The 42,925-nt window shown below is 64.2% G+C and carries 36 protein-coding genes and 1 other RNA gene; 17 read left to right on the top strand and 20 right to left on the bottom strand.

Annotated features, from left to right (window positions below; genetic code table 11):
• Window positions 1-120 precede the first annotated feature (120 nt).
• The 11 genes from HMJ39_RS17515 to gcvT all read right to left on the bottom strand — a co-directional run bounded on the left by HMJ39_RS17515 (window position 121) and on the right by gcvT (window position 10,878).
• Entirely contained in the window at window positions 121-723 is a 603-nt protein-coding gene (locus HMJ39_RS17515; protein WP_194298292.1) for a hypothetical protein, read from the bottom strand.
• Window positions 724-984: 261 nt separating this feature from the next.
• The gene (locus tag HMJ39_RS17510; protein ID WP_194298291.1) at window positions 985-1,404 is read right to left on the bottom strand and encodes a hypothetical protein; all 420 of its coding nucleotides are present in this window, start codon (window positions 1,402-1,404) and stop codon (window positions 985-987) included.
• Entirely contained in the window at window positions 1,401-2,273 is an 873-nt protein-coding gene (locus HMJ39_RS17505) for a DUF6731 family protein (RefSeq protein WP_194298290.1), read from the bottom strand. Before HMJ39_RS17505 ends, HMJ39_RS17510 begins: the two co-directional genes overlap by 4 nt.
• 232 nt (window positions 2,274-2,505) lie before the next feature.
• Entirely contained in the window at window positions 2,506-3,024 is a 519-nt protein-coding gene (locus HMJ39_RS17500) for a PLP-dependent aminotransferase family protein (RefSeq protein WP_228462452.1), read from the bottom strand.
• A gap of 48 nt (window positions 3,025-3,072) precedes the next feature.
• Entirely contained in the window at window positions 3,073-3,600 is a 528-nt protein-coding gene (locus HMJ39_RS17495) for a hypothetical protein (protein WP_194298289.1), read from the bottom strand.
• 396 nt (window positions 3,601-3,996) lie between these two features.
• Window positions 3,997-4,368, bottom strand: a complete 372-nt coding sequence (locus tag HMJ39_RS17490) for a hypothetical protein (RefSeq protein WP_194298288.1) — start codon at window positions 4,366-4,368, stop codon at window positions 3,997-3,999.
• Window positions 4,369-4,463: 95 nt separating this feature from the next.
• Window positions 4,464-4,820 carry a TM2 domain-containing protein gene (locus HMJ39_RS19185; RefSeq protein ID WP_194298287.1) on the bottom strand — a complete coding sequence of 119 codons (357 nt, stop codon included), beginning with the start codon at window positions 4,818-4,820 and terminating at the stop codon, window positions 4,464-4,466.
• Between the two features lie 1,542 nt (window positions 4,821-6,362).
• Window positions 6,363-7,847 carry an aminomethyl-transferring glycine dehydrogenase subunit GcvPB gene (gcvPB, locus tag HMJ39_RS17480; protein ID WP_194298286.1) on the bottom strand — a complete coding sequence of 495 codons (1,485 nt, stop codon included), beginning with the start codon at window positions 7,845-7,847 and terminating at the stop codon, window positions 6,363-6,365.
• Window positions 7,844-9,202 (bottom strand): aminomethyl-transferring glycine dehydrogenase subunit GcvPA, encoded by a 1,359-nt coding sequence (gcvPA, locus tag HMJ39_RS17475; RefSeq protein ID WP_194298285.1) that lies wholly within the window; start codon window positions 9,200-9,202, stop codon window positions 7,844-7,846. Before gcvPA ends, gcvPB begins: the two co-directional genes overlap by 4 nt.
• Window positions 9,203-9,361: 159 nt before the next feature.
• Window positions 9,362-9,748: a glycine cleavage system protein GcvH gene (gene gcvH, locus HMJ39_RS17470; protein WP_194298284.1), complete on the bottom strand. Its 387-nt coding sequence runs from the start codon at window positions 9,746-9,748 to the stop codon at window positions 9,362-9,364.
• Between the two features lie 32 nt (window positions 9,749-9,780).
• Window positions 9,781-10,878, bottom strand: a complete 1,098-nt coding sequence (gene gcvT / locus HMJ39_RS17465) for a glycine cleavage system aminomethyltransferase GcvT (protein WP_194298283.1) — start codon at window positions 10,876-10,878, stop codon at window positions 9,781-9,783.
• A 244-nt stretch (window positions 10,879-11,122) separates the two neighbouring features.
• Between gcvT and HMJ39_RS17460 the strand changes: the two genes are divergently transcribed.
• The 5 genes from HMJ39_RS17460 to HMJ39_RS17445 all read left to right on the top strand — a co-directional run bounded on the left by HMJ39_RS17460 (window position 11,123) and on the right by HMJ39_RS17445 (window position 16,368).
• The gene (locus HMJ39_RS17460; protein WP_194298282.1) at window positions 11,123-11,647 is read left to right on the top strand and encodes a sigma-70 family RNA polymerase sigma factor; all 525 of its coding nucleotides are present in this window, start codon (window positions 11,123-11,125) and stop codon (window positions 11,645-11,647) included.
• A 152-nt stretch (window positions 11,648-11,799) separates the two neighbouring features.
• On the top strand, window positions 11,800-12,537 hold the full coding sequence (locus HMJ39_RS17455; protein ID WP_194298281.1) for a FecR family protein: 738 nt from the start codon (window positions 11,800-11,802) through the stop codon (window positions 12,535-12,537).
• A gap of 148 nt (window positions 12,538-12,685) precedes the next feature.
• Entirely contained in the window at window positions 12,686-13,414 is a 729-nt protein-coding gene (locus HMJ39_RS18980; RefSeq protein ID WP_228462451.1) for an STN domain-containing protein, read from the top strand.
• Entirely contained in the window at window positions 13,309-15,069 is a 1,761-nt protein-coding gene (locus HMJ39_RS17450; RefSeq protein ID WP_323370930.1) for a TonB-dependent receptor, read from the top strand. The genes HMJ39_RS18980 and HMJ39_RS17450 overlap by 106 nt, the downstream gene beginning before the upstream one ends.
• A 3-nt stretch (window positions 15,070-15,072) precedes the next feature.
• Window positions 15,073-16,368 (top strand): PepSY-associated TM helix domain-containing protein, encoded by a 1,296-nt coding sequence (locus HMJ39_RS17445; RefSeq protein ID WP_194298279.1) that lies wholly within the window; start codon window positions 15,073-15,075, stop codon window positions 16,366-16,368.
• Between the two features lie 172 nt (window positions 16,369-16,540).
• On the opposite strand, the gene HMJ39_RS17440 is transcribed toward HMJ39_RS17445, so the two are convergent.
• Together HMJ39_RS17440 and HMJ39_RS17435 are read right to left on the bottom strand one after the other, a co-directional pair.
• The gene (locus HMJ39_RS17440; protein WP_194298278.1) at window positions 16,541-19,636 is read right to left on the bottom strand and encodes an Ig-like domain-containing protein; all 3,096 of its coding nucleotides are present in this window, start codon (window positions 19,634-19,636) and stop codon (window positions 16,541-16,543) included.
• Window positions 19,637-19,647: 11 nt separating this feature from the next.
• Complete coding sequence (locus HMJ39_RS17435) at window positions 19,648-21,012, bottom strand: outer membrane protein transport protein (RefSeq protein WP_161382482.1); 1,365 nt, start codon at window positions 21,010-21,012, stop codon at window positions 19,648-19,650.
• Between the two features lie 644 nt (window positions 21,013-21,656).
• Between HMJ39_RS17435 and HMJ39_RS17430 the strand changes: the two genes are divergently transcribed.
• Entirely contained in the window at window positions 21,657-23,309 is a 1,653-nt protein-coding gene (locus HMJ39_RS17430) for an L-lactate MFS transporter (RefSeq protein WP_194298277.1), read from the top strand.
• 72 nt (window positions 23,310-23,381) lie between these two features.
• Here the strand turns inward: HMJ39_RS17430 and HMJ39_RS17425 are convergent, their stop codons facing one another.
• A complete protein-coding gene (locus HMJ39_RS17425) occupies window positions 23,382-24,464 on the bottom strand; it encodes a substrate-binding domain-containing protein (RefSeq protein ID WP_194298276.1) in 1,083 nt (360 codons plus the stop codon).
• An 87-nt stretch (window positions 24,465-24,551) separates the two neighbouring features.
• Here HMJ39_RS17425 and HMJ39_RS17420 point away from each other — a divergent pair, with 87 nt between their 5' ends.
• Genes HMJ39_RS17420 through HMJ39_RS17405 form a run of 4 tightly spaced genes read left to right on the top strand, consistent with a single transcriptional unit; the run spans window position 24,552 to window position 29,808 of the window.
• A complete protein-coding gene (locus tag HMJ39_RS17420) occupies window positions 24,552-25,106 on the top strand; it encodes a formate dehydrogenase subunit gamma (RefSeq protein ID WP_194298275.1) in 555 nt (184 codons plus the stop codon).
• Window positions 25,103-26,659 (top strand): formate dehydrogenase beta subunit, encoded by a 1,557-nt coding sequence (locus HMJ39_RS17415; RefSeq protein ID WP_194298274.1) that lies wholly within the window; start codon window positions 25,103-25,105, stop codon window positions 26,657-26,659. The genes HMJ39_RS17420 and HMJ39_RS17415 overlap by 4 nt, the downstream gene beginning before the upstream one ends.
• Entirely contained in the window at window positions 26,653-29,550 is a 2,898-nt protein-coding gene (gene fdhF, locus HMJ39_RS17410) for a formate dehydrogenase subunit alpha (protein WP_194298273.1), read from the top strand. The genes HMJ39_RS17415 and fdhF overlap by 7 nt, the downstream gene beginning before the upstream one ends.
• Window positions 29,551-29,574: 24 nt before the next feature.
• Complete coding sequence (locus HMJ39_RS17405) at window positions 29,575-29,808, top strand: formate dehydrogenase subunit delta (RefSeq protein WP_194298272.1); 234 nt, start codon at window positions 29,575-29,577, stop codon at window positions 29,806-29,808.
• A 102-nt stretch (window positions 29,809-29,910) separates the two neighbouring features.
• Here the strand turns inward: HMJ39_RS17405 and HMJ39_RS17400 are convergent, their stop codons facing one another.
• The 4 genes from HMJ39_RS17400 to HMJ39_RS17385 are packed head-to-tail and all read right to left on the bottom strand — an operon-like array spanning window position 29,911 to window position 34,270.
• Complete coding sequence (locus tag HMJ39_RS17400) at window positions 29,911-31,170, bottom strand: UbiH/UbiF/VisC/COQ6 family ubiquinone biosynthesis hydroxylase (protein WP_194298271.1); 1,260 nt, start codon at window positions 31,168-31,170, stop codon at window positions 29,911-29,913.
• An 11-nt stretch (window positions 31,171-31,181) separates the two neighbouring features.
• The gene (locus tag HMJ39_RS17395; RefSeq protein ID WP_194298270.1) at window positions 31,182-32,348 is read right to left on the bottom strand and encodes an FAD-dependent monooxygenase; all 1,167 of its coding nucleotides are present in this window, start codon (window positions 32,346-32,348) and stop codon (window positions 31,182-31,184) included.
• Window positions 32,345-33,667 carry a Xaa-Pro aminopeptidase gene (gene pepP, locus HMJ39_RS17390; protein ID WP_194298269.1) on the bottom strand — a complete coding sequence of 441 codons (1,323 nt, stop codon included), beginning with the start codon at window positions 33,665-33,667 and terminating at the stop codon, window positions 32,345-32,347. The genes HMJ39_RS17395 and pepP overlap by 4 nt, the downstream gene beginning before the upstream one ends.
• Before the next feature lie 12 nt (window positions 33,668-33,679).
• On the bottom strand, window positions 33,680-34,270 hold the full coding sequence (locus tag HMJ39_RS17385) for a UPF0149 family protein (RefSeq protein WP_194298268.1): 591 nt from the start codon (window positions 34,268-34,270) through the stop codon (window positions 33,680-33,682).
• 180 nt (window positions 34,271-34,450) lie between these two features.
• On the opposite strand from HMJ39_RS17385, the gene HMJ39_RS17380 reads away from it, so the two are divergent.
• The 4 genes from HMJ39_RS17380 to HMJ39_RS17365 all read left to right on the top strand — a co-directional run bounded on the left by HMJ39_RS17380 (window position 34,451) and on the right by HMJ39_RS17365 (window position 35,846).
• Window positions 34,451-34,666, top strand: a complete 216-nt coding sequence (locus tag HMJ39_RS17380; RefSeq protein ID WP_161382493.1) for a TIGR02449 family protein — start codon at window positions 34,451-34,453, stop codon at window positions 34,664-34,666.
• Window positions 34,663-34,986 (top strand): cell division protein ZapA, encoded by a 324-nt coding sequence (locus HMJ39_RS17375; protein ID WP_161382494.1) that lies wholly within the window; start codon window positions 34,663-34,665, stop codon window positions 34,984-34,986. The genes HMJ39_RS17380 and HMJ39_RS17375 overlap by 4 nt, the downstream gene beginning before the upstream one ends.
• A 35-nt stretch (window positions 34,987-35,021) precedes the next feature.
• Window positions 35,022-35,207, top strand: a non-coding RNA gene (gene ssrS / locus HMJ39_RS17370) — 6S RNA.
• A 69-nt stretch (window positions 35,208-35,276) separates the two neighbouring features.
• On the top strand, window positions 35,277-35,846 hold the full coding sequence (locus tag HMJ39_RS17365; protein WP_194298267.1) for a 5-formyltetrahydrofolate cyclo-ligase: 570 nt from the start codon (window positions 35,277-35,279) through the stop codon (window positions 35,844-35,846).
• Window positions 35,847-35,851: 5 nt separating this feature from the next.
• On the opposite strand, the gene HMJ39_RS17360 is transcribed toward HMJ39_RS17365, so the two are convergent.
• Window positions 35,852-35,998, bottom strand: coding sequence for a hypothetical protein (locus tag HMJ39_RS17360; RefSeq protein WP_161382496.1), 147 nt, complete (start codon window positions 35,996-35,998; stop codon window positions 35,852-35,854).
• A gap of 370 nt (window positions 35,999-36,368) precedes the next feature.
• Window positions 36,369-37,886 carry a threonine ammonia-lyase, biosynthetic gene (gene ilvA, locus HMJ39_RS17355; protein WP_161382497.1) on the bottom strand — a complete coding sequence of 506 codons (1,518 nt, stop codon included), beginning with the start codon at window positions 37,884-37,886 and terminating at the stop codon, window positions 36,369-36,371.
• Between the two features lie 117 nt (window positions 37,887-38,003).
• On the opposite strand from ilvA, the gene rpiA reads away from it, so the two are divergent.
• From rpiA to HMJ39_RS17340, 3 genes are all read left to right on the top strand, one after another.
• Entirely contained in the window at window positions 38,004-38,657 is a 654-nt protein-coding gene (gene rpiA / locus HMJ39_RS17350) for a ribose-5-phosphate isomerase RpiA (protein WP_194298266.1), read from the top strand.
• Window positions 38,658-38,891: 234 nt separating this feature from the next.
• Window positions 38,892-42,191: an Ig-like domain-containing protein gene (locus tag HMJ39_RS17345; protein ID WP_194298265.1), complete on the top strand. Its 3,300-nt coding sequence runs from the start codon at window positions 38,892-38,894 to the stop codon at window positions 42,189-42,191.
• 131 nt (window positions 42,192-42,322) lie between these two features.
• Window positions 42,323-42,925 (top strand): IS4 family transposase (locus HMJ39_RS17340; RefSeq protein ID WP_194298264.1); only part of this gene is annotated, 603 nt, incomplete at its 3' end.

Raw genomic sequence — 42,925 nt, 5'->3', positions numbered from 1 at the left:
CCAAGAATGCGACGTAGAGTGGCCGCTCAAGACAGGAAGCTATCCGCCGTTTTAAAACCGTCCGTGGAAACGGGGTAGAACCCTGATGACTTCTAGCCGCGCAGGAATGCTTCTACTCTATTAACCGTTTAATTCCGCCAATGGCACGCAATACTTTATAGCCGGCGAACAATCGAAGATATCAGCCTCTTCGATATCTGAGGGCTGCTCCCATAGAAAACGAAACTCTTTTTGGTGCGAGTATTTATCCGGCTTAATGAAATACTTTGCCGCCTTCACAATATCAGCTGTACGGTGAGAAATTTCATTGCGGCTTACTACATCCCCAGGAAAACCCAAAACAGCTTTATGGCGACGGTAAAGACATTGCCCAAATGTGAAGTTATTGGCGCCAATGGATTTCGCAACCGCCAAGGAAAATCCGTGCGGGTTATTAATAACAAATGCCGAATCGTATCCAAATCGTTTCATTGTCACGAGATCAATATCACCGAGAAAAGCGCAGAGCATATGCTGGTTATATCCAGACCCATACTTTCCACCCATCACCCCAAAGGGCGTTTTTGCAACGAGGGTGACAATACCTTCTTGATTATCCCCAATTTCCGGATGATCAAACTGATTGTAATAGCTAAACGACCCAAGCTGCAGTGCCCCATCTTTGAAAAAAGCATCTACATGCTCTTTCTTTGCAAGCTTCACAATCGGCACTTGCGGGGCCACACCAATCCTAAAGCGCCTCTCAGGTACTGGCTTAACGAATTGCGAAGATTTTACTGGTTCGTCGAACGGGGCATCGTGAACAAGCGCGCCACAGAGTCCCTTCAACTCGTACTCTGAAAGCTTCCTATCTATCCACATGTGCTTATATATGCGAAATGATCCAGCCATTTACCCCCCAATGATTGGCAGCCTTTATGAACTCGCTTTTTTAACTATCGATATCGGAGCAAATAATTACTTTTACAGAAGCACCTATATTTTTCACTCCGGGTGATGCTTAATTATCTTAAGCATGATATTTGTTACGCGAATGAAGGCGCCCGCGCTGGCCAAACCAATAAAAATCCAAACCAAACCAAACCATGCATCCTCTGTTGACACAAAAAATCCAACTATCGAGAGTATGCAAAAAGAAAAGCTCAACCAGATAGCTTGGCCTAGATATGAAACCAAATCATCACTGTAATCAGTTTGACGAATCTTCTTCATTATCGGCGAGTCAAGGGTCATCACGATTGCTTTGGCTGTAGCCAGAAAGCCCGTGATTATTGCACCGAGCGTAAGAGACGAGCTCAAAATTGCATCTCCGGCAGGCAAGACCAAGCCTAACCTCCACCATAGGAAGCACCCCGCCGAAGATAAAATATACGGAGAAATCCGCTCCAGATATATCGTTTTCATTTCCCTAGAACATTTTTCCAGGCGTTATATGCTCGCTTTAAAGCCTTATAACGCTCCACCTGAGGAAACCGCAAGTCAGCACCCACCGGTATGTCATCAAATTGATGGACTAGTCGTTGGGCAATAAGATCCAAGACCTCCATTCGACTATCAAGATTTTCTAACACGCCCACCTTAAGCTTGGTGACACCATCCGGCTTCTGACCAGCCTTTGTCTTCAAAGCATTAGCCGTTTTGTCTATGAAATCACTTAGATGGTTATTTCTAGGTCTACCTGCAGAAATTGTCAGCTCAACCTTTTCTCCACGAGACCGTTTACCGAGGTCCAGGGCTTGCGTTAAAGCCGTTCCCGCCACCCGGTCTTCTTGAGAAAGAAAGCGCGGATCGATCTCGAAAACGATTTTCTTCGTCGCCGCACGGCTATGAAACTTTCGCTCGACGGTGTCATCGTACTTCGGGACAAGCTCCATTGTGTAAGAGTTATTAGGATCATATTCGTTTAAATATTCTTGTATCTTTCCGATCCGCGCGCCATGATGGTTATACTGGACAATTAGATGGCCAGTTTTTTGTACATACAAACATGCAGTTTCTTCACAAAACACTTCGCCCTTACTGAATGGAAACCCTCTAACAGGAGTTGTTTTTGAGGCTTTCCCTGGTCCATGCTGCTCCCGAAACTTTCCAAAATCAAAAAACCACAGACCACCTTCCTCTCTGACATCCTCAATTCGTATATCGGAATATCCGAGGGTTCGTACCCTTGCCTGAAGCGGGTCGTCTTTTATCTGGTTAAGAAGATCTTCAAAGTTACCGCTTTTCTCGTGCAACGTAACTCTAAACGCGTGCACCTTCAGCGTTTCCTTCATACAGCTCTCTCTTATTAGTTAGGAAATGATGCTGCATACCCCTACCAAGTAACGATATTCGCAATCTGCCAGAACTGACTATCGTGTTAGGTAACGGCACCTACACCCGCAGAATAAAAACGTGATGTGTCTCACAAGTCAACACTTGTATCCGTATATCGCATAGGCACAAAACATGGGCTCAAAAATCGTTTTAGTAAGTAACGACCAACTAACCATGGGGTCCCCGCTATCACTCACTCCAAACCAAATCCAACTCCTTCGCTGCCTTCACATCCTCCAGCCGGCGCACGGGCTGGGTGAACGGCGCCTGGGTGACGGTGTCCGGGTCGGTGTTGGCTTCGTTGAGGATCTGTTCCATGGCGTCGACGAAGTCGTCCATGGCTTCCTTGGTTTCGGTTTCGGTGGGCTCGATGAGGAAGCACTCGGGCACCAGCAGGGGGAAGTAGATGGTGGGGGCGTGCTGGTTGTAGTCGAGCAGGCGCTTGGCGATGTCGAGGGCGGTGACGTGTTGGTCCTTGGCCAGTTTGGCGAAGGTGAGGATGAATTGGTGGCTGGCGCGGCGCTCGGGGTAGGCGGGCTGGCAGCCGATGGCTTCGAGGCGTTTGAGCAGGTAGTTGGCGGCGAGGGTGGAGTATTCGCCGACGCGGATCATGCCTTCGCGGCCGAGGACCATTGCGTAGAAGTAGGCGCGCAGGAGAACGCCGACGTTGCCCATGAAGGCGCTGAGGTGGCCGATGCTTTTAGACATGGGTCATGTATTCATCTAGTGACACTCGCAACCCACACCTTTCTAAAACTAGATACCCAGCCGTTTCGAGTAAACATCGTATGTGTTTATAAAATTCCTAGCCGTAAATTTTATCTTGTTATCGTAAATCACATCGTTTGATCTCTTAAACAAATTAACCAATCTTAAAGCATCTGAATAAGTTTGCGGAATCAAAATCAGGTGGTAATCAGTAATCTTAGACGAACCTTCTCTTTCAAACGCCACACAGAACTGCTTCATTTTTATCCAGGCATCATTGAATTTATGTAAGTCCATTCCTTTATCTACTGGTTTCCCTATTTTCGTACCCTTACATGCTGGCGCAGGTTCAGCCCCAAACCATTCATTTACCACTAGGGTTATTCGAAGTCGATCACCATAGTATTCGGTAGCCATTGCAACGGTCGCTATCAAAAAATCAGCCTCAGGCTTAAAATCTATTAACGAGCCCATAACCTTATCTGGATGTGGTTTATTTTCATGTATAGACCAAGATTTTTCCTCTGCCCAAATACTTTGCGATAAAAAAATAACAGCCAACAACAGTATTCTCATAATATAATCTCAAAATTATCACATTTTAGTTTTCTATATCTCTATCGAACAATCACCACTGAAACCACCATGTTTTATTCTTTTAAAAGTGCGCGACAGAGCTTGCGTCAAAACCTGAGATCTACCCTCTGACGCTCGGAGAGTCTCACATTACCCTTCAAATCTTAACGCTTTACCAACTCTTAAAAATCCACCCGCACTCATCCCAAACCAAATCCAACTCCTTCGCCGGCTTCACATCGTCCAGCCGGCGCACGGGCTGCGTGAACGGTACGCGGTGCCCGGGTCGGTGTTGGCTTTCTTTAGGATCTGCTCCATGGCGTCGATGATGGCCGTACTGCTCCTAGTCAAGAAGGCACTTGGCGATATCGAGCGCACCAACTTTGTATCCTAAACTTATAAAAAAAGATACTTAACGTAATAAGAGAACGGCATACTTATTTTATTTTGATTGTGGATACTCCTACATTCTGATGAGTTGTAAACTTTTACCAGTTTGTAAAACTGGCCCTGCAGGCTCTTTTCGTACAACGCTAAATCATCACGGACTTCTTGGCCGAGACGCATGGCATTTCTTGCGGCACCGTCAACTTCTTCGTTTTCTATATATTTTTTCAATTTATCGGAAATAACTTTCTGAGCGACATACTTTTCTAACTTGCTGGCTGCCAAACCGCATTTCATAAATGACTTTAATTCATTATCGATGGAACTGCATGACCACAACGCGGCCAAAAAGGCTGTAACAACCATCGCTCTTTTCGACATAATCCCCCCTTAGCATCCAATTTATTTAAACGAAACCTAATTAATAACGACTAAAAATTTTGTGAAAGCGCGGCACTTTGGCACCGCCCGGCTCCCTAAGCACTGCCAAATCTCGCATTGAATGTTTCGTCGCTCATTGTGATAAGAATAATGAATTCTATAAAGGCGATGATTGCGGGAATAAAAGTCCAGAAAAATAGCAGATAGATGATACCCTGGCCTATCTGACCCAAATAGAATTTGTGAACACCAAACCCACCCAAAAAGAAAGCTAACAGGGCGGCGGCAATCTTACTTTTACCGTTAGGCGCCATATTCACGGACGACGGAGGCGCCATCTGACGAATACCACATTTTGGACAGATCTCCGCCCGAGCTTTAATGATTTCACCACAATCCGGGCAAAATTTCTCATCCACAGCCTTTTTTCCCTTCATTTCATCAAGTTCCATACTTTCCCCATTATTTAACATTGACAGCAAGCAATACCCAGAAGTTGAAGTAGAGCATTATCTTACTTCGCTTAGCGAATAGGACCTGACGGTAGCGGAGCCATCCGCATAGTCTTCGGTTATGGTTAACCGATCATCAGGTACAGAAACACGCCAAGTCACAGGTGCGTCCCCTCCTCTGGTTCGCCAAGGACCATCCTCCGTCGCCCAGATTAGCGTATTGCCGTCGAGGTAACATCTGAAACCCCAACGACTGCTATCAGAACCTCTGATGTAATGGAATTTATAGCTACTTCCTGATTTGCCATCAAAAGCCACTATTCCTACATTTTTCGACATGATGGTTGCGATACCAGCTCTACATATCTCGGTTTCTGTAAAGCTCCCCAGCTCAACCTCTTCTTCGGCAGCCAGCAACCCAAAGATTGCTACGTTAACCGTCAAACATAAAACGGTTAATGCAACCATGGACATCAAGTACTTTTTGCTTGGTGGCTTAGATCTCCCCACCTTCAAAGGCTCGTGGTTAAGCCCGGCCTTTTCTCTAGATTCTCCTATCAACTTAGTTCCACAATGAGTACAGAAGGTATCTCTTTCTCCGACCCGCTCTCGGCATTCTTGGCAACACCTCACACTATCTTTATCCAATTTTCCCTCACAGACCTTTAATAAAAAAATTTCCTTCCTGCATGCTCTCAGGCGAGCACAGCAGTATTGCTCTGATTTCATTTATAAGGAAGACCAAGCGCGAACCTAGTCATAAGGAGTAGTTGCAGCCGCCAAGGCGGTGCGCCAGCCGAACTGAATACGCACCTAAGCACTACAACTTAGCCAAGAGCACCGTTGCTGCCATTGCCAGCACGAATGCAGCAAGAGGGCTGAATGACACGGATAGGACCGTGAACAACGCGCCGAATGCACTCAACCTAAGGTGCAGACTTGCTGAACTCGCTAATGCAGGTTGCGCCACAGGCGCTCCTCCATCAATTGGCTCCAATCTTTCAGGCTGCTTGGATGAAGGCCGTTCAGACTTTCGCTACTTTTTATATAACCCGCTTTTTTAGGAAGTAGCAAACCAAGCGGGATATTTGGTGAAGCAGAGAAACACTCTGCCTCACGCATTCAAAAGACATGATGCACTACATGGTCATGTCTTAATTCTTGCACCCATTTTTGTCACAGGTGATTCGTTCGTGAGAATCAACCCAGTGGCTTGGATGGTCCTTTGTGTTGTACCCACAGCCAGTGGTGCCACCTTTATTGCCTTGGTGGACGACTCCGGTCGGTATATGTTTAACAGCCATTTTTGATTCCTCCTATTATTATATAATTCCTTTTCGCCGAAACCTCGTCGGCTTGTCATCAGGTTTTGCACAAATAAAAACCTGTTCGTCATCCCAATGCTCAGTCGCATTACTGCAAAACCATAATGCGACACGCATCACATTTCAATGCTCATACGCTCTTGTCGCGCAGGCACAAAAAGGGGCCAGAAAAGGCCCCTTCAATAGTGAGAACTAACTAACCCCTAAAACCCCGCCATCACTCACTCCAAACCAAATCCAACTCCTTCGCCGCCTTCACCTCATCCAGCCGGCGCACGGGCTGGGTGAACGGCGCTTCGGTGACGGTCTCCGGGTCGGTTTTGGCTTCGTTGAGGATCTGTTCCATGGCGTCGACGAAGTCGTCCATGGCTTCCTTGGTTTCGGTTTCGGTGGGCTCGATGAGGAAGCATTCGGGGACCAGCAGCGGGAAGTAGATGGTGGGGGCGTGCTGGTTGTAGTCGAGCAGGCGTTTGGCGATGTCGAGGGCGGTGACGTGTTGGTCCTTGGCCAGTTTGGCGAAGGTGAGGATGAATTCGTGGCTGGCGCGGCGGTCCGGGTAGGCGGCCTGGCAGCCGATGGCTTCGAGGCGTTTGAGCAGGTAGTTGGCGGCGAGGGTGGAGTATTCGCCGACGCGGATCATGCCTTGGCGGCCGAGGACCATGGCGTAGAAGTAGGCGCGCAGGAGGACGCCGGCGTTGCCCATGAAGGCGCTGAGGTGGCCGATGCTGGTGGGCAGGGTGTCGGTGTCGATCCAGTGATACTCTCCTGAAGAGCCGCCGGACTCTTCGTCCCTCCCGGCCATGGGGGTGGGCAGGTAGTCGAGCAGGCGCTGGGAGACGCCCACCGGGCCGGCGCCGGGGCCGCCGCCGCCGTGGGGGGTGGCGAAGGTTTTGTGCAGGTTCATGTGGATGACGTCGAAGCCCATGTCGCCGGGGCGGACCTTGCCGAGGATGGCGTTGAGGTTGGCGCCGTCGTAGTAGAGCAGGCCGCCGGCGTCGTGGACGGCTTTGCTGATGGCTTCGATTTGCCGTTCAAAGACGCCGCAGGTGGACGGGTTGGTCATCATCAGGCCGGCGGTTTGCGGGCCGCAGGCTTCCTTGAGGGCTTCGAGGTCCACGTCACCGTTTTTGCCGACCGGGACTTCGCGGACCTTGTAGCCGCACATGACGGCGGTGGCCGGGTTGGTGCCGTGGGCGGCTTCGGGGATCAGGATTTCGGTGCGGGCGTCGTCGCCGCGGGCTTCGTGGTAGGCGCGGATCATGGCGACGCCGGCGAATTCACCCTGGGCGCCGGCCATGGGGGCCAGCGAGACGCCCTTCATGCCGGTGACTTCCTTGAGGAAGTTTTGCAGCTCGTACATGCAAGCCAGGTAGCCCTGGCTGTGGCTGGCCGGGGCGAGCGGGTGCCGGTTGAGGAAGCCGGGCAGCATGGCCGCGCGGTTGGCGCCGCGCGGATTGTATTTCATGGTGCAGGAGCCGAGCGGGTAGAACTGCTTGTCGATGGCGAAGTTCTTGGTCGACAGGTTGGTGTAGTGGCGCACCACTTCCAGCTCGCCCACTTCCGGCAGGCCGGGTTTGTTTTTGCGGCGCAGGCTGGCCGGGATGGCGGACAGTTGGTCCTCACTCACGGGCTTGGGCGCTTGGGCGGTGGCGCTGCGGCCCGGCCGAGAGTGTTGGAAGATCAGCGTGGTTTCGTTGCTCATGCCAAGACCTCCTTGAGAGCCTGCGCGAAGAGGTCCAGGTCCCCTTCCGTATGTACTTCCGTCGCGTTCACCAGGATCGCGTTCTTCATGCTGTAGTCCTTGGCGAGGCTGAGGCCGCCGAGGATGTCCTTTTCGGCCAGTTTGGCGAGCACGGTGTCGGCGTCCTGGGGCAGCGTGAGGGCCACTTCGTGGAACACCGGGGCGGTGAAGGCGCGTTCGACGCCGTCGAGGGCGCAGAGCTTGTCCGCCAGTTTCTGGGTGTTGGCGTGGCAGTGGCCGGCGACGCTGGCGAGGCCGTCGGGGCCGAGCAGCGAGGTGTAGATGGTGGCGGCGGTCATGGCCAGGCCCTGGTTGGTGCAGATGTTGCTGGTGGCCTTGGAGCGGCGGATGTGCTGCTCGCGGGCTTGCAGGGTGAGGGTGAAGCCCTGCTTGCCTTCCATGTCGATGGTGCGGCCGATGATGCGGCCGGGCATCTGGCGCACGTGTTTCTTGGTGCAGGCCATGAAGCCGAAGTAGGGGCCGCCGGAGCTGAGCGGGATGCCCAGGGGCTGGCCTTCGCCGACCACGATGTCGGCGCCCTGCTCGCCCCATTCACCGGGAGGCGTGAGCAGCGCCAGGGAGGTCGGGTTGACCACGGCGATGACCAGCATGCCGTTGGCGTGGGCCCAGTCGGTGAGGGCGTCCACGTCTTCCAGGCTGCCGAAGTAGTTGGGCTGGCTGATTACCAGGGCGGCAAAGTCCTGACCTTCGTGTTCCTTGAGGCCGTCCACCAGAGTCTGGCCGGCGTCGGTGCAGAACGGTACGGACACCAGTTCCACGTCCTGGTTGCGGACGATGGCGTCGCAGGCGCTGCGGTAGCGCGGGTTAAGCGCCTCCGGCACCAGCACCTTGCGGCTTTTCGATTTGCGGTTGGCGCGCAGGCTCATAAGCACCGCTTCCGCTAAACCTGATGCCCCGTCGTAGACCGAGGCGTTGGAGACGTCCATGCCGGTGAGGCGGGCGATCAGGGTCTGGTATTCGTAGATCACCTGCAGGGTGCCCTGGCTGGCTTCCGCCTGGTACGGCGTGTAGGCGGTGTAGTACTCGCCCCGCGTCGCGATTTCCCATACCGCCGCCGGGATGTGGTGCGCGTAGGCGCCGCCGCCGATAAAGCTGAGGGCGAAGCGGTCCTGTTCGGCCCGGTCCGCCATCAGGCGGGTGACTTCCATTTCGCCCTGGCCTTCGGGCAGGGCGTCCAGGCTGCTGCCCGCCTTGAGGTGGGCGGGGATTTCATCGAAGAGTTGTTCAATGCTGTCGGCGCCGATGGCCGCCAGCATGGCTTGGACGTCGTCCTCGGTGTGCGGGATGTAGGGCATGGGAGGCGTTACCGGATGATTAGGTGGTCAACGGAATGGTTCGGGCGTTCGGCGAAAGTCGAGTTGCAAGTTTCAAGTTGAAAGTTGCAAGGGAAACCCCGACTCGGAGCCGCCCTTTGCAACTTGAAACTTTCAACTTGCAACCCGCCCGAAGGGCGTTTATTCGCTGTCGATCTGTTCCTGGTACTGGTCGGCGGTGAGCATTTCCTTGAGCTCGCCGCTGTCGGCCATTTTGATCTTGAACAGCCAGCCGCCGGCGTAGGGTTCGTTGTTGACCAGCTCGGGCTCGTCTTCCAGGGCCTCGTTGATGGCGACCACTTCGCCGGAGACCGGAGCATAGATGTCGGAGGCGGCTTTCACGGATTCGACCACGCCGGCTTCGTCGCCGGCGGCGAACACCACGCCCACTTCGGGCATTTCCACGAAGACCAGGTCGCCCATGGAGTCCTGGGCGTGGTCGGTGATGCCCACCACGGCCACGTCGTCCTCGACGCGGACCCATTCGTGGCTGTCGCGGTAGCGCAGTTCGGCAGGAATCTCGCTCATTGGTTGTTCCCCTCAGTGTCCGTGTTTGAAAGTTAATCCTGCGGTTTATAAGCCGCTTTTCCGTTCCTGACAAACGGCGGCCGCACCACCCGGGCGCGCAGCCGTTTTTTGCGTATCTCCACCTCCACGGTGCCGGTGGTGCCGGCGGGCAGGCGCGCCAGGGCGATGGCCTGGCCCAGGGTGGGCGAGAAGGTGCCGCTGGTGGTCTCGCCTTCGCCCTCCCCGTTATCAGAGTGCGTGTGCACGGTCTGGTGGGGGCGCAGCACGCCTTTGTCCTCGAGCACCAGGCCGCGCATGACCGGATGGTCCTGTTCCTTGTGCCGTTCCAGGGCGCGGCGGCCGACGAAGTCCCGCTCGGCGTCGTCCAGGGCGACGGTCCAGCCCAGGTTGGCTTCCCAGGGGGTGATGTCGTCGTCCATGTCGTTGCCGTAGAGGTTGAGGCCGGCTTCCAGGCGCAGGGTGTCGCGGGCGCCCAGGCCGATGGGCCGCACGCCGGCGTCGAGCAGGCGCTGCCAGAGCTCCGGGGCCTTGCCGCCGGGCAGGATGATCTCGGCGCCGTCCTCGCCGGTGTAGCCGGTGCGGGCGATCAGCCATTCGCCGACGGTCTCGAAGCCGAAGAACGGCATGTCGCGGACCGCTTCACCGGCGGCGTCGCAGAGCTGCTGCTCGAGGATGCCGCGGGCCTCGGGGCCCTGCACGGCGATCATGGCCAGGTCCGGGCGTTCGCGGATGTCCACGGCGTAGCCGCCGGCCTGGCCTTCCATCCAGTCCAGGTCCTTGTCGCGGGTGGCGCAGTTGACCACCAGGCGGAACTGATCGGCGCCTTTATAGACGATCAGGTCGTCCACCACGCCGCCGCGCTCGTTGAGCATGCAGGTGTAGAGGGCGCGGCCGGCGGGCACCTTGTCGATGTCGTTGGCGAGCAGGTGGCGCAGGTAGGCGCGGCTGTCGTTGCCGGCCACGTCCACCACGGTCATGTGGGAGACATCGAACATACCGGCGCCCTGGCGCACGGCGTGGTGCTCCTCCAGCTGGGAGCCGTAGTGGATCGGCATGTCCCAGCCGCCGAAATCCACCATCTTGGCGCCGGCGGCGAGGTGGGCGTCGTAAAGGGGTGTGCGATGACCCATGGGAATGCGGGCTCCAGGTCCGTGGGCCGGGGCGGCGGGGCGCCGAATCCGGCCCATTGATTGTCAGGGGTGAAGGATAACGGACGCGGGCCACGGCGCCTAGGCGGGGGCTGACCGGGCGGTCGCCTCCGCCGGCGGGCTTCCTGCTTGTTCTGGCGCCGGCGTTCATTCGCGAATAGTTCTCGTTTATACTGCCCGCCGCCACAGTTCGTCCTTTATTTGCCTGCACCGGGAGCGTGACGCCATGCGGCCCGCCCAATCCCGCCAACGGGATGCCCTGGATGCCCTTTACCGGGACCATCACCGCTGGTTGCACAATCTGTTGCGCAGCCGCTCCGGTTGCAGCGAAACCGCCGCCGACCTCGCCCAGGATACCTTTCTGCGGCTGCTTAGCCGCGATCAGGACCCGTTGGGGCTGACCCACCCGCGCGCCTATCTGCGTCGCATTGCCCGGGGCCTGCTGGCCAACCATTGGCGCCGCCGGGATATTGAACAGGCTTACCTGGAGGCGCTGCGCCAGCGGCCGGAAGCGCTGGCGCCGTCCCCCGAGGAGCACCACCTGGTGATGGAGACCCTTTATGAGGTGGACGCCTTCCTGGCCACCCTGCCGGACAAGGCCCGGCGGGTGTTTCTGATGTCGCGGCTGGACCGCCTGCGCTATGCCGAGATCGGCGAGCGGCTGGGCATCTCCGAGCGCATGGTGAAAAAGTACATGGCCCGGGCCACGCTGCAGTATTTGCGCCTGGACAACCGGGGCGACGGGCGGTGAACGACCGCGATCCGGCCCTGCCCGACGAGGTGCTGGCCCAGGCGGCGGAGTGGTTCGCCACCCTCGGCGACGAGCCGGTGCCCGAGGCCGAGCGCCAGCGCTGACGGGCCTGGCTGGCGGCCAGCGAGAGCCACCGGCGCGCCTGGCGGCGCTTGGCGGATCTGGACCGGCGGCTGGGGGCGTTGCCCGCCGCGCCGGCCCGGCGGGCGCTGTCGGCGGCGGGCCGGGGGCGGCGCCGTTTTCTCAAGGGCGGCGCCGGGCTGGCGGTGCTCGCCGCCGCCGACGGCCTGGCCTGGTCCCGGGCGCCGATCTGGCGGGCGGACCTGCGCACCGCCGTGGGCGAGATCCGCGAGCAGGCGCTGCCGGATGGCGGCCGCCTGTGGCTCAACACCGACACCGCCGTGGACCTGGATTACAACGCCAAGCACCGCCGCCTGCGCCTGCTGGCCGGGGAAGTGCTGATCGAAACCGCCGCCGACCCGTGCCCGTTCACGGTACTCACCGCCGCCGGGGCGGCGCGGCCCCTGGGCACCCGGTTCAGCGTGCGCCTCACCGACACCGGCACCCGGGTGGCAGTGTGGTCCGGCTGGGTGGCCCTGGCCCCCGCCGACGCGCCGGGGCGCGGCGCCGTGGTGGCCGGCGACGGCGGCGCCGGCTGGGAGCGCGGCATGCTGATCGCCGACGACCGGCCCCTGGGGGAATTTCTGGAGGAACTGGCCCGCTACCGGCGCGGCGTCATTCATTGCGACCCGGACGTCGCCGATCTGCGCCTGGTGGGCAGCTTCCCCCTGGCGGACACCGACCGGGTGCTGCGTTCCCTGCCGGAGGCGCTGCCGGTGGACGTGGCGTTTCTGACGCCCTGGTGGGTGTCGGTGTCCCGGGCTGGTTGATGGCTGGATAGCGGGGGATCGCGACTGAAGCGGCACGCCGCCCGGTCGCTCCTACGGATAAATGTTGGTGTTGTGGTTCCCCTTTTTTGGTTTCACGGGGCTGGGTCCTTGAACCCTTTCATACGAATCCGGAAAAAAGGATCGCCCCATGGCGCTACGTCCATTGTCCCGCTCCTGGCCCCTGCTGGGTGCCTTGCTGCTTGCCTCGCCGTTGCAGGCGCAGACCGCCGCCGCGCAAACCCCGGCCCCGCAAACCCAGGCCCGTGATTACGCCATCGAGGCGGGGCCGCTGAGCACGGTATTGCCCCGCTTCGCCGGCGAGGCCGGGCTGCTGCTGTCCGCCGACGGCGAACTGACCCGGGGCAAGCAAAGCCCCGGCCTGCGCGGCCGCTACACGGTGCCGGCGGGCCTGGAGCAGCTGCTCGAAGGCACCGGCCTGCGCTACCGGCTCACCGACGACGGCGGGCTCACCCTGGAGCCCGTGGGCGAGGGCCACACCCTGGCGCCGGTGGCGGTGACCGGCACCGCCCAGAGCCGCTACGAAAGCCGCTACGCGGACAGCGCCCTGCGCCTGCCCAAGGACGTGGCGGACGTGCCGCGCAGCCTGGACGTGATTCCCGAGCAGTTGCTGCTGGACCAGCAGTCCCGGGAGCTGGCCGAGGTGTTCCGCCTGGCCCCCAACGTGACCGTCAGCGACGGCTACGGCGGCACCCGCGGGAGCACGCCGTGGTGCGCGGTTTCGCGCGCAACGACAACTTCTACCGCAACGGCGTGCCGTTCGTCACCGACAGCCGCATCGACCCGGCCACCGTGGAGAGCATCCAGATTCTCAAGGGCCCGGTGGCGGACATCGGCCGCATGGCGCCCAGCGGGCTGATCAACATCCAGACCAAGCAGCCCTCCTTCCAGCGTCAGGGTTCGCTCTCCACCGCCTTCGACGAACACGGCCAGCGCCGGCTCACCGCCGACACCACCGGCCCGGTGGCCGGCAGCGACACCTTCGCCTACCGCGTTACCGGCTCACTGGAAGACAGCGAGACGTTCCGCGACAACGACGTGGAGCGCCAGTTTTTATCTTCCTCATTGCTGTGGCAAACACCGTCCGGCTTCCGCCTGTCCGTGAACCATGAGTATTCCAACGACAAGCGCCCCATTGATCGGGGGCTGATCACCGAGCCACTGGCCAACGGTGACCGGCGCATCGTCGATGTGGATCGCGACGCCCGTTTCGATGGCAACGTGAAAAACCAGCGCGAGGAGCACTATCAACTGGTGCAGGTGGACAACACCCTGCCCCTGGGCGAGAGCGGCTGGGATCTGGACAGCACCTTGTTCTATTCGCGGGAAGGCGGTGACGATGTGCGCGCCGAGGTGGTCAACGTGTCCGACAGCGGCGTGCTGACCCGGCGCATGGGCAGCAACGAGAACCGGGAGCGGCGTTCCGTGTTTCTGCGCTCGCAGTTGATCGGCTCGCTGCCCACCACCCTGCCGGTGGATCTGGCCGCCGGGGTGGAATACCGCCGCGAAACCCATGAGTGGGAGAACTACACCGGCGCGCTGCAAACCGGGGGCACGGTGAACGATCCCGATTCCTTCGATCTGGTCAACGACATCGGCACCCCGCAAAACGGCCTCTATTTCGATACCGAGGTGCAATCCCAAGGCGTGTTCGCGCTGGCGGATGTGGCCCTGCTGCCCTCGCTCACCGCCACCCTGGGGCTGCGTTACGAGGTGTTCGAAACCGACTTCCACCGCCGTGATCTGCTCGCCGGCGGCGTCACCGACGCCCGATCCGGCGACCAGAACAAGCTCACCAAGGGGCTGGGGCTGATGTGGTCGGTGACCCGGGATCTCAATCTGTACTTCAATTACGCGGACACCTTCGAGCCGCAGAGCATCTTTATCGGCCAGACCCGGGTGGCCGAGGCGGACCCTCGGGAAGGCCGCCAGTACGAAGTGGGCGCCAAGTGGCACCTGCTCGATGACCGCCACTTCCTGACCGTGTCGCTGTTCGATCTGGAAGAAGACAACGTGGTGCAGTTCGAGAATGGCGAGCCGGTGCTGAACGGCGGCCAGACCTCCCAGGGCGCGGAGGTCTCGCTGGTGTCCAACCCGGTGGACGGCTTCAACCTGCGCGCCGCCGTGGGCGTGGTGGACGCCGAGCAGGTCACCAATGACGACGATGACGGCAACCGCCCGGCCAATGTGCCCACCACCACCGCCAGCCTGTGGGCCAGCTACGAATTCCAGACCGCCGCGCGGCCGCTGCGGGGGCTGGGCCTGGGCGGCGGCGTCTCCTACGCCGGCGATCGCTATGGCGACAGCGCCGGCAGCTTCGAGATGGACGGCTACACAGTGCTGGATGTGGGCGCCTGGTATTACCTGCCGCTCAGCCAGCGGGAACGGCTGCGCTTTGATGTGGGCGTGAAGAACCTCGCCGACGAGGAATACTACAGTGCCTCCGGCGGCTCCTACCGGATCTCGGTGGGCAACCCGCGCACCGTGTTCGGCGGGGTCAAACTGGAATTCTGATCGGTGGCTTCCCTGGCGCGAACAGCATTCCGGGTGCACAGCTTCACCGGCGTGATCACCGGTTTACTGCTGTTCATACTGTGCTGGAGCGGCACCTTCGCGGTGATCGCCCATGAACTGGACTGGCTGGCCACGCCCGCCGCCCGGGCGCAGCCGGCGCCGGGTCCCGACAACTGGGCGGCCTGGGAGGCCGGCGTGCACGCCCACGCCCCGGACACCCGGCTGCTGGGGCTGCGCGCGCCGCTCAATGACCACGGCGCCGCCCAAGCGATGATCCAGCGGCCCGATGGCGGACGGCGCCTGCTGTTCATCACGCCGGCCACCGGCCAGGTGCAGGGGGAGGCGAGCCCGTTCACGGTGCAGCGCTTCTTCCGGGAGTTTCACCGCAGCTTCTATATTCCCACGCAATGGGGCACCTATCTGGTGGCGGCGCTGGCGGTAACGCTGCTGGTGTCGCTGGTGGCCGGGCTGCTGTTCTACCGGCGCTGGTGGCGGCGCTTCTTTTCGTTGCGCTGGCGGCGCGGGCCGGGCCTGTGGAGCGAGCTGCACAAATTCGTGGGGCTGTGGAGCCTGTGGTTCGTGCTGATCATCGGCGTCACCGGCCTGTGGTACGGCGTGGAGCGGGCGCGCCTGGATATGGGCGACGGTCTGTTCGCCTACGCCGGGCCCACGGCAATGGCGGCCCACCGTATTGCCGAACCCGACAGCGATCCGTCACGGCCGCCGCTGTCGGTGGCGGCGCTGGTGGACCGGGCACGGGCACTGCGCCCGGCTCTGCGCCTGACCACGGTGATCCCCGGGCCGGACCGTTTCTACGCCGAGGGCGAGGCCGATGACCTGCTGGTGCGGCCGCGCGCCAACCTGATCTATCTGGACGCGCGCAGCGGCGCGCCGCTGTACAACCAGGACGCCGGCGATCTGCCCGCCTACTGGCGCTGGTCGGAGACCGCCGACCCGCTGCACTTCGGCGACTTCGCCGGGCTGCCGGTGAAGCTGCTGTGGTTTGTGTTCGGGCTGCTGCTGTGCGGTTTGATTCTCACCGGCACCTGGATGCATGCGCGTCGCCTGGCGCGCTCCGAGCGGGCCCGGGAAAAGCACCGCTGGCGGGGTACCGGGGCGGCGGTGGTGGTGTCGTTGCTGGTGGTGGTGGCGTCGGTGCCGCTGGCGATCCACCAGGTGCGTCTTGAGTATGGTGGTTTTCCGCCGTTGCAAAGCGGTGTGATGGCGGTGGTGCTGGGGTGGGTGGTGCTGACCGTGATACTGCTGGCCGGATGGGGATGGAGCCTGAAGCGGCGCTGAGTGGTCGCGGCTGAAGTGGTTCCTACGGTGGGTTGGCGTGGTGCCGGCGATGATCGCGGCTGAAGCCGCTCCTACGGCGGGAATAGCCCGCCGTGGGAGCACCGGCGGGGTTCCGTTTCCGCCGCAGGCGAGGCACCTTGTAGGAGCGGCTTCAGCCGCGATGCCGGGCCGATCAGTTCTTGATCGGCGCGGAGACGTAGTTAAGGAACACGCCGCCTTCGGGGATGCCGAGGGTCATGCTGGCGGCCTCCAGGTTGTTGTCCGGATCGAAAGTAATCCGAGTGTCGATCTCCTGCGGTTGCTCGCTGCGTTGCTCGATTTGCAGGCGGCCATCCTCCAGGAAAGTAACATCGCCCACCAGGTGCAGACTCAGCGGGTAGCTGTAGAGATCGTGGCTGAGCGTGATGCCCAGGGCCGCCGGTTCGAGATAGGGCGCGGACAGATACACATCAAGGAAAGTCTCGAAGACCGGACCGTCCGAGGTTTCGCGAATCCACCCGGTGACCGGCTCGGTGCGGCCGTTGCCCCGGTCCTCATAGCGAATACGCATTACCTGCGAGCCGGTTTCGATCACCTGAGTGGCGATGGGAATATCGAACCAGTCGAAGAAACCCAGCCCCAATTCCGCATAGACATCCACGGAGGTGGTCATCAACTGGGTGGGGTAGATGTTCACTCGTACCGCGTCTTCCTCAGGATCGTACCCCAACACCTCCACGTCGAGGGCCGCGGTGACATAGATGAACTTGTCGCTGGGGCAGTCTTCCCCGAAAGTGCACCCCACCTGGGCATCGGTGAGCAGCCCACCGTGGGAGGCCACGAACAGCTCGGTGCTGTTGGGTGGCACCGGATACTCGCCGGAGCCGGCCGGGCTTTCCTGGGGCTGAGGCTCGCCGTCCTGATGGACAAAGTCCGCGTTGGTATCGTAGGCGGGCAGGTTGCGCAGTTCCTGGAAGACGTTGTTGTCCGCCGGGGCACCGGTGAAGTAAAGCTCCAGGTTGGGCCCGCCCATGTCGTCGTCCGGGGCTTCCAGCACGGCGGTTTGCAGGGGGCCGTTGTCCTCGGTGCAGATGGCCGCGCCGCTGGTGCAGTCGTCGGCGCTGAAGTCCTGGTTCTCGGACATCAGCACGTAGCGGTAGGTGGCGCCGTCTTCCCAGGGCTGGTCCGGGGTGAAGGTGATCTTGCGCCCGTTGTACTCCAGTTCACCGGGCACGGTGTCCAGGCAGGTGTACTGGGTGCGGCTGTTGCCGTCCACGGTGCCCTGGGGGGCCTGGCCGGGCTCGGCGATTTTCTCCACGCGGAAGCTGCCGGTGTCGCAGGTTTCACCGACCTGGATGCTCTCTTCCAGCATGGTCTGGGAGAACTGCACCACGATGGGCCGCTGGCCGGGCATGGGCATCACCGGCATGTGATCGTCGTCGCCCTCGCCGCCCCGGCACTGGCCGTGGTCGCCGGCGGCGATGTCCCAGGTGGTTTTGTCCGCCGCGCAGGGGAAGCCCGGGTAGGTGGTGGTGGCGATGGCCGGGTGCCCGCTGCCGATGTACTCGGGCATGGTGAAGATGCGGGTGAACGGCTGGGCCGGGTTGCCGGCGGTGTCGGTGACGCCATCGGTGATGCCCACCTGATAGGTCATGCCGTACTCCAGCGGTTGCTCCGGCTTGATGACGATGGAGACGCCGTCCAGGTAGTACTCGAATGGCACCGGCGCGCCGTTAGCGAGCAGAGTCAGGTCCGTGCCCGGCTCCACCGACATCGGGTCCAGCGGTTCATCGAAGGTCAGGATGATCGGGTCGCCGGGGCGCTGCTTGTTCAGCTCGTCGCCGGGCAGCCAAGTGGCGATCTGGGGGGTATCCAGGTTGCGCGGCTGTTCCGGGGCCGTCTCCTGATCCGGGTAGGACTCCATATGGAAGCTGAGCATGCCGTAGGCGTTTTCCACGCCCAGCACGCGGGGCTCGACCATGCCCACGGCGTCCACCACCAGGCTGTCTTTTTCCAGGTCGGTGAAGGCGTAACCCACCAACTCCACCTGCAGCAGGTTCTGGTTGAAGGCACCGTTGGCCTTCTGGGTCTTGGTGTCGAAGGCCACGTCCATGGTCAGGCGCAGTTGCTTGGGGGCGCCGGCGTCCTCGGAATAGGGATTCGGCAGCAGGTAGCCGTTGGCGTCGGACAGGAAGGTGACGGTGACATCGCCGGAATCAAAACCGGCGGGTACCGCGCCACCGATGTTCACGTCCAGCGGGTCGCCGCTGAGCAGGGAACCGCGCGGGATGCGCAGCGGCGTTTTGTCCGGGAAGTTGGGCGCGAACGCCAGCTCCGCGTACACATCACCCTGCTGCTTGGAGACGGTGTTGTCGCCCAGCAGCTTGGCCACCAGGGGTACGCAATTGATGGCGTCGCCGGTGATCGGCGAGGTGCGCACGCCGTCATCCAGGCAACCCAGCTGGGTGTCCGCCGGCTCGGCTTTCTGCGCCAGCATGGCGCGCGGCGTGGTGTCCCTGGGCATGAATTCCCGGGTGTAGGCGGGCAGCGTCTGGCCTTTGATGTTGCGGACCTGGTTGGTCAGCGTCAGGGTCAGGGTGGTGCCGGCCTGCACCGGTTCCACCGGGTCCTCGCCGCCTTCGCTTTGCGGCGTCGGGTCGAGGGTGATGTAGCGGCCATCCGCCAGCAGGGTGGCGGGAATCACCTCGCCGTTCTGGGTCAGGGAGATGGTCTGGCCGTAAACCAGGGAGTCCGGGTCCACCGGCTGCGAGAGCCGCAGGTTCACCGAGGAGAAGTCCAGGAAAGGCACCTCGGCGTCGTCCGGATTGACGCTCACCACCTCGAAGGTGTCCTCGCTGCTGCGCAGATCGAACGGGCCCTGCAGGGCCGGGCGGGTGGTGAAGTTGAGTGCGTCACCGGGCAGTGAGGGCTCGCCGTTGTCGGTGCGGATGTCGTTGAGCGTCAGCGTATAGTCGCTCTTCAGTGCCAGCGGCTGGTCCGGGGTGAGCACGGCGCTGAGCCCGCCGTCGACGCTCGCCACGCTGAACGATACCGGCCCGTCCGGGCCTTCCAGGGTGAAGTTGCCGGCATCCACTTCCACCGGCTCGGAGAAGCGCACCACCACGGGGGCGCTGGGCGCCACGTCCCGTTGCCCTTCATAGGGGTAGGTGTAGAAGACTTCCGCCTCCACCCAGTTCTCGAAGCTGACGTCCTGTTCGCTGCCGCCACCGCCGCCGCAGGCGGCCAGGGCCAGCGCCATGCCGGCCAGCAAGAATGTTCTTTTGATCATGGCCCGCCTCCTCAGAATTTCAGGGTCACGGCGCCGGTGATGACGTGCACGTCACCGTCCGCTTCCACGGTTTCATAGGGTTCCGGATAGCTCGGGGAACGGGTGTCGTAGAGATCGAACTCGCGGGTTTCCAGTTTCTGGTACTGGTAGGCGAGGTCGAAGCGCACCGGGAAGGAGAAGAAGCGGGTGCGTTCGTACTTGGCGGTGAGGCCCAGACCCAGGATCCACTTGTCGGTGTCCAGGTAGTTCACGTTCAGGGAGGCATTGGATTTCAGCGGGCTTTCGCTGTAGGCCACGCCGCCGGTGAGGGTGAAGTTCTTGTTGAGCTGGTACTCCGCGCCGATGCGCGGGATGACGATGTCCTGGAATTCCAGGATGCCGGCGCCGTCCGGGTTGGCCACCGCCTGGTCCTTGATGGTGTCGCTGTCGAACTCGTCGGCGAGATCGGACCATTGCTGCATTTCCACGCTGGCGCCCACGCGCAGCCGCTCGGTGCCGTAGAGCACGCCGGCGGAGTAGATGTTGGGCTGGTAGGAATCCAGGGTGGTCACCGCCAGGGACAGGCCCGGTTCGTCGATGACGCCGGGGATCACGGTGTTGGCGTCCACGGTGGTGTTGGTGTTGGAGTAGCCACGGAAGGCGAAGGCGGTTTCGAAGCCGTTGTACCAGCAGTCACCGTCCGGGCAGAAGGTCTCGCCCAGGTCCATGGTCAGGCTGAGCGTGGGCCGGATGGAGGGCTTGGCGGACACGTCCAGCTTCTCGTAGCGGGTTTCGCCGGCCAGGTTGGTGTAGGCGCTCAGCTCCGCTTCGGATTGCAGGGTGATGCGGGCGGAAGCGCCCACGTCGATGCCGCGCCACAGGCGGGTGGCGCCGCCCAGGCTCAGGAACAGGGGCTGGCGGCCGTATTCGAAGTACTGGCCTTCCCGGGAGGTCTGGGATTCGAAGGCCAGCATTTCCTCGCCGTATTTCTCGATGCCGATCATCACGCCCAGGTAGAGCGGATGGTTGAAGCGGGTGAGGTTGGAGAGGTTCGACTTGAGGCCGATCAGGGTGTGCTGGGAGGGCGAGTCCTGCAGCACGTCGCCGCCGCTGCGGGAGGCCGGGGCGGCGCCGCCCAGGCTGTTCAGGCGCAGTTCGTGGTCGGCGTGCAGAATCCCCATGGTGAGTTCGCCGCGCGGGTCCTTGGCCAGGTAGGCCGGGTTGTAATACACCGAGGAGACCTTGGTGTTGAACATGGACAGCGCCTGCGCGGAGGCCACGTCGGTGGGCAGCACCCCGTAGGTGGTGCCAATGTTCCCCATGCTCGCGAAGGCGTTGCCGGCGGTTCCCATGACAAGCGCCAGGGCGGCGCCCTGGACGATCTTGTTGTTTTTCATGCTGGACATCTCCGTTGGGCCGTCGGGAGCAACGGCGCTTTATTATCAAATTCGCCTCGGTACAGGCGTTCACATCAGGGCGGCGAAGTATGGGCTACCGAAATCCTACTAAACACCGTGAAATGCAACATTTGGTGCACTTTTGTTAACCAATTCCGGTAGTCAAAACCTTTTACTGATGCCGCTTTAATAAGCTAATAATTAAGTATCGTTATGGTCGCCGCTCTCCTTGCCGAGCGGCGCCTGACGCGGCCTGAGCCGCGCCATTCCGGGCGTCGGCGGGTTGGCCGTCTTGTACTGCTCCAGGTTCGATTGTGAAAAACCGTCAGCCAAGGTGAAACATAAACTTTGTAAAAATAAGGTGAACAATTGCAGCTTTGTGCGTTGTCAACCTTTGTCACGAGGACAACCGTTAACCGACCCGACGGCACTTATGCACAGGGATAAACCACCGCGAATCAGGTGACGGGACAGCTTATGAACACGGAGTCATAAGACTTTGGCCGCGCCAATAAGCCGCAATGATTCATCTCGAAGGATTTCTTCGGTATAAACCCCGGTGAAGCAACGCGGAACAAATAGGTTTACCTATTCATAAGTGGCCCTCGGGCCCGATATAAGACGAACAACAGCAGGAGGGTTATATGGACGGCATCACCGAAGAGGGTTCACGCGCCGGCGGCGCATCCCGACCCGGGTTCTTCAGCCGCGAACGCACCATCGCGGGGCCCCGATTCAACCGCTGGCTGGTCCCCACCGCCGCGCTGGCCATCCATCTTTGCATCGGCATGGCCTACGGCTTTTCGGTGTTCTGGCTGCCGATGAGCAACGAGATCGCCAATCCGCCGGCGAGCTGCGGCGACATCGGCCTGATCCAGGCGCTCACCACCACCACCTGCAACTGGACCGTTACCCAGGTGACCTACACCTTCGGCATCTTCATCGCCATGCTCGGTGTGTCGGCGGCGATCTGGGGTGCCTGGCTGGAACACGCCGGCCCCCGCAAGGCCGGCTTCATCGCCGCCCTGTGCTGGGGTGGCGGCATGATCCTCGGCGGCGTGGGCGTGATGGTGCATCAGCTGTGGCTGGTGTATCTGGGCGTCGGCGTGCTCGGCGGCGTGGGCCAGGGCCTGGGCTACATCACCCCGGTCTCCACCCTGATCAAATGGTTCCCGGACCGGCGCGGCATGGCCACCGGCTTCGCCATCATGGGCTACGGCGGCGGCGCCATGATCGGCGCGCCCCTGGCGGTGTGGCTGATGGCGCGCTTCAGCGCCGACGGCGGCACCGGCGTGGCGCCCACGCTGATGACCATGGGCGTGATCTACGCCATCGTCATGAGCTGCGGGGCGTTCGGTTTCCGGGTGCCGCCCAACGGCTGGAAGCCCGAGGGCTGGCAGCCCAAGGAAGAAGACGGCAACGCCATGATCACCCAGGGCCATGTGCACCTGAACAAAGCCTGGAAGACCAAACAGTTCTGGCTGATCTGGGCGGTGCTGTTCCTCAACGTGACCGCCGGCATCGCGGTGATCTCCATGGCCAGCCCGATGCTGCAGGAAGTGTTCGGCGGCATCCTGGTGGGCGTGGACGACCCCAACGCCACGCTCACCGAGGCGCAACTGGCGGCGGTGGCCGCCGCGGCGGCGGGCCTGGTGGGCCTGATCAGCCTGTTCAACAGCCTGGGCCGCCTGTTCTGGGCGTCGCTGTCGGACAAGATCGGCCGCAAGAATACCTACTTCTGCTTCTTCGTGATCGGCATCGTCGTCTACAGCCTGCTGCCCACCTGGGGCCACCTGGGCATGGCCGGGCTATTCGTGATTTCCATCTGCGTGATCCTGAGCATGTACGGCGGTGGCTTCGCCACGGTGCCCGCCTATCTGGCGGACATCTTCGGCACCCAGATGGTGGGCGCCATCCATGGCCGGCTGCTGACCGCCTGGAGCGCCGCCGGCCTGGTGGGGCCGCTGATCATCGGCGCCCTGCGCGACGCCCAGCTGGAAGCCGGCGTGGACCAGGCGCTGGTCTATGACCGCACCCTGTACATCATGGCCGGGCTGCTGTTCGTGGGGCTGATCTGCAACGCCCTGGTGCGGCCGGTGCACGAGGACCATCACATGGACGAGGAGGAAGTGGCCCGCGAGCGGGCTCTGCAGCACGACAGCGGCGTGGCCGCCAACGCGGAGACCGCCGCGCGCGGCAGCTTCGGCGTGGGTGGCGTGCTGTGCTGGCTGGGGGTGGGCGTGCCCTTCCTGATCGGCCTGTACATCGCCATCGCCAAGGCGGCGGCGTTGTTTTAGGGGTCGGTTATCGCGACTAAAGTCGCTCCTACGGTGCCCTGTAGGAGCGACTTTAGTCGCGATCCGGCCGGGCTATTCGGCCCGGTCGCTGGCGAGCAGCTCCTCGAAGGTACAGATCTCCCCGCAGCGGTCCGGCGCGTAGCCGGGCAGCCGGTCGATCTCGGCGAGGAAGTCCGGCGAGCGCATCAGCGCCAATAGCTGGCGCATGTTGTGGTTCTCCAGGCGGTCCCGGTGGCACACCAGCAGATAATGCTCGGTGGCCAGGTTGACGAAACCCAGGCCGAACTGGCGCGCCGCCGCTTCCACGCCGAAGCCAGCATCGGCCATGCCGGCGGCCACGTAGGCGGCCACCGCGGTGTGGGTGAACTCCTCCTGGTCGGTGTCGTGGATCGCCGCCGGGTCCACGCCCTGCTCTTCCAGCATCAGGTTGAACAGGGTGCGGGTGCCGGAGTGCCGGTCCCGGTTGATGAACCGCACCGAAGGATCGGCCAGGTCCGCCAGCCCCTCGAAGCGACGTTCGCTATCCGCGCGCACCATCAGGCCCTGCTCCCGGGTCACGAAACGGATCACCCGCAGGTTGTCCAGATCGAGCTGGTCCTGGTACAGGGCCATGATGCGCTCCGCCCGCCTCGGGCTGGCCGGGAAGTGGAAGCTGGCCAGATCGGATTCGCCCCGCGCCAGGATGTCCAGGGCGTGGGCCGGGTTGGTGTATTGCAGATCCAGCTCCACCCGGTCGGAGAATTCCGGCAGCAGCGCCACCGCGTAGCCGTGGCTGGCGTGCAGCCGCAGCACCGGGTGTTCGCCGGCCAGCAATTGTTGCAGCTGGGTGTTGAGCTCCGAGGCCAGGCTGTCGAGCTGTGGCCCCAGCCGCGCCTTCACCCGCTGCTCGGACCACAGCAGTTTTTCGCCCAGGGCGGACAACCGGGTGCCCTGCCCTTTACGCATCTCCACCAGAGGCAGGCCGAAAAAGTCGGCGGCGCGGTTGAGCAGGTTCCAGGCGTGGCGGTAGGAAATACCCGCGCCGTTGGCGGCCACGGTGAGTTTGCCGGATTCATGGACGCCGTTGAGCAGACGAAAAATCACCGGCTCGAACAGCTCGCCCTGCTCGGTGCGGAACACCCAGGCCGGGGTGATCTGGAGTTTCTTTTTAGGCATTACGGTTCATATTTATTGGGGTTATTGGGAGTGTTAATTTCGAAAATCACGCTGTGAGAGCGACAAAAATTAGGATTGGTTATTCATATGTATAAGCACAATAACCCGTCCGCGGAAGGGCTGTCCACGCCACCGCCGGATGACCAGCCACAGAGCCAGCCGGAGCAAATCCAGCAAGCCGTGGACTCCCTCAAGGACCAGCCCGGCGCCATGCTGCCGATTCTGCACGCGATCCAGGATCGCTTCGGCTACATCCCCGACGACGCCGTGCCCATCATCGCCGAGAGCCTGCGCCACACCCGCGCCGAAGTGCACGGCATCATCAGTTTCTACCACCACTTCCGCACCCACCCCGCCGGCCGCCGCGTGATCCAGGTGTGCCGCGCCGAAGCCTGCCAGGCGGTGGGCGCCCGCGCCCTGGAGGCCCACGCCAAGGCCAGCCTGGGGGTGGACTTCCACCAGACCAGCGCGGACAACGAATTCACCCTGGAACCGGTGTACTGCCTGGGCAACTGCGCCTGCGGCCCGTCCATCCGGGTCGGCGACGATGTGCACGGCCGGGTGACGCCGGCGCGCTTCGACGCCCTGGTGGAGGACCTCACCACCAGCGTGGTCAGCCTGCGGGGAGGGATGAAGCCATGACCGTCACCGTTTATGTGCCCCGCGACACCACCGCCCTGTCCCTGGGCGCCGACCAGGTGGCGGCGCGCATCGAGCAGGCCGCCGCCGAGCGCGGCGTTGAACTGAAGCTGGTGCGCAACGGCTCCCGGGGCCTGTTCTGGCTGGAGCCCCTGGTGGAAGTGGATACCGGCGAGGGCCGCCTGGCCTACGGCCCGGTGATGCCGGAGGACGTGCCGGCGCTGGTGGACGCCGGCCTGTTCGACGGCGGCCAGACGCACGCACTGGCCCTGGGCCTCACCGAGGAGATTCCCTATCTGGCCCGCCAGCAACGGCTCACCTTTTCCCGCATCGGCGTCACCGACCCGCTGTCCCTGGACGACTACACCGGGCTGCGCGGTTTCGAGGGTCTCAAGAAAGCGCTCACCCTGGACGGCCAGGGCATCCTCGACGAAGTGAAAGCCTCCGGCCTGCGCGGCCGGGGCGGCGCCGCCTTCCCCACCGCCATCAAGTGGCAGACGGTGCACGACGAACCGGAAGGCCAGAAGTACATCGTCTGCAACGCGGACGAGGGCGACTCCGGCACCTTCGCCGACCGGCTGGTGATGGAGTGCGACCCCTACATGCTGATCGAGGGCATGACCATCGCCGGCCTGGCGGTGGGCGCCACCCAGGGCTACATCTATCTGCGCTCGGAGTACCCGCTGGCACAGAAAATCTTCAATGAAGCCCTGGCGCGCGCCTACGCGGCGGGCTATCTGGGCGAGGACATTCTCGGCAGCGGCCGGCACTTCGATCTGGAAGTGCGCCTGGGGGCCGGCGCCTACATCTGCGGCGAGGAAACCTCCCTGCTGGACAGCCTGGAAGGCAAGCGCGGCATGGTGCGCGCCAAGCCGCCGCTGCCCGCCATCCAGGGCCTGTTCGGCAAGCCCACGGTGGTCAACAACGTGCTGTCCCTGGCGGCGGTGCCGTTCATTCTCGACCAGGGCGGCCAGGCCTACGCCGATTACGGCATGGGTAAGTCCCGGGGCACCCTGGCCATTCAGCTGGCCGGCAACGTGAAGCGCGGCGGCCTGGTGGAGCTGGCCTTCGGCACCACCCTGCGTGAACTGATGGAAGGCTTCGGCGGCGGCACCCTCAGCGGCCGGCCGCTGAAGGCGGTGCAGGTGGGCGGCCCGCTGGGCGCCTACCTGCCGGAGAGCCAGTGGGACAACCCGGTGGATTACGAGGGCTTCGCGGCCTTCGGCGGCGTGGTGGGCCACGGCGGCGTGGTGATGTTCGACGACAGCGTGGACATGGGCGAGCAGGCCCGCTTCGCCATGGAATTCTGCACCGTGGAATCCTGCGGCAAGTGCACACCCTGCCGCATCGGCTCGGTGCGCGGCGTGGAGGTGATCGACCGCATCCGCGCCGGTGAAAACCGCGACGCCAATCTGGAACTGCTTTCCGAGCTCTGCGAAACCATGGTGGACGGTTCCCTGTGCGCCATGGGCGGCATGACGCCGTTCCCGGTGCAGAGCGTGCTCAAACATTTCCCGGACGACCTGACCCGCTCCCGTGGAGGTGCGCCATGTTGAATTATTACGATCCCCGCAAGGACGCTTTTTCCCGTGACCTGGGCACCCCCGCCCGGCTGTCCGAAAAACAGATCGCGCTGACCATCGACGGCCTGGAGATCACCGTGCCGGAAGGCACCTCGGTGATGCGCGCCGCCGCCCTGGCCGGCATCACCATTCCCAAGCTGTGCGCCACCGACAACCTGGAGGCGTTCGGTTCCTGCCGGCTGTGCGCGGTAGAGATCGAGGGCCGGCGCGGTTACCCGGCCTCCTGCACCACGCCGGTGGCGGAAGGCATGGACGTGACCACCCAGAATGGCAAGCTGGCCAAGCTGCGCCGCAACATCATGGAGCTGTACATCTCCGACCACCCGCTGGACTGCCTGACCTGCCCGGCCAACGGCGACTGCGAGCTGCAGGACATGGCCGGCGCCGTGGGCCTGCGCGAGGTGCGCTACGGCTTCGAGGGCGCCAACCACCTGGACGCGGAAACCGACGACTCCAACCCCTATTTCAGCTTCGACCCCAGCAAGTGCATCGTCTGCTCGCGCTGCGTGCGCGCCTGCGAGGAGGTGCAGGGCACCTTCGCCCTGACCATCGACGGCCGCGGTTTCGACTCCAAGGTGGCCGCCGGGCAGGACGAGGACTTCATGGACTCGGAGTGCGTGTCCTGCGGCGCCTGCGTGCAGGCCTGCCCCACCTCCACGCTGATGGAAAAAAGCGTCATCGACCAGGGCGTGCCGGAGCACAGCGTGGTCACCACCTGCGCCTACTGCGGCGTGGGCTGCTCGTTCAAAGCGGAGATGAAAGGCGACCAGCTGGTGCGCATGGTGCCCTACAAGGGCGGCGACGCGAACCACGGCCACTCCTGCGTGAAAGGCCGCTTCGCGTTCGGCTACGCCACCCACAAGGACCGCATCAAGACACCGATGATCCGCGACTCCATCAACGAGCCGTGGCGGGAAGTGTCCTGGGAGGAGGCGATTCAATTCTCCGCCCGGCGCCTGAAGGAGATTCAGGCCAGGCACGGCCGGGAAAGCATCGGCGGCATCACCTCTTCGCGCTGCACCAACGAGGAAACCTACCTGGTGCAGAAGCTGATCCGCGCCGGCTTCGGCAACAACAACACCGACACCTGCGCGCGGGTGTGCCATTCCCCCACCGGCTTCGGCCTGAAAACCACCCTGGGGGAATCCGCCGGCACCCAGACCTTCGACTCGGTGATGAAGGCGGACACCATTCTGGTGATCGGCGCCAACCCCACCGACGCCCACCCGGTATTCGGCTCGCAGATTCGCCGCCGGCTGCGCCAGGGCGCCACCCTGATCGTGGCCGACCCGCGCCGCATCGATCTGCTGAAGACACCCCACGGCGGCCGCGGCCTGCACCTGGCCCTGAAACCGGGTACCAATGTGGCGCTGATCAACGCCCTGGCCCATGTGGTGGTGTCCGAGGGGCTGGAGGACAAGGCGTTCATCGAGTCCCGCTGTGACACCGCGCCCTACCAGGCCTGGCGCGACTTCATTCTGGAAGAGCGCAATTCCCCGGAAGCGCTGGAAGCGGAAACCGGCGTGCCCGCGGCGCAGGTGCGCGAGGCCGCCCGGGCCTACGCCACCGCCGGCAACGGCGCCATCTACTATGGCCTGGGCGTCACCGAGCACAGCCAGGGTTCCACCATGGTGATGGGCATCGCCAACCTGGCCATGGCCACCGGCAACATCGGCCGCGAGGGCGTGGGCGTGAACCCGCTGCGCGGCCAGAACAACGTGCAGGGCTCCTGCGACATGGGTTCCTTCCCCCACGAGCTGCCGGGTTACCAGCACGTGGCCGACCCGGCGGTGCGCGAGCGCTTCGAGGCGGTGTGGAAGGTGAAGATCGACGACGAGCCCGGCCTGCGCATTCCCAATATGTTCGACTCCGCCATCGCCGGCACCTTCAAGGCGCTGTACGTGCAGGGCGAGGACATCGCCCAGTCGGACCCCAACACCCAGCACGTGCAGGACGCGCTCACCAGCCTGGACTGCCTGATCGTGCAGGACATCTTCCTCAACGAAACCGCCAAGTACGCCCATGTGCTGCTGCCGGGCTCCACCTTCCTGGAGAAGGACGGCACCTTCACCAACGCGGAACGGCGCATCAACCGGGTGCGCAAGGTGATGCCGCCGGTGGCCGGCAAGGAGGACTGGGAAGTAACCCAGGATCTGGCCAACGCCCTGGGTTACCCGATGAACTACTCGCACCCATCCGAGATCATGGACGAGATCGCCCTGCTCACGCCTACCTTCACCGGCGTCAGCTACGCCAAGCTGGAGGAGCTGGGCAGCATCCAGTGGCCCTGCAACGAAGCCCACCCGGACGGCACGCCCACCATGCACGAGGCGGATTTCCCGATCGGCAAGGGGCAGTTCGCGGTCACCGAGTACGTGGCCACCGAGGAACGCACCACCCGTCGCTTCCCGCTGCTGCTCACCACCGGCCGCATTCTCAGCCAGTACAACGTGGGCGCCCAGACCCGGCGCACCGCCAACAGCCAGTGGCACGAGGAGGACATGCTGGAGATCCACCCCAGCGACGCGGAGGTGCGCGGCATCCAGGACGGCGACTGGCTGGGCGTGTCCAGCCGGGTGGGCCACACGGTGCTGCGCTGCCGGATCAGCGACCGCATGCTGCCCGGGGTGGTCTACACCACCTTCCACCACCCGGGCAGCGGCGCCAACGTGATCACCACGGACAGCTCCGACTGGGCCACCAACTGCCCCGAGTACAAGGTCACGGCGGTGCAGGTGGAGAAGGTGTCGCAGCCGTCCCAGTGGCAGCAAAACTTCCAGGACTTCGACCGGCGCCAGAAGGACTACCTGGAAAACGCCGGGCCGGACGCCACCGCCGACGAACCGGCGCCGATGGGCAAGTGAGGGCGCGGCCATGAAGGAGCGAATATGAGCGGACAAGGTCTCGAGCAACTGGTGAAGATGGTCAATCAGATCAGCGCCAATATGCACGGCGCCACGGACCAGCAGGCCGCCGACAAGGTGGCCACGCACCTGCAGAAGTTCTGGGCGCGCAGCATGAAGGAGCAGATTCTCGCCTACGCGGACGACGGCGGCGAGGACCTGACGCCGATTTCGCGCCAGGCGGTGGAGCGGCTGCGGGAAGTGCGCGCGGCGGGGTGAGGTAGCTTGCCGTAGGAGCGGCTTCAGCCGCGATAGGGGTTGGCGTGGCGCTGGGCTATCGCTGCCGGGCTATCGCGGCTGAAGCCGCTCCTACAGTCGCATTTACGACCGTGGATGCATCGGTCGGGCGGTGCGCGGCAGGTCGCCGGCGCGGCCCAGGGCGCGGTGCATGAAGGCGTGCCGGGCCGGGGCCAGCCGGTTGACCAGATTCAAACCGCTGTTGCGCAGCCAGCGCACCGGCAATTCCCGGCGCTCGAACAGCAGCTTGAAGCCGCGCATGGCGTTCTGCATCACCAGATTGTCGGCGCGGCGGCGGCGCTGATAACGGGCCAGCACCGCCGGCTCGGCCACCGGCAGGCCCGCCTGGCGGGCCCGGCCCAGTTCTTCCGCCAGCACCGCCGCGTCCAGAAAGCCCAGGTTGATACCCTGCCCGGCCAGCGGGTGAATCACGTGGGCGGCGTCGCCGATCAGCGCCAGGCCCGGGCCCACGTAGGCGCTGGCGTGGCGCTCCTGGATCGGGAACACGGCCCGGCGGCCGCGCACCCGGGCCTGGCCCAGGGCGGCGCCGGTGGCCTGGGTGAGGGCGGCGCCGAAGGCGTCGTCGTCCAGGGCCATCAGTTCCTCCACCCGCTGCGGCCAGGCGGACCAGACGATGGAGCAGCGGTGGCTCTCGCCGCCCTCCTGTTCAGCGAACAGGGGCAGCAACGCCAGCGGCCCGGAATCCATGAATACCTGGCGGGCGCAGCCGCCGTGGGGCAATTCCGTCTCGATGGTGGCCACCAGGGCGTGGTGGCCGGTGTCCCGGGGGCCGCCGGGGATGCCGGCCAGCTCGCGGACCCGGGAGCGGGCGCCGTCGGCGCCGATCAGCAGGTCGGCGGTGAAGCTGGCGTCGCCGGCCTCCACCCGCCAGCGGCCCTGTTCCCGGTGGATCGCCGTGGCCGCCTTGCCGCATTGCCAGTCCAGCCCGTCCCGCTCGGAGGCGGCGGCGTACAGGGCGGCGGTGAGGTGGTCGTTTTCCAGCAGCCAGCCCAGATACTCGGCGCCGGCGTCGCGGGCGTCGAACGCCACCTCGCCGGTGCCGTCCTGGTCCCACACCCGCATCGACGTATAGCCCTGCACCCGCGCCGGACGCAGCCGCTCCCAGGCGCCGGCGTGGCGCAGCAACCAGTGGCTGGCCTCGCTAAGGGTGGAGACCCGGGCCGCCGGCTCGCCGTCCGGCCAGGCCGGCGCCGGGGCGCCGTCCAGCACCCGCACCGTGAAGCCCTGCTCCGCCAGGCTCTTATCGGTGAGCAACAGGGCCTGCAGACCGCCGGCCATACCGCCGCCGATGATCAGGATGTCGGTGTGGGAGGATTCCTTCATGGTCTTTTCTCTCATAGCCCCATGGCGCGGCGGGCGAAACTTTTGCGGGCGCCGGGCAGCAGGTCCAGGGCCAGCAGGCCGAGCTGGCGGGTGTGGGCGAACAGCGGATTGCGCACCCGGAACAGCTCCGGCACCCAGCGCGAGGCGCGGGCGATGTCGGCCTGGTCCCGGCGCCGCTCGGCGGCCCATTGCTCCAGCAGGGCCAGGCGCCCGGGGTTCGGCTGGCCGCCGACCCGCTCGGCGAGCAGGGCCAGATCCCGGAACGTGAGGTTGAAGCCCTGGCCGGCCACCGGGTGCAGAGTGTGGGCGGCGTTGCCGACCACCGCCGCGAAAGGCACCGCCTGGGCGCAGGCCTCGGTGAGAATCAGCGGGTAGCGCTGGCGCTCGCCGGCCCGGGCCAGCCGGGGCATGGCGGCGCCCACCCGCTGGCGCAGGGCGGCCAGGAAGGCGTCGTCGTCCAGGGCCATCCAGCGATCCACTTGCTCCCGGGGCCCGGTCCAGACCAGCGCCATGCGGTCGTCCGGCAGGGGCAGCAGGGCCAGGGGGCCGTCGTCGAGAAAGCGCTCGAAGGCCACGCCCTGGTGTGGCTCCGCCAGGCCGATGTTGGCGATCAGGGCGTCCTGGCCCAGGTCCTGGTGGCGGGCGGTGATGCCCAGCCAGTCCCGGGTTCGGGAGCGGGCGCCGTCGGCGGCGATCAGCAGCGGCGTCCGCCGCTCCTCGCCGTCCAGGGTGACCCGGTAACCGTCACTTTCCCGGGCGATGGCGCTGACCGAGGCCGGCGCGCGCAGCTCGATGGCCGGGTCCGCCTCCACGGCGCCCAGCAGCACATGGCCGAACCAGCGGTTCTCGACCACGGCGCCGAGGCGCGGCAGGGCGTGCTCGGCGGCGTTGAGCCGGGTGATGCCGAGGCGCTCGCGGCGGGACACGTGCACGGTGTCGATGCCGGCGGCGCGTTCCAGCACCGCGTCCAGCAGCCCCAGCCGCGCCAGGATCGCCAGGCTGCCGGCGGACAGGGCGGTGCTGCGGGCGTCGAAGCTGGGCGTGTCCGGCGGCTCGCCGGCACGGATGGCATGGCTCTCCACCAGGGTCACCGCCGCCGCGCCGTGGTGGCGCAGCAGCAAGGCCAGCGCCGCGCCGGCCATGCCGCCGCCGACGATCAGCGGCGCCTCCCGGTTCATGCCCGCGCCTCGCGCATCAGGGCCTCGATGTCGTCGATGTCCTTGGGCACGTCGGCGGTGAGCACCTCGCAGCCGTTCCCGGTGACCAGCACGTCGTCCTCGATGCGGATGCCGATGCCGCGCCAGCGTTCCTCCACGGTGTCGTCGTCCGGGGCGATGTAGAGGCCCGGCTCCACGGTCAGGGTCATGCCCGGCTCCAGCTGGCGCCATTCGCCGCCCACCCGGTAATCGCCCACGTCGTGCACGTCCAGCCCCAGCCAGTGGCCGGTGCGGTGCATGAAGAAGCGCTGGTAGGCCATTTCCTCGATCAGGTCGTCCACCTTGCCCTTGAGCAGGCCCAGCTCCACCAGGCCCTCGGTGAGAACGCGCACGACGATTTCGTGGGGCACGTTCCAGTGGTTGTCCGGGTGGGTGGCTTCGATGGCGGCGTACTGGGAGCGCAGCACCAGCTCGTAGAGGGTGCGCTGCTCGGCGCTGAACGTGCCGTTCACCGGGAAGGTGCGGGTGATGTCCGAGGCGTAGTTTTCCAGCTCGCAGCCGGCGTCGATGAGCACCAGGTCGCCGTCCTTCAGTTCGGCGCTGTTCTCGATGTAGTGCAGCACGCAGCCGTTGGCGCCGCCGCCGACGATGCTCGGGTAAGCCGGGCTGCGGGCGCCGTGGATCATGAATTCGTGCAGGTATTCCGCTTCCAGCTGGTACTCGTACATACCCGGGCGCACCGCCTTCATGGCGCGCACGTGGGCGCCGGCGGAAATGGCGCCGGCGCGGCGCATCAGGTCCGCCTCCGCCGGGCTCTTGAACAGGCGCATGTCGTGCAGCAGGTGGGACAGGGCCACGAACTCGCCGGGGGGCTGGGCGCCGGTGCGCACCCGCGCGCGGATGGCGTTGACCCAGCCCATCAGGCGGCGGTCGAAGTCGGCGTCGCGGCCCAGGTCGTAGTACACCCGGGTGCGGCCTTCCACCAGGCCCGGCAGGATGTCGTCGATGTCATTGATGGGGAAGGCGTCGTCGGCGCCGTAGTCGGCCACCGCGCCCTCCTGGCCGGCCCGGTAGCCGTCCCAGATTTCCCGGGCGCGGTCGCGCTCGCGGCAGAACAGCACGTACTCGCCGTACTCGCGGCCGGGCAGCAGCACCATCACCGCTTCCGGTTCCGGGAAACCGCTCAGGTACCAGAAGTCGCTGTCCTGGCGGTAGGGGTGCTCCACGTCCCGGTTGCGGGTGCGCTCCGGGGCGGCGGCGAGGATGGCGATGCTGTTGGGCTCCATCTGCGCCATCAGCTCGGCCCGGCGTTGCTGGAATTCCTGGAGACGAATACTCATGGGGGCTCCGGCTCAGTGTCGCGTGGGCGGGTTGGTGTCGGTCTTGGTGTCGGTGTCCCGGGCGGCGGGCTTCATGACCAGATCGGTGTAGATCATCATCGCCGCCATGCGGCAATGCTCGGTGACCTGCTCGAGCATCCGCTCCTCTTCCTCGCCGTCGTCTTCCGGGGTGCTCACCTGACTGATGGCGGACAAATCGGAGAGCGCCTCCTGGATGCCGGGGGACAGCTGGCTGTCGTTGACGCCGGCGGCACCGGTGCCGAAGCCCACCAGGAAGCCCTCGGCCCACTGGCCCAGGGCGGCAACGCGCAGGCCCAGGTCGTCTTCGTCGTCGGGCAGCAGCAGATCCAGCTCCAGGCCGGTGCCGGCGAAGCCCTCGCTGGCGGCGTCGCGGCACAGCACCAGGTCGCCGGCGAGGTCCGGGGCCAGGCCCTGGGGCTGTTCCGCGTGGGCGGCCAGGGTGCCGAGCAGGGTGGCGTCGTCGTGGCCCTGGCCGGTGGCCAGCAGGCCGCAAATAACGCCGTGCAGTTCACTGGGGGAGACCGCCACGCCGGCGCCGGAAGCGGCGCGGACGAGGTGGTCGAAATCGGGCAGATCGGGCATGGGAATGTTCAGCCACTCTTTACGGAAACGGCGCTAAGTGATTCTTGCGCCTTGGAATTTCGTTGACCCTTACCGGGGCCCCACCTATAGTACAAAAAGCCGTCAATGCCGGCGAAATCGGGCCCGGATCGGGGGCTTAACCCAGGGGCGTAACATTAGGCGAACAGCGACCAATTTGCCATGACGACGGACCAACAACTCCGGCAACTGGAAGCCCGCGTGGACGAGTTGCTGCGGATTTCCGCGCACCTGCGCCAGGAAAACCGCCTGCTGCGTGAACGCGAGACCCGTCTGCTCGACGAACGCACCCAGTTGATCAAGAAGAACGATCTGGCGAAAAGCCGCGTGGAGGCCATCATAACGCGTCTTCGTTCCCTGGAGCAGGAGGATTCATGAGCAGCGACAGCTCCCTGGTCATCCACCTGCTCGATAAGGAATACCGGGTCGCCTGCCCGCCCGGCGAGCAGGACAATCTGCTGCGCGCCGCCCGCTACCTGGACGACCAGATGCGGGAAGTCCGCCAGGCCAATGTGATCGGCCTGGAGCGCATCGCCATCATGGCCGCCCTGAACATGAGCCACGAACTGCTGGAAGCCCGTGAACGCATCGGCGGCGACGCCGACAGCGACGCCCGGGTGGAGGCCCTGCTCAACCGCCTGGAAAACGAAATCCGCGCCTTCGAGGAAGGCGACACGGAGACGTCTGTCAAGCCCTGACCGACCCCGCCCGCCCTGTTATACTCGCTCGCAAGTGCTCCCTGGACCGTGCGCCAGACGGGTTATGTCCCTGAGCCGATGCTTTACACCCAGGGGACCAAATTGGCGTGCCTGTGTGCATGTCCGCCACCGAGCGGAAAGCCTGAGGGCATCAGCCTGAGGTCTCCGCCTTGAACCTTTCGGTTCAAGGGCCACACCCGCAGCGGCGGTTCGGGGAGCACGCTTAATAAGACAGTGGGTAGCGGCGCGCTTAAGGGCGCCAGGCGCTATCCATGGACGCCTTCCTTTTTATGAGTTCTGAACCTTCACGACAGCAAAGGCGGCGGGCCCTTCGGGCGCGGCGGCGGGCGCTGCCCGCCGGTGAGCGGCGTCGCGCGGAACACCGGTTCGCGCGCAATCTGTCCCGGGCCCTGGGCCCGCGGCGGTTCGGCGAGGTGGCCCTGTATCTGGCCGGCGACGGCGAGCTGGACCCGCTGCCGGGTCTGGCGGCGGCCCGTTTCGAGGGGGCGCGGCTGTATCTGCCGGCGCTGGACCGGGTACGCCGGGGGCACATGCATTTCCGGCTGTGGCGAACGGAGCGGCGGCTGCGCGCCAACCGCTTCGGCATCGGCGAGCCGCGCCGCAGGGAGCGGGCCCGGGCCGCCTGGGCGCTGGACGCCATTCTGGTGCCGCTGGTGGGCTTCGATGACCGGGGCCACCGGCTCGGCATGGGGGGCGGGTTCTATGACCGGGCGTTGGCCGATCTGGCGCGCCGGCCCCGGCGCCCCCTGCTGGTGGGCGTGGCGTTCCGGTTCCAGCGCCTGCCCCGGCTGGCGGAAGCCGCCTGGGACCGGCCGCTGGACCGGGTGATCACGGACTGAGCGGGTTACCGGCTGACGCTGACCTTGACGCCCGCCGAGTTGGCGAAGCGCTCCAGATCGGCGTCGTTGCCGCCGTGGGTCAGCGTGCTGACCAGAACCCCGATTGCGAATACGAAAGCAAGAACGACGAGGGCGTCGGGCTTCTTCTTCATTGTGCTGCAAATCCCCAAAATTCAAGGCCGGGAGCCGGACGGGCCCCGTGGCGCGGTACGAAGAAAACAACGGAATTCCGCTTTATGGGGCGTGGCCCGGCCACGCCGGCGCGGAATTTCCCGTATCCCCTGTGTCCATATCGGACGAAAGACTCACAATGGTACGACATCTTTTTCGTAACAGAATGAGAACGGTGTCAAAATTCAACAGCAACCCCCAATCAAGTCAAGCAGTTAGGGGCCAATGCTCACGCTTCTTAACAAAACTCCCCGCCAACTCACAAAGATCACGGCGCTTTCACGGCAAATTCATGCCTAGGTCGCGCCACCCGTGGGCGGGCATCGAAAGTTCGGACAGACCGGCCCGGGCTTAGTTCAAAAACAGCCGGTAGGCCGGGTTGTCGCTCTCCTCCACCATCGGATAAGGCACCTTCTTGAGGTCCTTGCGCAGGTTGCCCCGGTCCCCGAACGGCACCTGGAAGCCCACCAGCACCCGCCCGTAGGCGGCCCCGTGGTTACGGTAGTGGAACAGGCTGATGTTCCACTTCTGCCCCAGGGACATGAGAAACTTCAGCAGCGCCCCGGGACGCTCCGGGAATTCCACCCGGAACAGCATCTCGTCCAGATCCTGGCGCGAGGTGTGGCCGCCCACCATATGGCGGATGTGCAGCTTGGCCATCTCGTTGCCGGTCATATCCACCACCGGATAGCCGGCGTCGCGCAGCTCCTCCAACAGTGGAGCAAGGTCCGTGCCACCCGGGCGGATCTGGATGCCCACGAAGATGTTGGCGTCGTGCTCGCCGGCGTAACGGTAGTTGAACTCGGTGATGCTGCGGCGCCCCACCACCTGCAGGAAATTGCGGTAGGCGCCCGGTTTCTCGGGGATGGTCACCGCCAGAATCGCCTCGCGCTGCTCGCCCACCTCGGAGCGTTCGGAGATGTGGCGCAGGCGATCGAAGTTCACGTTGGCGCCGCTCTGGATCGCCACCAGCGTTTTGTTCTCCGCCCCATGCTTGTGCACCCAGTTCTTCAGGCCGGCCAGGGCCAGGGCGCCGGCGGGTTCGCAGATGGAGCGGGTGTCCTCGAAGGAGTCCTTGATGGCGGCGCAGATTTCGTCGGTGGTGGCGGTGACCACCTCGTCCACGTGGTCGCGCAGCACCCGGAAGGTTTCCTTGCCGATCTGCTTGACCGCCACGCCGTCGGCGAACAGGCCCACCTCGGAGAGGCTGACCCGGCGCTGGCGCTCCAGGGCCACCTTCAGGCAGGCGGCGTCCTCGGGCTCCACGGCGATGATTTTCACGTCCGGACGCACGTACTTCACGTAGGCGGCCACGCCGGCGGCCAGGCCGCCGCCGCCCACCGGGATGAAGATGGCGTCCAGATCCCGGCTTTGCTGGCGCAGGATCTCCATGCCCACGGTGCCCTGGCCGGCGATCACGTCCGGATCGTCGTAGGGGTGCACGAAGGTCAGGCCTTCCTTCTCTTCCAGCTTGCGGGCGTGGGCCAGGGCCTCGTCGAAGCCGTCGCCGTGGAGCACCACCTTGCCGCCGCGCTGGCGCACGGATTTGACCTTGATCTCCGGGGTGGTGCGCGGCATCACGATCACCGCGCGCACGCCCATGGCGCTGGCCGCCAGGGCCAGGCCCTGGGCGTGGTTGCCGGCGGAAGCGCAGATCACGCCGCGCTGGCGCTGCTTGTCCGGCAGGTTGGCCACCTTGTTGTAGGCGCCGCGCAGCTTGAACGAGAACACCGGCTGCAGATCCTCCCGTTTCAGCAACACCCGGTTGCCGATGCGCTTGGAAATCAGCGGCGCGGCATGGATCGGGGTTTCATGGGCCACGTCATAGACGCGGGATTGGAGAATCCGTTTCACGTATTGATCTAGCATGGGGTATCCGAAAGCTGGAAAAGGCGCGAGCGCAAACCGCTAGTGTACGAGCCGCGCCCCTGGAGCGTCCACATGACGGCCCGTATAATCCGCCTCGACGCAGAGAGGAAGGTTCGAATGGATCAGGACGCGCTGAAAAAGCAGGTGGCCGAGGCGGCCCTGCGCTACGTGGTGGAAGGCGAAGTGGTGGGCGTGGGCACCGGCTCCACCGCCAACCACTTCATTGACGGCCTGGCGGCCATGAAGGACCGCATCGCCGGCGCCGTGGCCAGTTCCGAGGCCACCGCCGAACGCCTGCGCGGCCACGGCATCGCGGTGCTGGAACTCAACGACGTGGACAGCCTGCCGGTGTACGTGGACGGCGCCGACGAGGTCAACGCCCACCGCGAGATGATCAAGGGTGGCGGCGGCGCCCTCACCCGGGAGAAGATCGTCGCCGCGGCGGCCCGGGAGTTCGTGTGCATCGTCGACGGCTCCAAGAAGGTGGCGCGGCTGGGCGCCTTCCCGCTGCCGGTGGAGGTGATTCCCATGGCGCGCTCCTACGTGGCGCGCAAGCTGGTGGGCCTGGGCGGGCGCCCGGAATACCGGGACGGCTTCGTCACCGACAACGGCAACCTGATCCTGGACGTGCACGGCCTGGACATCCTCAACCCCATCGAGCTGGAAACCACCCTCAACAACATCACCGGCGTGGTCACCAATGGCCTGTTCGCCCGCCGCCCGGCGGACGTGGTGCTGGTGGGCGAAGGCGGCGGCGTATCGCGGTACTGACCGCCCCAGGCCGGACGCCCGCCCGGCCTTGACCCCCGCGCACCCCGCCGGTGGACCGCGGGTTACCCGCCCCGCCGGCCCTTAACCGGGCCGTTACGTTCCGCAACCCAAGACTACGTTCGGCAAATTTCCCGCCGCTCAGCGAACGCTTCCCAACCTTTTTCATACGGCAGGGCACCCCGGTTTTGCTTTATGAATTGCATATGAAGCAATAACTCCAATAAGAGGTGTTCCATGCGTCCTTATCTTGCGACAGCAACACTGAGCGCCGCCCTGGCGCTGGCCGGCTGCGGCGGCAGCGGCGGAGGCGGTGGCGGCGGCGCGGTACCGCGCGCCCCGGATAGCAGCAGCGCCGCGCTGTTCTTCTCCTACCCCCTGGATGGCCAGGCGGACGTCGCCCCCAACGCCCCGGTGGTGTTCAGCTTCGCCACCCCGGTGTCGCCCAGCGCCGCCAACTTCCAGTTCCTGGACGATAACGGCAACCCGGTGGCGTTCGACCTGCGCTCGGTGAACAACGGGCGCGGCGTGGTGCTGGCGCCGACCTCGGCGCTGGACCCGATCACCGATTACACCGTGGTGCTGCGCGACATCGTCATCGACGACCAGGAAGTGGTACCCCCCGACGGCGCCCTGAACTTCACTACCCGGGCCGCCGTGCAGGGCCCGGTACGCCAGCAGCAGGAAACGGCGGACTTCGAGGTGGCGGAGATCTTCCCGGACGATGAGCGGTTCGGGACCATGGACTTCTCCGCGTTCCGGCTGCGCACCAGCCACCCGATGGACCAGAGCAGCGCCGTGTACGGCGACACCATCCAGCTTACCCGCGCCGGCGAGCTGGTTCCGGCGGTGCTGGTGGCCCAGGGCAATGCCATCACCGTGGACCCGGTGGAGGACATGACCCCGGGCGCCACCTACACGCTCAGCGTGAACGGCCTGACCAGCCGCTTCGGCGAGACCATCGCGCCGTTCGAGCGGGAGGTGGTGCCCCGCGACACCACGTCCCCCACCGGCGAACGGGCGGTGCTGGTCACCGAGGTGCCGGCGGCGGACCCCGCTCTCGGCTGCCTGGACGAAGGCGTGCGCACCTCGCCGCTCACCGGCGACCCGATCAACTGCGTGCCGGTGCGGGGCACCATCCTGGCCGACCAGACCGCCTCCAAGCAGACCGGCAACGTGTTCGGCGAGCTGGCCTTCCAGCCCAATTTCCCCACGGTGACGCCGCTGCGGGTAAAACGCGGCTCGCGCCTGGTGGGCGACGCCCTGGAAGTGATCATCGGCGGCCAGGTACCGGTGGGCTTCAACTCCGGCGACGTGACCGTGGAGATGATCACCGACGCCACCGGCTACCTGTACCCCAACCCGCTGTCCAACCGTGACAGCGCGGATCGCGCCCTGCGGCTGTTCATGGACGTGGCCACCACCACCGCCGACGCCCGCGCCAACGGCGCCTTCACCCAGAACCTGGTGCACCTGGAGCTGATCGGCCGCGCCCGGGTGGTGGACGGCCGCCTGAGCGCCGATGCTCTCACCGTGGTGGAACCGCGGGTGCTGGGCGTGGAAACCAACTACGGCCTGCTCAGCTTCCGCATGGAGTCCTACGCGGATCAGACCACGGCGCCGCAGCCGATCGAGGACAACACCGGGCCGCGACTGCAGGCCATCACCCAGGACGGCCAGCTGCGCCTGTCCTGGCAGCCGGGCCTGGTGGCGGACCGCATGGTCCCCGGCGAGCCCATCGTGCTGCAGTTCGACGAAACCCTGGAAACCGGCTCCATCGTACCCGGCGACACCCTGCGCCTGACCAAGGGCGGCGCCAGCGAGCCGTTCTCCTGGTACCTGAACGGCAACGCCCTGGTGATCACTCCGGACGACCCGGTCAATTACGGCGTGCAGTACGCGGTCACCGCCACCGCCGGCATCACCGACCTGTCCGGCAACGCGCTGCAACCGATCAACCGCGTGGAGGGCGGCGATACCCTGACCTTCTCCCTGCCCGAGTACGTGGAGAACGTGGACGGCGACAGCGTGGTGCGCGGGCCCTTCGCCATGGTGGTGTACCCGGGCTTCCCCTGCGCCAGCTCCGAGGAGATCGACCTGAACGCCTTCAACGGCCAGGGCACCCAGGGCGTGTGCCTGTCATCCAGCTCCGACAGCGAGCAACAGGCGCTGGACGATCTGCCCATCGACGACCTGCCCGCCAACCGGCCGATCCGGGTGCGCTTCTCCCAGAACATGGACCCGGCCAGCCTGACCCTGGGCCAGAGCTGCGGCGACGGCAGCGTGCGCGTGGAGCGCATCGACCAGAACGGCACCTGCCTGGAAGCGGTGCCCGGCGTGCTGCAACGGGAAACCCGGGCGCTCACCTTCCTGCCCAACGCCCCCTGGGAAGTGGGCGGTCTGTACCGCTACACCCTGGGTTCCCAGGAAAGCGGCTGCGCCGCCGGCGTGATCTGCTCCGAGGCGGGCCTGCCCCTGCAGACCGCGCCCCTGCTGGGCGGCGACCGGGAGACCGGCGGCCCGGACATGGCCATCGTGTTCCGCGGCGCGCCCACCAATCAGGATGTGTTCCAGGAGCTCAGCAACCTGCCCAGCGTGGACGTGAACAGCAACTTCGCGGTGGACACCGGCGAATCGCCGATCACCGACAACAGTGAGCCGACGCCGCCCAACGCCACCCGCATCCGTCCGGACGTGGACGGCGCCAACGGCTCCGGCGAGGGCCTGGTGGTGACCGCCAACACCGGCTGCGGCTTCGGCGGCGCGCCGCCCTACGAGGATGGCGCGCAGACCGACTGCGACGCCCAGCGGTTGCTGTACATCGCCGGCGCCCTGAACACGGACATTCTCGGCTTCGACCCGAACCCGGACCTGCCCGATGAAATCACCGGCGGCCAGGGCGGCGTGGCGGTGCGCATCTACCCGACCACGGTGGCGCTCACCAATCTGGACGCCACCGCCGTGATCGGCCTGGACCTGGACACCACGGACGGCGGCACCACCCTGGAAACCCTGCCCCTGGTGGGCGGCCTGCTCAACGGCGTGGTCACCACCCTGGGCGACGTGCTGGACATTCTCGGCCTGGAGGAGCCGGTGCTCGGCCAGGTGGGCAACCTGGGCCTGGTGCCGATCGACACCGCCACCGGCCCCAACATCATGCGGGTGCGTTACGAGCCCGACGAGAACGGCAACCGCACCAAGGCGCCGGTGGGCTACATCCTGCCCGGCGAAAACCCGGCCGCCGGCGACCCGCCGCGCTTCGTGATCCGCTTCGATCTGCTGTTCGACGCGCCGGCGCTGTCCCTGCCCCTGGGCCTGGACCACAACGTGAAGAGCCTGCCCATCGACGACATCACCCTGGAAGGGACCCTGGACTTCCTGCCCGACGGCCGGCTGTTCATCGCCCTGGAGAACCAGGAACCGAAGCAGGTGAGCCTGGAGATCAGCCTCTCCGAACTGGAAGGCGGCAAGGTGAACCTGAACATTCCGGTGGGCGGCATCAACCTGAGCTATCAGAGCGTGTCGATCCAGGAATAAACCCCGGCAACGAAAAAGGGGCCCCTCGGGGCACTGCTGTCCCACAGTTGAAGGGACATAAAGAAAAAGCCTGAACCACCCGGGTACAATGTTTTTGTCGAGAAAACCTTGTATTCCGGGAGGTCCAGGCTTTGTCACATCATAACACCGCGTTTCACCAACTGCTCAAGCCCCTGTCCAGACATGACTTTGAGAGGCTGGCGCGGGAGCACCATCACGGCCAGAAGCTGCGCTCGGCGTCGCGCTGGGATCAGTTCGTCGGCATGGCCATGTCGCAGCTCTCCGGTCGGCAAAGCCTGCGGGATATCCAGTCGAACCTGGAAAGCCAGCGCCACAAGCTCTACCACCTGGGCGCCAAGCCGATCCCCCGTTCGACCCTGGCCCGGATCAATGAGAAGCAGCCGGCGGCGTTGTATCAGGCCCTTTTCGGGCGATTGCTGCAGCACTGCAAGAGCCTGCCGGGGCGGCACAAGTTCCGCTTCAAGAACCCGCTTTACTCACTGGATGCCAGCGCCATCGATCTGTCGCTGAAGCTGTTCCCGTGGGCCGCCTATCGGCCGGACGCGGGCAACATGAAGCTGAGCGTGGGGCTCAACCACGGCACCGATGTACCGGAGTTCGTGGCGGTGAGTGACGGCAACGAAAACGACCTGGTGCAGGGACGGCGGTTCGCCTTCCCGAAGAGCAGCATCGTGGTGTTCGACAAGGGGTATGTGGATTACGGCTGGTATAAG

This window comes from Alloalcanivorax profundimaris, assembly GCF_015265435.1.
Classification (GTDB): domain Bacteria; phylum Pseudomonadota; class Gammaproteobacteria; order Pseudomonadales; family Alcanivoracaceae; genus Alloalcanivorax; species Alloalcanivorax profundimaris.
This window is presented reverse-complemented; position numbering and strand designations above follow the sequence as displayed.

Coding starts and splice junctions, on each gene's coding strand:
- HMJ39_RS17510 (WP_194298291.1), bottom strand. CDS start 1,404: ATGAAAACGATATATCTGGAGCGGATTTCTCCGTATATTTTATCTTCG.
- HMJ39_RS17505 (WP_194298290.1), bottom strand. CDS start 2,273: ATGAAGGAAACGCTGAAGGTGCACGCGTTTAGAGTTACGTTGCACGAG.
- HMJ39_RS17500 (WP_228462452.1), bottom strand. CDS start 3,024: ATGTCTAAAAGCATCGGCCACCTCAGCGCCTTCATGGGCAACGTCGGC.
- HMJ39_RS17495 (WP_194298289.1), bottom strand. CDS start 3,600: ATGAGAATACTGTTGTTGGCTGTTATTTTTTTATCGCAAAGTATTTGG.
- HMJ39_RS17490 (WP_194298288.1), bottom strand. CDS start 4,368: ATGTCGAAAAGAGCGATGGTTGTTACAGCCTTTTTGGCCGCGTTGTGG.
- HMJ39_RS19185 (WP_194298287.1), bottom strand. CDS start 4,820: ATGGAACTTGATGAAATGAAGGGAAAAAAGGCTGTGGATGAGAAATTT.
- gcvPB (WP_194298286.1), bottom strand. CDS start 7,847: ATGAGCAACGAAACCACGCTGATCTTCCAACACTCTCGGCCGGGCCGC.
- gcvPA (WP_194298285.1), bottom strand. CDS start 9,202: ATGCCCTACATCCCGCACACCGAGGACGACGTCCAAGCCATGCTGGCG.
- gcvH (WP_194298284.1), bottom strand. CDS start 9,748: ATGAGCGAGATTCCTGCCGAACTGCGCTACCGCGACAGCCACGAATGG.
- gcvT (WP_194298283.1), bottom strand. CDS start 10,878: ATGGGTCATCGCACACCCCTTTACGACGCCCACCTCGCCGCCGGCGCC.
- HMJ39_RS17460 (WP_194298282.1), top strand. CDS start 11,123: ATGCGGCCCGCCCAATCCCGCCAACGGGATGCCCTGGATGCCCTTTAC.
- HMJ39_RS18980 (WP_228462451.1), top strand. CDS start 12,686: ATGGCGCTACGTCCATTGTCCCGCTCCTGGCCCCTGCTGGGTGCCTTG.
- HMJ39_RS17440 (WP_194298278.1), bottom strand. CDS start 19,636: ATGATCAAAAGAACATTCTTGCTGGCCGGCATGGCGCTGGCCCTGGCC.
- HMJ39_RS17435 (WP_161382482.1), bottom strand. CDS start 21,012: ATGAAAAACAACAAGATCGTCCAGGGCGCCGCCCTGGCGCTTGTCATG.
- HMJ39_RS17430 (WP_194298277.1), top strand. CDS start 21,657: ATGGACGGCATCACCGAAGAGGGTTCACGCGCCGGCGGCGCATCCCGA.
- HMJ39_RS17425 (WP_194298276.1), bottom strand. CDS start 24,464: ATGCCTAAAAAGAAACTCCAGATCACCCCGGCCTGGGTGTTCCGCACC.
- HMJ39_RS17420 (WP_194298275.1), top strand. CDS start 24,552: ATGTATAAGCACAATAACCCGTCCGCGGAAGGGCTGTCCACGCCACCG.
- HMJ39_RS17415 (WP_194298274.1), top strand. CDS start 25,103: ATGACCGTCACCGTTTATGTGCCCCGCGACACCACCGCCCTGTCCCTG.
- fdhF (WP_194298273.1), top strand. CDS start 26,653: ATGTTGAATTATTACGATCCCCGCAAGGACGCTTTTTCCCGTGACCTG.
- HMJ39_RS17405 (WP_194298272.1), top strand. CDS start 29,575: ATGAGCGGACAAGGTCTCGAGCAACTGGTGAAGATGGTCAATCAGATC.
- HMJ39_RS17400 (WP_194298271.1), bottom strand. CDS start 31,170: ATGAAGGAATCCTCCCACACCGACATCCTGATCATCGGCGGCGGTATG.
- HMJ39_RS17395 (WP_194298270.1), bottom strand. CDS start 32,348: ATGAACCGGGAGGCGCCGCTGATCGTCGGCGGCGGCATGGCCGGCGCG.
- pepP (WP_194298269.1), bottom strand. CDS start 33,667: ATGAGTATTCGTCTCCAGGAATTCCAGCAACGCCGGGCCGAGCTGATG.
- HMJ39_RS17385 (WP_194298268.1), bottom strand. CDS start 34,270: ATGCCCGATCTGCCCGATTTCGACCACCTCGTCCGCGCCGCTTCCGGC.
- HMJ39_RS17380 (WP_161382493.1), top strand. CDS start 34,451: ATGACGACGGACCAACAACTCCGGCAACTGGAAGCCCGCGTGGACGAG.
- HMJ39_RS17375 (WP_161382494.1), top strand. CDS start 34,663: ATGAGCAGCGACAGCTCCCTGGTCATCCACCTGCTCGATAAGGAATAC.
- HMJ39_RS17365 (WP_194298267.1), top strand. CDS start 35,277: ATGAGTTCTGAACCTTCACGACAGCAAAGGCGGCGGGCCCTTCGGGCG.
- HMJ39_RS17360 (WP_161382496.1), bottom strand. CDS start 35,998: ATGAAGAAGAAGCCCGACGCCCTCGTCGTTCTTGCTTTCGTATTCGCA.
- ilvA (WP_161382497.1), bottom strand. CDS start 37,886: ATGCTAGATCAATACGTGAAACGGATTCTCCAATCCCGCGTCTATGAC.
- rpiA (WP_194298266.1), top strand. CDS start 38,004: ATGGATCAGGACGCGCTGAAAAAGCAGGTGGCCGAGGCGGCCCTGCGC.
- HMJ39_RS17345 (WP_194298265.1), top strand. CDS start 38,892: ATGCGTCCTTATCTTGCGACAGCAACACTGAGCGCCGCCCTGGCGCTG.